The 57,671-nt window shown below is 33.4% G+C and carries 61 protein-coding genes (1 of these 61 running past the window's edge); 33 read left to right on the plus strand and 28 right to left on the minus strand.

The genetic code is table 11. The annotated features are described in order from the left end of the window. Positions 1-140: 140 nt before the first annotated feature. From ES675_RS14495 to ES675_RS14505, 3 genes are all read left to right on the plus strand, one after another. Complete coding sequence (locus ES675_RS14495) at positions 141-596, plus strand: DUF4442 domain-containing protein (protein WP_066251973.1); 456 nt, start codon at positions 141-143, stop codon at positions 594-596. 52 nt (positions 597-648) lie between these two features. Next, positions 649-1,449, plus strand: a complete 801-nt coding sequence (locus ES675_RS14500) for a TIGR00266 family protein (protein ID WP_066251977.1) — start codon at positions 649-651, stop codon at positions 1,447-1,449. A gap of 213 nt (positions 1,450-1,662) precedes the next feature. After that, on the plus strand, positions 1,663-1,860 hold the full coding sequence (locus ES675_RS14505; protein ID WP_066251981.1) for a hypothetical protein: 198 nt from the start codon (positions 1,663-1,665) through the stop codon (positions 1,858-1,860). 33 nt (positions 1,861-1,893) lie between these two features. Here the strand turns inward: ES675_RS14505 and ES675_RS14510 are convergent, their stop codons facing one another. Then, entirely contained in the window at positions 1,894-2,832 is a 939-nt protein-coding gene (locus ES675_RS14510) for a hydrogen peroxide-inducible genes activator (protein ID WP_066251985.1), read from the minus strand. Between the two features lie 106 nt (positions 2,833-2,938). On the opposite strand from ES675_RS14510, the gene ES675_RS14515 reads away from it, so the two are divergent. Further along, positions 2,939-3,418 (plus strand): Dps family protein, encoded by a 480-nt coding sequence (locus ES675_RS14515; RefSeq protein WP_066251989.1) that lies wholly within the window; start codon positions 2,939-2,941, stop codon positions 3,416-3,418. Between the two features lie 73 nt (positions 3,419-3,491). Here the strand turns inward: ES675_RS14515 and ES675_RS14520 are convergent, their stop codons facing one another. The 8 genes from ES675_RS14520 to ES675_RS14555 form a co-directional block, all read right to left on the minus strand. Next, on the minus strand, positions 3,492-3,911 hold the full coding sequence (locus ES675_RS14520) for a DUF2141 domain-containing protein (protein WP_066251993.1): 420 nt from the start codon (positions 3,909-3,911) through the stop codon (positions 3,492-3,494). Positions 3,912-4,070: 159 nt separating this feature from the next. After that, on the minus strand, positions 4,071-4,616 hold the full coding sequence (locus tag ES675_RS14525) for a hypothetical protein (protein WP_148367528.1): 546 nt from the start codon (positions 4,614-4,616) through the stop codon (positions 4,071-4,073). 20 nt (positions 4,617-4,636) lie between these two features. Next, on the minus strand, positions 4,637-5,968 hold the full coding sequence (locus ES675_RS14530; protein ID WP_082985917.1) for a DUF58 domain-containing protein: 1,332 nt from the start codon (positions 5,966-5,968) through the stop codon (positions 4,637-4,639). Beyond that, positions 5,969-6,970, minus strand: coding sequence for an AAA family ATPase (locus tag ES675_RS14535; RefSeq protein WP_066252004.1), 1,002 nt, complete (start codon positions 6,968-6,970; stop codon positions 5,969-5,971). It abuts the gene before it with no gap. Next, on the minus strand, positions 6,970-8,169 hold the full coding sequence (locus tag ES675_RS14540; RefSeq protein ID WP_066252007.1) for a DUF4350 domain-containing protein: 1,200 nt from the start codon (positions 8,167-8,169) through the stop codon (positions 6,970-6,972). The genes ES675_RS14535 and ES675_RS14540 overlap by 1 nt, the downstream gene beginning before the upstream one ends. After that, positions 8,162-8,887, minus strand: a complete 726-nt coding sequence (locus ES675_RS14545; RefSeq protein ID WP_066252010.1) for a hypothetical protein — start codon at positions 8,885-8,887, stop codon at positions 8,162-8,164. Before ES675_RS14545 ends, ES675_RS14540 begins: the two co-directional genes overlap by 8 nt. Next, positions 8,880-9,800: a hypothetical protein gene (locus ES675_RS14550; protein ID WP_066252013.1), complete on the minus strand. Its 921-nt coding sequence runs from the start codon at positions 9,798-9,800 to the stop codon at positions 8,880-8,882. Before ES675_RS14550 ends, ES675_RS14545 begins: the two co-directional genes overlap by 8 nt. Before the next feature lie 10 nt (positions 9,801-9,810). Next, a complete protein-coding gene (locus ES675_RS14555; RefSeq protein WP_066252018.1) occupies positions 9,811-10,776 on the minus strand; it encodes a stage II sporulation protein M in 966 nt (321 codons plus the stop codon). 34 nt (positions 10,777-10,810) lie between these two features. Here ES675_RS14555 and ES675_RS14560 point away from each other — a divergent pair, with 34 nt between their 5' ends. Further along, entirely contained in the window at positions 10,811-11,536 is a 726-nt protein-coding gene (locus ES675_RS14560) for an RDD family protein (protein WP_066252025.1), read from the plus strand. A gap of 315 nt (positions 11,537-11,851) precedes the next feature. After that, positions 11,852-12,451, plus strand: a complete 600-nt coding sequence (locus tag ES675_RS14565; RefSeq protein WP_066252031.1) for a trimeric intracellular cation channel family protein — start codon at positions 11,852-11,854, stop codon at positions 12,449-12,451. Between the two features lie 7 nt (positions 12,452-12,458). Here the strand turns inward: ES675_RS14565 and ES675_RS14570 are convergent, their stop codons facing one another. Continuing rightward, positions 12,459-13,163, minus strand: a complete 705-nt coding sequence (locus tag ES675_RS14570; protein WP_066252034.1) for a peptidylprolyl isomerase — start codon at positions 13,161-13,163, stop codon at positions 12,459-12,461. A gap of 2 nt (positions 13,164-13,165) precedes the next feature. On the opposite strand from ES675_RS14570, the gene ES675_RS14575 reads away from it, so the two are divergent. Both ES675_RS14575 and ES675_RS14580 read left to right on the plus strand, forming a co-directional pair. After that, entirely contained in the window at positions 13,166-13,807 is a 642-nt protein-coding gene (locus ES675_RS14575; protein ID WP_066252039.1) for an NUDIX hydrolase, read from the plus strand. A 51-nt stretch (positions 13,808-13,858) separates the two neighbouring features. After that, positions 13,859-14,671: a lysophospholipid acyltransferase family protein gene (locus ES675_RS14580; RefSeq protein ID WP_066252044.1), complete on the plus strand. Its 813-nt coding sequence runs from the start codon at positions 13,859-13,861 to the stop codon at positions 14,669-14,671. Between the two features lie 2 nt (positions 14,672-14,673). On the opposite strand, the gene ES675_RS14585 is transcribed toward ES675_RS14580, so the two are convergent. Continuing rightward, a complete protein-coding gene (locus tag ES675_RS14585) occupies positions 14,674-15,315 on the minus strand; it encodes a hypothetical protein (RefSeq protein WP_066252048.1) in 642 nt (213 codons plus the stop codon). Positions 15,316-15,319: 4 nt separating this feature from the next. After that, positions 15,320-15,814: an RNA polymerase sigma factor gene (locus ES675_RS14590; RefSeq protein WP_066252055.1), complete on the minus strand. Its 495-nt coding sequence runs from the start codon at positions 15,812-15,814 to the stop codon at positions 15,320-15,322. Positions 15,815-15,944: 130 nt separating this feature from the next. Between ES675_RS14590 and ES675_RS14595 the strand changes: the two genes are divergently transcribed. Beyond that, entirely contained in the window at positions 15,945-17,225 is a 1,281-nt protein-coding gene (locus ES675_RS14595) for an NAD(P)/FAD-dependent oxidoreductase (protein WP_066252057.1), read from the plus strand. A 62-nt stretch (positions 17,226-17,287) separates the two neighbouring features. On the opposite strand, the gene ES675_RS14600 is transcribed toward ES675_RS14595, so the two are convergent. After that, positions 17,288-17,953, minus strand: a complete 666-nt coding sequence (locus tag ES675_RS14600; RefSeq protein ID WP_066252059.1) for a lysoplasmalogenase — start codon at positions 17,951-17,953, stop codon at positions 17,288-17,290. 50 nt (positions 17,954-18,003) lie between these two features. Continuing rightward, on the minus strand, positions 18,004-19,281 hold the full coding sequence (locus ES675_RS14605; RefSeq protein ID WP_066252063.1) for an alpha/beta hydrolase-fold protein: 1,278 nt from the start codon (positions 19,279-19,281) through the stop codon (positions 18,004-18,006). A 156-nt stretch (positions 19,282-19,437) separates the two neighbouring features. Between ES675_RS14605 and ES675_RS14610 the strand changes: the two genes are divergently transcribed. The 6 genes from ES675_RS14610 to ES675_RS14635 all read left to right on the plus strand — a co-directional run bounded on the left by ES675_RS14610 (position 19,438) and on the right by ES675_RS14635 (position 25,698). Further along, a complete protein-coding gene (locus ES675_RS14610; protein WP_066252065.1) occupies positions 19,438-21,591 on the plus strand; it encodes a TonB-dependent receptor in 2,154 nt (717 codons plus the stop codon). Between the two features lie 104 nt (positions 21,592-21,695). Continuing rightward, a complete protein-coding gene (locus tag ES675_RS14615) occupies positions 21,696-22,421 on the plus strand; it encodes an energy transducer TonB (protein ID WP_066252068.1) in 726 nt (241 codons plus the stop codon). A gap of 204 nt (positions 22,422-22,625) precedes the next feature. After that, a complete protein-coding gene (locus tag ES675_RS14620; RefSeq protein ID WP_066252069.1) occupies positions 22,626-23,246 on the plus strand; it encodes a tetratricopeptide repeat protein in 621 nt (206 codons plus the stop codon). A gap of 27 nt (positions 23,247-23,273) precedes the next feature. Continuing rightward, positions 23,274-24,605, plus strand: coding sequence for a 2TM domain-containing protein (locus ES675_RS14625; RefSeq protein WP_066252072.1), 1,332 nt, complete (start codon positions 23,274-23,276; stop codon positions 24,603-24,605). Then, complete coding sequence (locus ES675_RS14630; RefSeq protein ID WP_066252236.1) at positions 24,605-24,916, plus strand: 2TM domain-containing protein; 312 nt, start codon at positions 24,605-24,607, stop codon at positions 24,914-24,916. Before ES675_RS14625 ends, ES675_RS14630 begins: the two co-directional genes overlap by 1 nt. Positions 24,917-24,942: 26 nt before the next feature. Then, on the plus strand, positions 24,943-25,698 hold the full coding sequence (locus ES675_RS14635) for a LytR/AlgR family response regulator transcription factor (RefSeq protein ID WP_066252074.1): 756 nt from the start codon (positions 24,943-24,945) through the stop codon (positions 25,696-25,698). A gap of 38 nt (positions 25,699-25,736) precedes the next feature. Here the strand turns inward: ES675_RS14635 and ES675_RS14640 are convergent, their stop codons facing one another. Beyond that, positions 25,737-26,909, minus strand: coding sequence for an LETM1-related biofilm-associated protein (locus ES675_RS14640; RefSeq protein ID WP_066252077.1), 1,173 nt, complete (start codon positions 26,907-26,909; stop codon positions 25,737-25,739). Positions 26,910-27,055: 146 nt separating this feature from the next. On the opposite strand from ES675_RS14640, the gene ES675_RS16700 reads away from it, so the two are divergent. The 4 genes from ES675_RS16700 to ES675_RS14660 all read left to right on the plus strand — a co-directional run bounded on the left by ES675_RS16700 (position 27,056) and on the right by ES675_RS14660 (position 31,949). Further along, positions 27,056-27,706 (plus strand): DUF4331 family protein, encoded by a 651-nt coding sequence (locus ES675_RS16700; RefSeq protein WP_066252080.1) that lies wholly within the window; start codon positions 27,056-27,058, stop codon positions 27,704-27,706. 29 nt (positions 27,707-27,735) lie between these two features. Further along, complete coding sequence (locus tag ES675_RS16705; protein ID WP_066252085.1) at positions 27,736-28,308, plus strand: DUF4331 family protein; 573 nt, start codon at positions 27,736-27,738, stop codon at positions 28,306-28,308. 84 nt (positions 28,309-28,392) lie between these two features. Continuing rightward, positions 28,393-29,688, plus strand: a complete 1,296-nt coding sequence (locus tag ES675_RS14655) for a tetratricopeptide repeat protein (RefSeq protein WP_066252088.1) — start codon at positions 28,393-28,395, stop codon at positions 29,686-29,688. A 20-nt stretch (positions 29,689-29,708) separates the two neighbouring features. Then, positions 29,709-31,949, plus strand: a complete 2,241-nt coding sequence (locus ES675_RS14660; protein ID WP_066252093.1) for a TonB-dependent receptor — start codon at positions 29,709-29,711, stop codon at positions 31,947-31,949. 138 nt (positions 31,950-32,087) lie between these two features. Here the strand turns inward: ES675_RS14660 and ES675_RS14665 are convergent, their stop codons facing one another. The 5 genes from ES675_RS14665 to ES675_RS14685 form a co-directional block, all read right to left on the minus strand. After that, complete coding sequence (locus ES675_RS14665; RefSeq protein WP_066252096.1) at positions 32,088-32,762, minus strand: hypothetical protein; 675 nt, start codon at positions 32,760-32,762, stop codon at positions 32,088-32,090. A gap of 35 nt (positions 32,763-32,797) precedes the next feature. Then, positions 32,798-33,559, minus strand: a complete 762-nt coding sequence (locus ES675_RS14670) for a DJ-1/PfpI family protein (protein WP_066252100.1) — start codon at positions 33,557-33,559, stop codon at positions 32,798-32,800. A gap of 78 nt (positions 33,560-33,637) precedes the next feature. Continuing rightward, positions 33,638-34,468 carry an anti-sigma factor gene (locus tag ES675_RS14675; RefSeq protein WP_066252103.1) on the minus strand — a complete coding sequence of 277 codons (831 nt, stop codon included), beginning with the start codon at positions 34,466-34,468 and terminating at the stop codon, positions 33,638-33,640. After that, positions 34,468-35,001: an RNA polymerase sigma factor gene (locus ES675_RS14680; RefSeq protein ID WP_066252107.1), complete on the minus strand. Its 534-nt coding sequence runs from the start codon at positions 34,999-35,001 to the stop codon at positions 34,468-34,470. The genes ES675_RS14675 and ES675_RS14680 overlap by 1 nt, the downstream gene beginning before the upstream one ends. Positions 35,002-35,091: 90 nt before the next feature. Then, positions 35,092-35,688, minus strand: a complete 597-nt coding sequence (locus ES675_RS14685) for a superoxide dismutase family protein (RefSeq protein WP_066252110.1) — start codon at positions 35,686-35,688, stop codon at positions 35,092-35,094. Positions 35,689-35,826: 138 nt separating this feature from the next. On the opposite strand from ES675_RS14685, the gene hemN reads away from it, so the two are divergent. From hemN to ES675_RS14755, 14 genes are all read left to right on the plus strand, one after another. Then, entirely contained in the window at positions 35,827-37,191 is a 1,365-nt protein-coding gene (gene hemN / locus ES675_RS14690; protein ID WP_066252112.1) for an oxygen-independent coproporphyrinogen III oxidase, read from the plus strand. A gap of 82 nt (positions 37,192-37,273) precedes the next feature. Next, positions 37,274-38,104 carry a universal stress protein gene (locus ES675_RS14695; protein WP_066252117.1) on the plus strand — a complete coding sequence of 277 codons (831 nt, stop codon included), beginning with the start codon at positions 37,274-37,276 and terminating at the stop codon, positions 38,102-38,104. Positions 38,105-38,308: 204 nt separating this feature from the next. Further along, positions 38,309-38,815, plus strand: coding sequence for a c-type cytochrome (locus ES675_RS14700; RefSeq protein ID WP_066252119.1), 507 nt, complete (start codon positions 38,309-38,311; stop codon positions 38,813-38,815). A gap of 7 nt (positions 38,816-38,822) precedes the next feature. Then, positions 38,823-39,395 (plus strand): fasciclin domain-containing protein, encoded by a 573-nt coding sequence (locus ES675_RS14705; RefSeq protein WP_066252122.1) that lies wholly within the window; start codon positions 38,823-38,825, stop codon positions 39,393-39,395. A gap of 28 nt (positions 39,396-39,423) precedes the next feature. Further along, on the plus strand, positions 39,424-41,382 hold the full coding sequence (gene nosZ, locus ES675_RS14710; protein ID WP_066252128.1) for a Sec-dependent nitrous-oxide reductase: 1,959 nt from the start codon (positions 39,424-39,426) through the stop codon (positions 41,380-41,382). A 126-nt stretch (positions 41,383-41,508) separates the two neighbouring features. Then, positions 41,509-42,129: a hypothetical protein gene (locus ES675_RS14715; RefSeq protein WP_066252132.1), complete on the plus strand. Its 621-nt coding sequence runs from the start codon at positions 41,509-41,511 to the stop codon at positions 42,127-42,129. Between the two features lie 36 nt (positions 42,130-42,165). Beyond that, positions 42,166-42,591 (plus strand): nitrous oxide reductase accessory protein NosL, encoded by a 426-nt coding sequence (locus ES675_RS14720; protein ID WP_066252134.1) that lies wholly within the window; start codon positions 42,166-42,168, stop codon positions 42,589-42,591. Between the two features lie 41 nt (positions 42,592-42,632). Beyond that, positions 42,633-43,880, plus strand: coding sequence for a nitrous oxide reductase family maturation protein NosD (locus ES675_RS14725; protein ID WP_066252137.1), 1,248 nt, complete (start codon positions 42,633-42,635; stop codon positions 43,878-43,880). Further along, entirely contained in the window at positions 43,874-44,581 is a 708-nt protein-coding gene (locus ES675_RS14730; protein ID WP_066252140.1) for an ABC transporter ATP-binding protein, read from the plus strand. Before ES675_RS14725 ends, ES675_RS14730 begins: the two co-directional genes overlap by 7 nt. Continuing rightward, on the plus strand, positions 44,574-45,356 hold the full coding sequence (locus ES675_RS14735; protein ID WP_066252143.1) for an ABC transporter permease: 783 nt from the start codon (positions 44,574-44,576) through the stop codon (positions 45,354-45,356). Before ES675_RS14730 ends, ES675_RS14735 begins: the two co-directional genes overlap by 8 nt. Position 45,357: 1 nt before the next feature. Continuing rightward, positions 45,358-45,807, plus strand: a complete 450-nt coding sequence (locus ES675_RS14740) for a hypothetical protein (RefSeq protein ID WP_066252146.1) — start codon at positions 45,358-45,360, stop codon at positions 45,805-45,807. A gap of 54 nt (positions 45,808-45,861) precedes the next feature. Beyond that, a complete protein-coding gene (locus ES675_RS14745) occupies positions 45,862-46,260 on the plus strand; it encodes a hypothetical protein (protein WP_066252150.1) in 399 nt (132 codons plus the stop codon). Between the two features lie 168 nt (positions 46,261-46,428). Further along, positions 46,429-47,280, plus strand: coding sequence for a hypothetical protein (locus tag ES675_RS14750; protein WP_066252153.1), 852 nt, complete (start codon positions 46,429-46,431; stop codon positions 47,278-47,280). 78 nt (positions 47,281-47,358) lie between these two features. Continuing rightward, entirely contained in the window at positions 47,359-49,356 is a 1,998-nt protein-coding gene (locus ES675_RS14755) for a TonB-copper family protein (protein ID WP_066252238.1), read from the plus strand. Between the two features lie 61 nt (positions 49,357-49,417). Here ES675_RS14755 and ES675_RS14760 read toward each other — a convergent pair whose 3' ends face one another. From ES675_RS14760 to ES675_RS14795, 8 genes are all read right to left on the minus strand, one after another. Continuing rightward, positions 49,418-50,119 carry a sulfite exporter TauE/SafE family protein gene (locus tag ES675_RS14760; RefSeq protein ID WP_066252156.1) on the minus strand — a complete coding sequence of 234 codons (702 nt, stop codon included), beginning with the start codon at positions 50,117-50,119 and terminating at the stop codon, positions 49,418-49,420. A 1-nt stretch (position 50,120) separates the two neighbouring features. Beyond that, a complete protein-coding gene (locus ES675_RS14765) occupies positions 50,121-50,567 on the minus strand; it encodes a FixH family protein (protein ID WP_066252160.1) in 447 nt (148 codons plus the stop codon). A 50-nt stretch (positions 50,568-50,617) separates the two neighbouring features. Then, positions 50,618-52,042: a cytochrome c oxidase accessory protein CcoG gene (gene ccoG, locus ES675_RS14770; RefSeq protein WP_066252163.1), complete on the minus strand. Its 1,425-nt coding sequence runs from the start codon at positions 52,040-52,042 to the stop codon at positions 50,618-50,620. A gap of 81 nt (positions 52,043-52,123) precedes the next feature. Further along, positions 52,124-53,011, minus strand: coding sequence for a cbb3-type cytochrome c oxidase N-terminal domain-containing protein (locus tag ES675_RS14775; RefSeq protein ID WP_066252167.1), 888 nt, complete (start codon positions 53,009-53,011; stop codon positions 52,124-52,126). Beyond that, on the minus strand, positions 53,008-53,196 hold the full coding sequence (locus ES675_RS16660) for a cytochrome C oxidase subunit IV (protein WP_066252170.1): 189 nt from the start codon (positions 53,194-53,196) through the stop codon (positions 53,008-53,010). Before ES675_RS16660 ends, ES675_RS14775 begins: the two co-directional genes overlap by 4 nt. A 16-nt stretch (positions 53,197-53,212) precedes the next feature. Next, a complete protein-coding gene (gene ccoN / locus ES675_RS14785; RefSeq protein WP_066252174.1) occupies positions 53,213-55,387 on the minus strand; it encodes a cytochrome-c oxidase, cbb3-type subunit I in 2,175 nt (724 codons plus the stop codon). A 5-nt stretch (positions 55,388-55,392) separates the two neighbouring features. Beyond that, a complete protein-coding gene (gene ccoS / locus ES675_RS14790) occupies positions 55,393-55,581 on the minus strand; it encodes a cbb3-type cytochrome oxidase assembly protein CcoS (RefSeq protein ID WP_066252177.1) in 189 nt (62 codons plus the stop codon). A gap of 80 nt (positions 55,582-55,661) precedes the next feature. Continuing rightward, positions 55,662-57,671: the 3' portion of a heavy metal translocating P-type ATPase gene (locus tag ES675_RS14795; RefSeq protein WP_066252180.1), read on the minus strand. It continues 363 nt past the right edge of the window; only the last 2,010 of its 2,373 coding nucleotides appear in the window; its start codon lies off the right edge, out of view; the stop codon is at positions 55,662-55,664.

Here is a 57,671-nt window from a genome sequence, read left to right on the forward strand (position 1 = left end):
GGGGCTTTTAAATGTGGTTTAAATTTGTATTAAATCAGTTATATTTGTTGAGTAATAACTAAATAAATTAAGTGAATGAGTGTGCATTTCGTTTAAAAAAGCTGTGCATTTCGATTTTGCGATTATAAAATATATACTAAATGACTATTTCTCCTAGTAAACTCAATATGTTTCTAATGTTCAAATTGCCAGCAGCTTACTTTACAGGCGTCAGAACAAAATCATTAGATTCTGAACAATGTGTGGTAACTGTTAAGCATAGATGGATAAATCAAAACCCATTTAAATCTATGTTTTGGGCTGTTCAAGGTATGGCTGCCGAATTAACAACTGGAGCTTTGGTTATGCAAAAAATTAAAGCTAGTGGGAAAAACATTTCTATGTTGGTAGCATCAAATAATGCTAGTTTTTCGAAAAAAGCAACAGGACGCATTACATTTATTTGCAACGAAGGCCATAAGATAGATGAAGCCATAAAGCGAACTATAGAAACTGGAGAAGGACAAACTATTTGGATGCATGTAGTTGGAACTAATTCTGATAACATGGAAGTTTCACAATTTAATTTTGAATGGACTTTAAAGGTGAAACACTAATTTATAATTTCTACTCGTAATTTTTTATCTTTAACTCAACAACTCAAATATTATGAATGCACACGAAATAGATTACGCCATTTACGGCGAAGAAATGCAATATGTTGAAATAGAGCTAGACCCTCAAGAAGGCGTTGTTGCCGAAGCTGGTAGTTTTATGATGATGGATGATGGCATTAAAATGGAAACTATTTTTGGAGATGGTTCTGCTAAAAACAAAGGGTTCATGGGTTCTATATTAGGAGCTGGCAAGCGGATTCTTACAGGTGAAAGTTTATTTATGACCGCTTTCTATAATGATTTGGTGGGTAAAAAGCGCATCAGTTTTGCGTCGCCTTATCCTGGGAAAATTCTACCAATTGATTTAACGGCGTTTGGCGGTAAATTTATTTGCCAGAAAGATGCTTTTTTATGTGCAGCTAAAGGCGTTACTATTGGTATTGAATTTAGCAAGCGTTTAGGTCGCGGACTTTTTGGTGGTGAAGGTTTCATTATGCAAAAGTTAGAAGGTGATGGTATGGCATTTGTGCATGCTGGCGGAACTATGGCGAAACGTGCTTTGCAACCTGGTGAAATTCTTCGCGTGGATACAGGATGTATTGTCGGTTTTACGCAAGGTGTTGATTATGATGTGGAATTTGTTGGAGGAATTAAAAACACCATTTTTGGAGGCGAAGGTTTATTCTTTGCTAAATTACAGGGTCCTGGAACCGTTTATATTCAGTCCTTACCGTTTAGCAGGTTAGCAGGCCGTGTATTGGCATCAGCACCTCAGGGCGGCGGAAAAGATAAAGGTGAAGGTAGTATTTTAGGTGGTTTAGGAGATTTGCTAGATGGTGATAACCGGTTTTAATCTTTTCAACAGGCTATTAACAATTACCAATTAGTCGTAACGTGATGTATAATAAGAGTTAACCTGTTTTTTTAACGCAATCAAAGATTTTTTTGATGTTAAAGTTTTGTTTACGTTTAAGAAGCGATGTCTTTTTTCACTATATTTATAGAAACCAAATAAGATATTTTTGCCTATTAAAAAATCTACTTTTTAACCTAAAATTTTTAAGAAATGGCCAGAGCAATGTTCGAGTACACGAAAACTGTACTCAATAAAGTGAGTTTTGATGCAACATTATTTTGCAGAGAAGTTCAAAAAGCCCTTCAAAGATTATTACCTTATGAAATTGAAGAACTTAAGATTTATATTGAATCTTTAGTAAGGCAGAATCCAGATTTAGATCAGTGTTTAGTATACTTGAAAACATAAAATAGAAAAGCGACCTTTATTGATCGCTTTTTTTTATTTAGGAAGTGGACTAACTATATTCACATTTTGGAATTTAATGGCACCTCTAATGATGCCTGAAATAACATTATGCATGGCATCAATAATTTGCATTTTTAATTCGCTTTTATGGTAGAGTAAACTGACCTCTCTAGCAGGTGAAGGCTCATTAAAATAATGTAAATTTTGTTTGGCTGTATCACTTAAATCCAAAGTATGTAAATAGGGAAGAAGCGTCATACCCAATCCTTCATTTGAAAGTTTAATTAATGTTTCAATACTACCACTTTCTAATTGAAATTGGTCTTCATTTTGAGTTTTGAATGCTTTACATAAATTTATAACACCATCTCTAAAACAATGGCCATCTTCAAGAAGAAGCATGTCATCAATTTCTAAATCCGTTGTATTTAATTTTTGTTTATTGTGTAGTCTATGGTGTTCTGGAATATAGCCTACAAAGGGTTCAAAATATAATACGCGTTCTTTTATATACTCATTTTCCAAAGGAGTGGCCGCAATGGCAGCATCTAAATGGCCTTCCTTAATACGCGATATAATTTCGTCCGTAGTAAGCTCCTCAATTTTCAACTTTATTTTTGGGTATTTTTTTATGAACGTTTTTAAAAACATAGGTAGTAGCGTTGGCATGATGGTTGGAATAATTCCCAACCGAAATTCGCCACCAATAAATCCTTTTTCTTGATCTACAATATCCTGAATTCTGTAAGATTCATTCACAATATTTTTGGCTTGACTCACAATTTTTTTTCCAACTTCTGTTAACTCAATCGGTTTTTTACTCCTATCAAAAATAAGAACGTCTAGCTCATCTTCCAATTTCTGAATTTGCATACTCAATGTTGGTTGGGTAACAAAACATGTTTCAGCAGCTTTGGTGAAATTTTGCTGCTCGGCAACGGCCAATACGTAATAAAGTTGCGTAATTGTCATAGGTATCAATTTAGACTATAAAAATATAAAAACTATCAATAAAACTTATGCTAAAAGATACTAATTATGTCTTAAATTTGAATTGAACTTAAAATAAGAGATGATTATGAAATTAAACACAATTGGATTAAGCCAAACAAAAACTAAAGATATAGCCAAAGATTTAAATGTTTTATTAGCGAATTTTCAGGTGTATTACCAGAATTTAAGAGGTGTGCATTGGAATATTAGAGGAAAACGTTTCTTTGATTTACATGTCAAATTTGAAGAGTTGTACACAGATGCCAATGTAAAAGTTGATGAAATAGCAGAACGTATTTTAACATTAGGCGAAACACCATTACATACGTTTGATGATTATACGAAAGCAGCAAAAGTTCCAGTAGGAAAAAATGTTTCTGAAGATGAAAAAACGGTGCGTTTAATTGTTGATTCGCTTTCAGAATTACTTAAAATTGAACGTCAGATTTTAAATAAAACAGGCGAAGTTGGTGATGAAGGAACAAACTCAATGATGAGTGATTTTATAACGGAACAAGAAAAAACAGTTTGGATGCTTAAAGCATGGTTAAACGAAACTGTTTAATAATTAATTTTTGATTATTAGTAAAAGCGACCTGTACTATTAGTGCAGGTCGCTTTTTTTATAGTAGTAACATTTAAAATCGAATACTGATTTCAGTATCTTCTTTCAATTCAAATTTAGCGTCATTAAAGATTGGCGGGCCCATTAACATAGGATTGTTGGACATACCATAAGATTCCTTTGGCATGCCATTAGCTTCAAAATCCATTCGGGAATTATCATTTTCGTCATGAACAACCATAACGGCATAGTTTCCAGGTTTTAAATTTTCAAAAGAAGCAATTGCTTGACCGTCTATTACTTTAATTTTAGCACTTTGAATGCCATCCGCTTTCATAAATGTATCAGCAGTATGCAGTCCTATTAAAACATGCCCATTATTATTTAAGGGATTAACCACTTTAACTGAAATGGTATAAGTCTGTAAACTATCTTGTGCGTGAGAAATAAAAGATGTTAAGGTAAAAGCGATAATAACTGCAAGCGTTTTCATAATTGTTGGTTTTTAGATTAATACACTGTAAATATATATCAAACCGTTATGTTCTGAAAAGTAAGCTCACTGAACTGTTGTTTTTTTAGGATGGATTGTAAAATGATTAAAAAATTTATGAATATGGTCAAGCAGTTATTTTATTCGAAGCTGTAATATTTATTTATGTTGTGCTAAAAGTGAATCTATTTTTGGTCTCCAAATTGCTAAAATTTCGGCATCAGGTTCATTAGTTTTAAATATTAAATCAGTTTTAGTTTGCAGTTCTGGAAATATTCTTGCACCAATTTTTTCTAGATCTGCATATTTTGTATTTGCATCAAATTTGATTTTATTAATTTCGAAATTGAATTTCCGCGCATAAACTTCGTGCAAATCAAATATCAATTTTTGAATTTTCATTTCGGTATCTATTCCCGAATCCAATGTATCTTTAATTCCTGATTGGTTTTTGTTAAAATAAGCGCGTACAAAAGCTTTGTCAATGCTATTTGCTTTTAAATAAAGACCATAGTAGTAATGGACATTATCAATCGAATTTTCATTAGACCTTTCTTGAAAATCTGAATAGTTTAATTTAGCATTCGGTGACCAATAAATTACATGCTTTGAAAAAAAATATTCTTCAATGTCCAACCTGAAATTCCAATAGACAACAATTGTTGCAATTAGTATTGTTAATAGTATAAGAGGTTTTTTTTTCAAGATTGTTATAAATATTCCGATTAAATTAACCCACGAGCTTTAATTTCTAAATACTTATTAATGGTATTCAAGGTTAAATCTTCTGGAGCTGTTAAAATACTTTGAATGCCATGTTTCTGCAATTCGTTAATGATGAGTTTCTTCTCATAAACAAATTTTTCGGCAATGGTTTTTTCGAATATTTCAAAGGTATTGCGTGATTCTTTCTGCGTGAGTTTATCCAATTCGGTATTTTCAAAAAAGATAACAACCAATACATGATGTTTGGCTATGGCTTGTAAATACGGTAACTGCCTGTGTAAAGCATCTAAAGTTTCAAAATTGGTGTAGAGTAATAATAAGCTTCGTTGATTTAAGCTACGTTTTACATCAATATATAATCTGGAGAAATCGGATTCGGAGAAATCGGTATCTAAATTATAGAGCGTTTCCATAATTTGATTCATCTGTGATGGTCTGCGTTCAGCAACTACTTTATTATCCACTTTCCTAGAAAAGGCAAACATACCAGCTTTATCTTGTTTCTTTAAAGCCACATTACTAATAACCAACGTCGCATTTATAGCATAATCTAAAAGACTTAATCCGTTAAACGGCATTTTCATAGCACGACCTTTATCAATTACGCTGTAAATAGGTTGAGAGCGTTCATCTTGGAATTGGTTCACCATCAATTGACTCCGTTTGGCTGTCGCTTTCCAGTTTATATTCCGAATATCATCACCTTGAACATATTCTTTAATTTGCTCAAACTCCATGGTGTGACCAATTCTTCGGATTTTCTTCAATCCAAATTCGAAAATTTTATTCGAAAATGCTAAAAGCATATATTTCTTTAACTGCAGAAACGATGGGTAATTGGGTACCATAGCGTTATTTCCAAATTGAAAACGACGTGTTAATAATCCAACTGGAGACGTTACATAAACGTTCAGGTTTCCAAAATGATATTCGCCACGTTCCAAAGGACGCAAGGTATAGGTGATTTTTTTATCCGTTAGTTTATCAAGTTGGGTGTCAATTTCAAAATCGCGCTTCTGATATTGAAAGGGCATTTCGTCTATCAGTTTTAGTTTAACTTTATAATTATACGTGTTTTTCAACGTGATTTCAATCGGATTATCATCACCATTACTCAATTTTTCTGGAAGTAATCGTTTGGCTTCTAATCCATTTTGTTTGAATAACAATATGCTATCTATAAGAATAAGTACTAAAAAAGCACCAAAAAGCATGATACTTATTGGTAATAATCCCGGAAATTGATACGCCATCAGAAATAGAAATGCGAATCCCATTAAGGCTGCAAAAAACCGAAACTCTAAATAGATATGTTTAAAAATACGTTTCAATTATCTTGGTATTTCAATCGTTTCAAGAATCTGGTCCACTACTTTATCAACTGTAAAGGCTTCCATTTCACGTTCTGGTGTTAGTACTAAGCGGTGTTTTAAAACGGCTTTGGTACAGCGTTTTATATCATCTGGTGTTACAAAATCACGACCCTGAATAGCTGCATTTGCTTTGGCTGCATTTAAAATGGCAATGGATGCTCTTGGTGATGCTCCTAAATACAAATTAGCGTTATTACGCGTGCTATTAACAATGGAAGCAATGTAATGGAGTAAATGATCTTCCACTAAAATTTGTTTTATTAAGCTTTGGTATTTTATAATATCAGCTGCTTTTAAAACAGGATTTATTGTGCTAAAATCTAATTGATCTTCCCGTTTGTGGTTGTCCACTAGAATCTGAATTTCATCTTCTAATGATGGATAATCCACATTAATTTTAAATAAGAAACGGTCTAATTGGGCTTCTGGCAATCGGTAGGTTCCTTCTTGTTCAATGGGATTTTGAGTAGCAAAAACCAAGAAAGGCGGTTCCATAATAAATTGATTATTATCAATAGTTATTTGGCGTTCTGCCATGACCTCAAATAAAGCGGCTTGTGTTTTTGCTGGTGCTCTGTTAATTTCATCAATTAAAATAATATTGGAAAAAATAGGACCTTTTTTATATTCAAATTCGCTCGTTTTCACATTAAAAATGGAGGTTCCTAAAATATCACTCGGCATTAAATCTGGTGTAAATTGAATACGGCTAAAATCCACATCCAAGGTACGTGCTAAAAGTTTGGCTGTAACTGTTTTTGCAACACCTGGAACACCTTCAATAAGTGTGTGGCCATTAGATAAAATGGAAATGATAAGCAATTCTATCATTTCATTTTGACCAACGATAATTTTACCAATCTCCGTTTTAATACTTTCTACATGCGCTTGTAAAGGCTTGAGGTCAATTCTATTGGTGAAGCTTAAATCTTCGCTTTCGTGCTGGTTCGTATCTTCCATTATATAGTGTTTTTTGTAAAATGTTCTATTTGTTTGTTAAGGGCAATGAGCTCTTTTTCAGTATGGTTATTTTTCGATTTTAAAAACGTAATTAAATCGATTAATGATTTAGTGTCTTGAACCGTATTTGATGATTTAACAGCGAGTTTCTGAATAAAACGCTCGCTAAATTCATTGGTTTCTAAATAGTATGCGGTTCGTATGAATTCTAAAAAATACGTGATTTTTTTATGAATGATATTCGAATAATCACCATGTTGGTAGTATAAATCGCCAATGGTTTGGGTAAACTCAACCGTAGAATTTTTTAAGGGTTCTACAACTGGAATAATACGCTGGGTTCGTTTTCCTTTGAAAATTACAAAGATGATTAAGCCTAATAAACTTATATAGAATGTCCATTTTAAAGCAGGACTACTCAAAATAAAACGCAATGGACTTTTAATAACTTTGCGTCCGCTTTTGTAATAGTTATCCCAAAGGATGCTATTATTTTTAGGCAAAAATGATAAAACGGTTGCTGCATAATCTGCTTTATCATTTAATAAATGATAGTTTGTAAAGGCAAACGGATTGCTATGAACATAAAAGGCTCCACCATTATCACCAAAAGGCGTTTTCGTAAAATTAACTTCCTTCCTTATCTTATTTTCATCAATCATATAACCTAAAACGGTTGCTGTAGATGTATCTATGGAGGTGAAGAAGCTGTTTTCAATAACATCATCAAACAGACGTTCGTTAGCTTTTAATGTTTTATTAGTGAATATAGATTTGGAAGGATCCTTGAAAAATCCATCATAATCGCGATCTATTTCTATGTTTAGCGAATCGGCAAATGCTCCGTAAACATAGTTGGTACTAATAAAAACGGTATTCCCATTTTCAACAAATTCTAAAAGGGCATTGGAACCTTCTTCCTCAACATTAATATAATCGTTAATAAGAATGAGTGTGGTGTTTGTCGCGTTTGGAAAATCTTTCAATCGTTCATACAGACTTTCATCAGATGTTTCTATAGTATTGGATGTAAACGGTTCCAATTCATTATAAAGCACGTAGCAACCCAAAGGAATTTTATCGGCAGCGGAGTAGGAGTTTCGCCAATTCAATGGTTTTGGTTTTGTGACTTCAGCTATCATTAACAACACGATAATGGCGCCAATGCTATATAAAGCTATTTTTGAGCGTTTATCCATTTATGCGTTTATTTAAGGTTGAAAAATCGTCTTGATTTCTATTGAAAGCTTGCTCGTCTATGGCAAATTCGCCATACCAAACGTAATCATAGATGTAGGAAATTCGTTTAAATAATTGTTTGATACCATCATCTGAAATTTCATTAAGATAGTCTGAATTGGTTTTGTCATAATGCCAATCGATGATGTTTTTGTTCGTTAAGTTTTTAAGTGATTTTAGATATAAATAACGCGTTGCCAAACGATAATTGCTCTCTTTTAACGCTGTTTTTATCAAGTTTTCAAAATCAACCTGTTGGATGTCTTCTTCAATATAACCAAAATTATCAATGGTTTTTTCTTCCGTTTTAAATACGGAACTCATTGGTGATTGTAATAAAAACTTAATAAATAAATACAGAGCTCCAGCAGCTAAAAGGCCGTAAACAATGTATTCCAAGGTTTCATAATCTACAAAGTCTATGTCAATCCCGAATATATCACCTAACCAATTAAAAAATTTCCGAAGCAATTGTTGTAATAAATTAACACCGCCTGTATCATTGATATTGTAATTAAAATCATTTCCGGAATAGCGATCAAGAATGCCTTCTTTAAAATAGGTAACCGTGATATCTGTAGAATCTTCCTGAATTTTATTTTGAGCAACAGAAACCGCATGCTTTATAAAAAACAAGCCTGAAGCCGCTAAAGTGATATGTCTGTTTGGTTTATTCATTCACACCTATTTGTTCAATGCGTTCGCGTAAAAACGTGTTATGACGCTCTTCATGTAAATTAAAGAACAATACACCATAAGCTACTTGTGAAAGGGCTTGCGAGAAAATAAAAGCTAAAATAAACATGGTGAAACCCAGTGTAAAAACAATAGTTGCAAAGTTACTTGTTAAAAAATCGACTTCACTTTCAATAGAAAAATAGGTGTAAAAACCAATAATGAATCCTGGAATGGATAGGATTAAAAACGTTAGCATTAGATTTAGAATTCCAATTACCAATCCGAAGAAAACCACACGAATAAAATTAGAAAACGTGAAAGACCAACCTTCAGATAATGCTTCGCCAACCGATTTATTAGTACTGAAAATAGACATAAATGATAAACCAAAAAGGGCGCTTATTGTAAAACTGATGGCATATTGTGCTAACATGCCTAATAACGGGATGAACGCCAAAACAAGTGAGACCACAAAGTAACCGATGTACATGGCAATGCCAATGAGAATGAATAGGATGATGGTTCCTAAATTCTTTTTAATGGCAGACCATATGTTTGCCGATTTCACGTCGCCTTCATGCTTTACATATTCCGTCATATAAGCGCTAGAAAAACTGTAATTTAAAACGGCCGTAACAAATAAAATAACAACCAAGAGCAATCCGCCAACTATTAAATACCAATCATTATCCATGCTGGTTTCCATGCCAAATCTGAAATCACGACTCGCCAAGCCCATAAATCCGGTTACTAACAGATAAGATCCAATTAGCGTTAATATGATACTAATGGCATTGTAACGCAAGTAAAGGTTGGTATAATGTTTAAAGTTTAGTTTTAAAAACTGGAAATAGTTATTGACAATATCGCCAAAGGTATTTCGCGTACGAAGTTCTAAATATGGTTTTTCCACACGGTAGGTTTTATAGATTTAAGGCCATTTTTTTATTCAATTTAATCGGGTAAATTATATAATAAAATACAATTAAGGTTAAAGATGCGAGGATAATTCCATAAGCTAAAACAGGATGCATTTGTTCGCCAAAGCGGGTTATAAACCCTTCAATAAAACCAGCTACAATAAAAAAGGGAATGGTGCTGACTACTATTTTTAAGCCATCTTTTGCGCCTTTCATAAAGGCAACGCGTCTGGAATATGTTTTAGGAAATAAAAAGCTATTTCCCATTACCAAACCAGCGCAACCAGCAATAACAATTACCGAAATTTCAATAGTACCATGAAGCCAAACAGTTGATGTTTTTTCTAAAATGCCATAATTATAGAAAAACGTAATAAAAGCGCCCAACATGATGCCATTACTAAACAAAATATAAATGGTGCCAACGCTAAAAACGACACCTGCGGCAAATGCAAAAATAGCCACACGTATATTGTTTATGGTAATTCCGAGAAAGGTCCCCATTTGACTTCCGCTTTTATAAACAGCCATAGGTTCTCCTTTTTCAATATTTTCAATGGTCATATTTACATAAGCATCTCCCAAAATTAAACGCACAAAACTATCATCATTTAAAGTAGAAACGATACCAATTAAAACGGCAGACATAAAAATAAGAAATGAATACAGTAAGGTTTTGTGATAGGCTTTAAAAAACAGCGGAAATTCATATTTCCAAAAGGAAACGATTTTATTTTTCGACTCTCTTTTGGTGATGTAAATTTTCTGATGCGCCTCTGAAGCCAACGAATTTAAATACAAAAGCGTCTTACTATCAGCATAGTAAGTCTGTGCATAAGAGAGGTCGTTAGTAAGTTGAATATAGTATGAAGCTAAATCGTCTGGATTTATTTTAACATTATTGTGTAATGCCTTTTCAAATACCAGCCATTTTTCCTTATTTTGCTTCACGAATGATGCTTCGCGCATAGACTATTTAAAATTTAAACGAATATACATTTCCATGAGCAATATAGCAATTAACACAGCCCAAAATGTCAATTTAGATTACAAACTAATTGGTGTTGGCGAACGTTTTGTCGCTTTTTTAATTGATGGCTTGATTTTAATTGCCTACATGACCATCATGGAAAACTTGGTAGCTGTTTCTGAAATATTTGATACAGATAGCTGGACCCGTCGTGGATTTCTAGGTTTGTTAACGCTTCCTGCTTTGTTCTATTCTTTACTTTGCCATGTGCTTTTTAGTGGGCAAACCATTGGTAAAATGATTATGAAGATAAAAGTGGTTCGTTTTGATGGTGCACCAACCCAATGGTATAATTTATTAGTACGTTGGATGCTTCGTATTATTGATATTTGGATGTTTTTTGCTTCTATTGGCGTAATGAGCATTTTATTGTCCGATAGAAAGCAACGTGTTGGTGATTCAGCAGCTGGAACCGTGGTTATTAGTGTGAAACAAAAACATAAAATCACCAGTACCATTCTTGAAGAAATAACAGACGATTATGAGCCTGTATTTAATAATGTAACATTGTTGAGTGATAAGGACGTTCGGATTATTAAAGAAGCCTTTTTAATTTCCAAACGTAATAATGATTTCAAAACCTTAACAATTATACGAAATAAGATTTGTGGCTTGCTGCAAATAGAATCGGATATGTTTGATAAAGAGTTTATTGATACCATTTTAAAGGATTATAATTATTACACTCAAAATATGTAAGCAGAGAACCAATTTCTTGCAAAGAAATTGAGTGAATCGCTTACACCGTTTTTAAAACGGTGTCTATCTTAATTGAGCTAATGCTAAATCAACTATCAAAAATATAATTGTGTGAAATGTTTTGGCCTTTTTCATAATGGTATTTCATGTTAATACTTTTGAATCCGTTGTATTAATTAAAAAAAAGTTGATTCCTGCTTCATAACGTACTTTACAACCACGCAAAATAAGCCTGAAAAATAGTAGGTCTTCCGTTTCACTAAATAGCTTTCATTCTATACCTTTGCTTGCATTTTAAACTAATCAGTAACAGTCATGTTTTACGCAATAGATATTTTAGGAACCATAGCATTTGCTATTTCAGGTGTGTTAGTCGCTTTAAGTAAGCGCATGGACGTATTTGGAATTTTAATCATTGCTACGGTTACAGCTGTTGGTGGTGGAACACTTCGTGATGTTTTAATTGGTGAAACGCCAGTGAGTTGGATGCTTAATTTGAATTATATCTACGTTATTTTAGCCAGTACTGTATTGACTATTATTTTTAAAAATAAAATTGATTACCTCCGAAAATCCCTGTTTCTTTTTGACACTATTGGAATTGGTTTGTACACAGTTGTTGGTGTAGAAAAAGGAATTTCAGCCGGATTAGACCCTATTATATGTATTGCATTGGGAACTATGTCTGCTTGTTTTGGTGGTGTAATTCGTGATATTTTGTGTAATGAGATTCCTGTAATTTTCAGAAAAGAAATTTATGCAACGGCCTGTATTTTAGGAGGTCTTACGTATTTTTTAATCCGTAAATTGCCTATAGATGATAACGTTGTTTTTATTATTGCCGGTTTAGTGGTTATCACGATCAGATTACTTGCCGTCCGATTTAAAGTTAGTTTACCAACGCTTTATAAATAGAAGACGTTTATTTAATGATCTCCACTTTCTTAATGTATACGTTTCTTAAAGGCCAATCGCCATCGTCGGTTTTTTGAGCTGCAATTTCATCAACCACATCCATACCAGAAATAACTTCGCCAAAAATGGTGTAATCGCCATCCAAATGATAGGCGCCATCTTTGTTTTGGACAATGAAAAACTCAAAAGGCGATGCTAATTTATAGGCATCTTCAATCTCGCTACTTGGCATACTCACAATACCTCTATGGTGTTTAAAACCACGTTTGGTATCAGGTGGAAGTAGATAGCGACCAATATCACCTCGTTTTCGTTTTATTTTTGGATCGTCAGTATTTCCAGCTTGTATGATGAAGTTATCTATCACACGGTAAAATTGTGTACCATTAAAATAACCGCGTTTGGTTAAGTAGACGAAATTTGCACGATGAAACTTAATTTTATCAAATAATAAGATATCAATATTTCCAAATTTGGTTGTTATTCTAACTTTATTTTCCGGATTGTTCTTTTCGTATTCTAAAAAGAATTCCATGGCATTTTCATCCGTTAGGAAAGGGAATTCAGGGATTTCTATTTCCGCACTATCTAATTTTTCAGATGGTTTTTTAACAGTTTTTGTCGTTTTAGGAGTCGGTTCTTTTGGTTTTGATTGTTTATCTTCACAACCAAGAAAAAAAATAAAAGCGACTAACATAAGAATACGAATCATAGATGAAATTTGATGAATTTTTACAATCGGTATCAAAAATAGAAAATATACAACTGCCAGCCGAATCTTCACAATTTAAAATGTCGCCACCTTTTAGAGAGCAGCTCCAAGCGCAGCAAAAAAATGCCATTAAAAATGCTAAAAATGCTGGAGTTGTTGCCTTGTTTTACCCTGATCAAGAACATGAAACCAAATTAGTCTTAATTCTTCGGAAAACATATAAAGGAGTGCACTCTGCCCAAGTAGGCTTTCCTGGTGGAAAAGTGGAAAAAACGGATGCGACTATAAAAGATGCTGCTATTCGCGAAACTTGGGAAGAAGTTGGCGTGCCAGAGACGGAAATAGAAATTTTATGTGCCATGACCAAGGTATATATTCCACCAAGTAATTTTTTTGTTTATCCGTTTATAGGAATTTCTCGATGTACGCCTAAATTTGTTAAACAGGATACGGAAGTTGAAGATATTATAGAAGTGACTTTACAAGATTTTATCAGTGATTCTAGTGTTGTAACTAAAACGGTATCAACTTCCTATAGTGTTCAGGTGGATGTTCCAGCATTTCAATTAAACAATCATATTGTTTGGGGAGCAACAGCCATGATGTTGAGCGAAATAAAAGACTTGTTAAAAGAACTGCTGTAAACGGACAGTTTTATTACATTTGTAATCTTAAATCAGTTTTAAATTATACGTATGGGATTGTTTAAACAAAATCCTTTTGGTCATTATCTCATTCTAAAAAAATGGGTAATCAGAATTCTAGGCGGTCTAACACATAGACGCTTTAGAGGTTTTAATGAACTTAAAATTGAAGGATCTGAAATTATAAGAAATCTGCCAGATCATAACGTGCTGTTCATATCTAATCATCAAACCTATTTTGCAGATGTGGTTGCCATGTTTCATGTCTTTAACGCGAGTTTGAGTGATCGAGACGATTCTATTAAAAATGTAGGTTATTTATGGAATCCGAAAATGAACATTTATTATGTAGCAGCTAAAGAAACCATGAAATCTGGTTTACTCCCTAAAATAATGGCTTATGCAGGTTCTATTAGTATTGAGCGGACTTGGCGAGCAAAAGGGGAAGATGTTAATCGCCAAGTAAAAATGAGCGATATTTCAGCTATCAAAACAGCTTTAGATGATGGTTGGGTTATTACATTTCCTCAAGGTACTACAACACCTTTTAAACCTATTAGAAAAGGAACGGCACATATTATTAAGCATTACAAACCGGTTGTTGTGCCTATAGTTATTGATGGTTTTAGGCGTTCGTTTGATAAAAAAGGACTACGTGTTAAGAAGAAAAATATTTTGCAATCTTTAGAAATTAAAGAGCCATTACAGATTGATTACGAAAATGACTCTATTGCTGAAATAGTTGAAAAAATTGAATATGCTATTGAGCAACATCCTTCCTTTTTAAAAGTGATTCCACAGGATGTTTTAGAAGCTGAAGAAGCTTTAAATGAAATGCGAAAATGGCGACCTAATAATCCTTAATTTTATAAATCTAATTTTTTTAGCTCCGTATAGTTCTTATTCAAATTACGTAATAAAATACCATAAACTAACCAATAAAATAGAAGTAAGGTAAGTATAACAACAACTAAAAGAGCTATTACAGTTAATGTAAAAATGGTGTAAAACTTAAACGTTTCTCCACTTGCTGCTGCGCTGTTTGCAAGATTTATAAGTTCTTGATCTTGGTCAAATTCTACAAATAGTACAATTACAACGGATAGTATTAAGTATAAGAGATTAAAAGCGACGTAGCGTTTTACCGTTTGACGCGTTTTTAAAATATTTTCCATGAGTTTTTTTGCACTATCCGTAACAGAAATAGTTCGGTAGTTTTTAAAAAACATGACGAAAAAATAAGCTAGAATAATATAACCAAATACGGTCAGTGGTATAATAACATAATCAGCGTCATAGCTGTTGTAGCGCTCCATGCCTTTGCTGTCTTTTAATGCAAACGATATAACCAGCCAGAAAATAAATTCTAACAGACTAATGATAAATATCCATTTTACAATGGATGACGACCTTTTTAAAATCATTTTATAAATATCATTATAAGACAATTTTGGATACGCATTGTTATCCTTATTCCAGTCCTTTTTTAATAATTCTAATTCATCCATAGGGTTACGGATTTAAAATGGTTTTAAGCTTTGTTTTTATGCGATTCATTTTTACACGTGCATTTACTTCGCTAATTCCCATGGTTTCACTTATTTCTTTGTAATTTTTTTCTTCTAAATATAAAAACACCAATGCTTTTTCAATATCATTTAATTCTTTAACAGCATTGTATAGTAGTTTTAATTGTTGCTCTTCCGTATCATCATATTCTTCGGCTTTAATTTTGAATTCAATGCTATCAAACTCTTGTGTCTTTATGCGGCGTTTCTTCTTCCTGTAAAGCGTTATAGCGGTGTTCAACGCGACACGATACATCCAAGTACTGAACTTTGAGTCACCACGAAATTTTGGAAAAGCTTTCCAAAGTTGTATGGTTATCTCTTGAAACAGATCATTATGTGCATCTTGGTTATTGGTGTAGAGTCTACACACTTTATGCACAATGTTTTGATTTGCTTCAAGCTGTTCAACAAAATTATGTTCTAATGATTGGCTCAAATTGATGGTTTAGTACTGTATAAGTAGCATAATTATTAAAAAGTTACAGGGAATACAAATATTATTCAAAAATAGCCATTTAAATTGTTAAGGTTTATATTTGTATATCTGAAACGTATCCATTTAATTTATGAATATTCCTGAATCTAATCTTCCAAGGATAGTGGTTGTTGGTGGTGGATTTGCTGGTGTTAATCTAGTCAAATCCTTAAAAAACAAACCCGTGCAAGTTGTTTTAATAGACAAAAGAAACTATCATACTTTTCAACCGCTATTATACCAAGTGTCAAGTTCGGGTTTAGAGCCTGATTCCATTGCTTATCCCCTTCGAAAAATTATCAAATCTTCTCAAAATATCTTTTTTAGGTTGGCAGAAGTCCAGACAATAGATGCGCAAACGAATACGATTCAAACATCAATTGGCGATTTAACGTTTGATTATTTGGTGTTAGCTACAGGAACAAAAACCAATTATTTTGGGAATAAAGATGTTGAAACCTATAGTATGCCAATGAAAACGGTTCCACAGGCTTTAAATATTAGAAGTTTAATACTTCAGAATTTAGAAAAAGCAACCATAGCAAAAACGGTTGAAGAGCGTCATGCTTTTTTAAACTTTGTAATAGTAGGAGGTGGACCAACAGGCGTAGAATTGGCTGGAGCTATTGCCGAATTAAAGAATAATATTGTTCCTAAAGATTATCATGATTTGAATGCGAATGATATGCATATTCACCTTCTTGAAGGCGGTGATCGATTATTACCGCCAATGAGTTCACATGCATCCAAAAAAGCGGCTGAATTTCTAAATAAACTAGGCGTTAATATTCATTGCAATACGTTTGTTAAAAATTATGATGGAAAAAAAGTGGAAACAAATACAGATTTGGAATTAGAATCCGAGACCTTAATTTGGGCTGCAGGTGTTACCGGAAATCCAGTGAAAGGATTGGCTTCTGAAGCGCTTTTCGAGAAGCTAAATCGGTACCGCGTAAATGAGTATAATCAGGTGGAAAATTACCCTCATATTTTTGCGCTTGGAGACATTGCTTATATGGAAACGGAAGCCTATCCAAAAGGGCATCCGCAAGTAGCACAACCAGCTATTCAACAAGGTCAATTATTTGCTAAAAATATTGTAAAATTAATAGCCAATAAACCTATGAAAAAATTCAAATATAAGGATAAAGGTTCCATGGCAACTATAGGAAGAAATAAAGCTGTTGTGGATTTAGGGTCTTTAAAATTTTCTGGATTTCTAGCTTGGTTTGTTTGGATGTTTATTCACCTGATGGCTTTGGTTGGATTTAGAAATAGAGTCGTAGTTTTCTTCAATTGGAGCTATAATTATATCAATTTTGACAAAGCAGCACGCTTAATTATTAGACCTTTCAACAAGTTAAATAAATAGTTTAATAAGATGTAATTAAGTAGTTGGTTAATATTGCTTTGGGTATTTGCTATAAGAAAAATCTATTGCGCTTTTAGGAGTCCAAAAACAATACAAAGCTGTGCAAAAGCGTATGTAAACATAATACTTATATTCGAAAAAGGCAAGGGCTCATAAAATTTATTTAAAGCGAGTAAACTGTCAGAGACCATAAATAAAATAGCCCCTACAAATACTAAAATATAGCTACCATTTGGTACTTCACCTCTCCGTAAATATGCCGTTGTTCCCATGGTTAAAATGACTAGCATGTACACAATAACAGGAATTATCATGTCGCCTAAATTGTTCTTCAAAAGGTAAAAAAGTAGTCCGCCATAAACGAGTAAAATAACACTAAAAAGATAGGGTTTTTTATCAGCGTTTCTTCGCTTTAAAAACACCAAAATATAGAGGACATGGGCTGTTAAAAATGCGACTAAACCTACCGTAAAAAAGTGTTCAGATTTGTCTACAAACATCAATAAAATATCACCCAATAATGAGAAGATTAAAGCACCAAAAGTAAGCTGTTTTATTTTGGTTGAGATAGATGAATTTTGTTTGTAATAAAAGAAAATTAACGAAACTAATAAAGCGGGCTTTGCAAAATAATGTAAGAATGGATAGGACATTCCAGTTTGAATTTCTGCCATCAATATGAAACAAAAAAGGATAATAAATGATTTTTCAAGTTTGGTAAATTTCATATAGCAGGCAATTTAAAGTGTAAATTAGAGGTGTTTATAATTAGATTTTTTTAGTGTGAACTGTCTTCTTTTAGCAAAAGCGTATAAAGTTTATCTCTGGAATAATTATTACCCTTGCCTGTACTTAATGCTTTTTGATATGCTGAAACGGCTTTATCTTTTTCATTCACTTCCACATAATAATCACCTAAAGAGTCGTAAACATTGGAGTTTTCTGGATAATTCTTAACATTTAACTTAAAGAAGGCTTCAGCTTTATCATAAAGTTTTCGCCTTAAACACCCATAACCAAATTGATTTACCAAAGATTCTGGGGGTAGAATGGTATAATCCATTTTATTTGATACTAATTGATAATGATTTTTAAGCGTTTTGATTACGGTACTTTCTTTAACTTCTGGATTTATAATTAATGGTATAAAACTTTTATCCAAATCATACCATGAAAAAATATAGCGTAAGGCATCATAGGTAGCTATAAAAGGTAAGGTGCCATGACTTTCGTTAGGATAATAGTTGGAATTGAAATCAATTTGTGATGAAGATTCTGGAACAACCTGATTCGTAAACTCTAAAATATCCCGAATATGCTGTGTTTGCTTGGTGGTATCTTGTTCTACTGTATTTAATGTCATTCCGGCCGGCATGGAATTAGCTATGCCTACATACAGGATTTCATTGGAAAGTTTTTTATTGTTTAAAATCATTTTTGCTTCTTCCAACATTGCCGAATCAGACCACCATAAGCTAGGGTCTAAAGCTATATAACTATTAAAAAGTTCTGGACGTTTTAGCATGGTGTTAATCACTGTTAAGCCCCCTAAAGAGTGACCAATATAAAGTCTGTAAGGTTTTGTTTGGTATGTTTTATCAACAAAGGGAATTAGTTCTTTTTGCAAGAATTCCATAAAAGCTTCGCCACCACCTGATGTATTTGGACCATTTTCGCGGTTTCCATGTTTGGGTGTTAAATCGCGCAATCTATCCGTGTTAAGTATGCCAACAACAATCATTTTTGGTAAAACAGAATTGCTTTTAGTACTTAACTCTTGAATGGTTCCAACTACAGATGTAAAATGGGTATCACCATCAAGTAGGTAAACCACAGGAAAGCCATCATCAGTATCTGAACCTGATTCTGGAACGTGAACCCAAATTGTCCGTTTTTCATTTAATATGGTTGATTCAATGGTATGGGAAACACCAATGTTTATCATGTCTTCTTGTGTAGTTTGTGCGCTATTCTTATTAGGGATGGATAGAATAAATAAGGTAAATAAGGGCAGAAATAGATTGGTTCTGCTTGGTATTTGTGGTAAAAATCTCATTAGACGGTTAATCATATCCACTAAAGTAGCATTTTATTATTAGTATTAGATGCATTTTACATTTCAGCTATTAAAAATTACAATTGAGTAGGTATCTTTTTTAAAATTTTATAAGTAAGATCATATTTGTTGTATCAAAAATGAAACACGACCAATATGAAAACCATATTCATCATTATTCTAACTTTAATATCCAATTCAGCTTTTTCGCAAGTTGAAATAACGGGGACTGTTTTAGACTCTAAAAACAATCCCATTGAAGGAGCTAATGTTTACATAGAAGGCAGCTATGATGGTGCAACATCAAATGCTTTGGGTGAATTTCAATTTCAAACTTCAGAAACTGATTTGCAAACATTAATTGTGTCATTTCTTTCTTATGAAACTTATAAACTAGAAGCAGATGTATCGGTATTTTCAAATATTACCATTAAATTACGAGAAGACGTTAATGCCTTAGATACAGTTGTTATTTCGGCAGGTACATTTGAAGCGGGAGATGCTAGCAAAGTGTCCGTTTTAAAACCACTGGATGTAGTAACAACGGCAAGCGCAGTAGGTGATTTTGTTGGAGCTTTGCAAACATTGCCAGGAACTTCTACTGTAGCAGAAGATGGTCGCTTATTCGTGCGTGGAGGTGATGCCAATGAAACACAAATATTTATTGATGGTATTCGTGTGTTCACACCATATACGCCAACTACAAATAATATTCCTACACGTGGCAGATATTCACCGTTTCTATTTGATGGTATCACCTTTTCAACAGGTGGTTACTCTGCCGAATACGGCCAAGCCTTATCAAGTGTACTTCTTTTAAACACAATAAATGAACCAGATCAGAATAAAACAGATATAGGAATCATGAGTGTTGGAGGCTCTTTAGGGCATACCAAAAAATGGAAAAAGAGTTCCTTGAGTATTAATGGATCCTACATTAATTTGGCACCTTATACTGCTTTATTTCCCGATAGAAATGAATGGGATAAACCATTTAATGGTGGTTCGGGTGAAGCTGTTTTTAGGCGTCAGTTTAATTTAGGTATACTTAAAGTTTATACCGCATTTGAATCAGGTGGTTTTGCCCTAACACAAGAAGACATCAATGTTCCAGAAGGTGTTTACTATAAACTAAAAAACAACAACCTCTATTTCAATGGTTCGTATCGAGGTATGCTTTCTGATAATTGGACAGTTTTTGGAGGATTGAGTTACACATATTCCAATAATGATATTCAAGTATTTTCAGATAATATTAATGATACTGAAAATGCTGTTCATGCAAAATTTAAATTGAAACGGCGTTTTAGCAATCGCTTTAAAGTTCAGGTAGGTGCTGAATATTTTTCAACAGATTTTAATGAGAAATATGAAAGTCCTTTAACGGAAAAACTATCCTATGGATTTAAAAATAATATTTCTGCAGCCTTCACGGAAGCGGATGTTATATTTTCAAAAAAATTCGCTTTAAAAGGTGGTTTGAGATTAGAATATAGTGCGCTGTTCAATGAAGTTACGGTATCTCCTCGTTTATCATTGGCTTATAAAACATCTAAAAACAGTCAAGTATCTCTGGCTTATGGTAATTTTTACCAGAATCCTGATAGTAGTATTTTAAAATTTGAACACGATTTACAAGCTCAAAAAACCACGCATTATATATTGAATTACCAATTAAATCGTGATGGTCAAATTTTTAGAGCAGAGGCTTTTTATAAAGATTATAGTAATCTAATTAAATACGACACGGAGTTTGCCAGATTTAATAGTGATTTTAATAATCAGGGCTTCGCTTATGCCAAAGGAATCGATTTATTTTGGCGTGATAACAAAAGCTTAAAAAACATTGACTATTGGGTAAGTTATAGCTTTTTAGATAGCGAGCGCGACTATTTAAATTACGCAGAAACCGCTACACCTAATTTTGCAAATACTCATAATCTTTCTATAGTAGGGAAATATTGGGTTGAAAACTGGAAAAGTCAGATTGGTTTAAGCTATAATTTTGCCTCTGGACGTACTTACACAGACCCATACCTTGACGGGTTTTTAAATCAGAAAACAAAAAGCTATAACAGTTTAAGCTTGAATTGGGCATATTTAGTAACACCACAAAAAATACTGTATGTATCCGTAAACAATGCATTGGGTTTTAATAATATTAATGGGTATCAGTTTGCCAATTCGCCAGATGTTAATGGAAACTTTGCAAGTCGTGCTTTAAAACCTGCAGCGGATCAGTTTTTCTTTATTGGGTTTTTCTGGACTATTAGTGAGAAAGGCACGGATAATCAATTAAATAATTTATAACTCAAAGTTATTTAACTATTTGATAAGCAGTCTAAAACATGATTTAAGTCATAGTTTTTTAAAGGTATTTTGAGTAATTTAATTTCAGTTTAACTCTAGAAATTATGGAACTCAAAAAAAATCCGAATTTAGAAATTGGTCGCAATAGCGCTATCTATTTTGCTGTTGGTCTCAATATCATGCTGTTTTTTACGTGGCGTGGATTGGAATATCGCACGTACGACCAACGAGACATTAATCAAGAACTCTTGATTTTTACCGATGAGATTGAAGACGACATTCCTATTACCAATCTTGAAGCAACACCACCACCACCACCACCTGCATCTGCGGCAATTCCAGAAGTTATTACCATAGTGGAAGATACCGAAGAGATTGAAGAAACAATAATAGAAAGCTCGGAGTCTGGTCAGGAAGATCGTATTGAAGAGCGAGAAATAGCCATTGAAGAGGTATTCGTGGAAGAGGTTGAAGAAGAGGTTTCTGTGCCTTTTTCAGTTGTAGAAGACGTGCCTATATTTCCTGGTTGTACTGGTGATAATTTGGAGTTGCGTAACTGCTTTAGTGCGAAAATTACCGAACACATCCAGAAACACTTCAAATATCCAGAATCAGCTCTAGATTTAGGAATTCATGGTAAAGTGTATGTCATGTTTATTATTGATTCCCAAGGTCGTGTAAGTAATATAAGATCGCGTGGTCCAGATCCGCAATTAGAGAAAGAAGCAGAACGCATAATAGGTTTATTGCCAGTTATGCAGCCAGGAAAACAACGCGGAAAACCTGTAAAAGTACCGTATAGTATTCCGATAAATTTTAAAATTGAATAACCTTACTGGATATTTTATAATTTTAGCAACCGTATTAAATTGATTCATGTATCAATTAGTACGGTTTCTTGTTTTTATTAGGATTTGTGAGTAGTTTGGGGTTTAAAAACAATTCATCCACAAAATCTGACAGTTGAGAGGTTTGCTTTTTGTAAAACCTTATTTCTGATGCATATTTGTACTATCAAATTAAAACACAATCTTATGAAATCACTTATAATAACGTTTATTCTTTTAATGGGCGTTGCTGCACAAGGGCAAACTAATTTTGAAAAAGGTATGACAAAGGCTTTTTCTATGTGGCAGTCTGATAATATGAATGGTGCGGAACAACTTTTTGAGCGCATTGCAGATGCTGAACCAGATGAATGGCTTCCAAGCTATTATATTGCGCAAATCAATAGTTTAAAAAGTTGGACAGAAAAGGATGTAAGCGTATTGACATCTCAATTAGAGAAAGCTCAAAATTATATAGATATGGCCAAAGCTATCGATCCAAATAATGCCGAAATTTTAGTTATGCAAGCCCAAATTTATACCAATTGGGTGGCTTTTGATGGTGCTATATATGGCATGAAATACAGCTCCATAATAAATGAACTTTATAAGCAAGCGTATAAACTGGATCCAGAAAACCCAAGAGTGGTCCTTAATAAAGCAGAATGGGAAATGGGAAGCGCCAAATTTTTTGGCAAAGACACCAAGCCTTACTGTGAAGACATTGCCCGAGCCATAGAACTTTGTGTTACCTTTAAACCAGCTTCAGATTTTCATCCAAATTGGGGAAAAGAACGTGCCGAACAGGTATTGGCTAACTGCAAATAATCTATAATAACAACAACTCACGAAACCATGAATAGATTAATGAAAAATATAGTACTCACTATTGGTATAGGTATTTTGGTTTTCTTGATAGGTAATGCATTATCTCGTGGCTTTGAGTTTGAGAGTTTTAATGACTTTCTTGTGAACTTCATGTTTTATCAGTTGTATGCTTTTATTCTAGGGTTTTCTAACATGTATTTTTTTGGATACTTAGGGAAACTCAATTGGAAAGATGATGAAAGTTTCAAACGAATACTTGTAGGTATCGTTGGCTCTGTCATGATTACACTTTTTGGCTTGTTTCTATTACATATGTTTGAAGCTTTAGCTCTGGACGGTAAAAGCTTTGAAACCTTTATTGCTAATGAATCTTATAGGAGTTATACCTTCGGTTTATGGATTACATTAACCATTGTAATAACGTTTCATGCGGTTTATTTTTATAAGCAATCCCAAGAAAAAAAGGTTAAAGAATCACAACTAGTAGCACAAACCCAAACGGCTAAATTTGATGCACTTAAAAACCAATTAGATCCTCATTTTCTATTTAATAGTCTGAATGTATTATCTAGTTTAATTGAAGAAAATCCAGATAATGCACAACAATTTACGACGTCTTTATCAAAAATATACCGCTATGTTTTAGAGCAGAAAAACAAAGATTTGGTATCCGTTGATGCGGAATTGGAGTTTGCTAGAACCTATATGCTGCTATTAAAAATGCGCTTTGAAGACAGTATTATTTTTGATATTCCAAATCAGGCTTCAAATCCAGACAGCAAAGTGGTGCCATTAGCGCTTCAGTTGCTATTGGAAAATGCCGTAAAACATAATATGGTTACTCCAAGTAAGCCTTTACATATAAAAATCTACGAACACCAAGGTAATCTGGTAGTCGAGAATAATTTACAAACCAAACAAGTATTAAAAAAGAGTAGTGGTGTAGGGTTGAGTAATATAACGGAACGCTATAAGCTATTAACAACTAAAAAAGTTTCAATTAACCAACAAGCATCGGTTTTTAAAGTATCAATTCCAATGCTGACAAAACAAATAACAATTATGGAACCACAAGAAATTACCAATAAAGAAGAAGCCTATTATCGAGCTAAAAAGCAAGTAGAAGAAATAAAAGGGTTTTATGGAAACCTTATATCTTACTGTCTCGTTATTCCTTTTTTAATTTTTTTAAATTATAGGACATCTTGGGAGTTTCAATGGTTTTGGTTTCCTATGTTAGGTTGGGGAATGGGTATTGTATTTCATGCTTTTGCTGTGTTTGGTTATGGTAAAACGTGGGAAGAACGAAAAATACAAGAGATTTTAAATAAAGATAATAATCAAAAAAAATGGAACTAATGAGTACTGATTTTAATTTTGAAGCTCAAGACCGCATTGATCGCGCAAAAGCGGAAGTAAAAAAACTAAAAGGTTTTTATTCACATTTATTGGTGTATGTTGTTATAAATTTAATGATTGTTGTTATAAATGTCCAAGATTTGGAACCCGGTGAAAGTTACTTTCAATTCAAGAATTTTTTCACACTAACATTTTGGGGATTTGGTTTATTAGTCCATGGTTTATCTGTCTTTTTACCAAATTGGGTTTTAGGAAAAAACTGGGAAGAACGTAAAATTAAGGAATACATGGAACGCAATAAAAGGAAATAAAACCAACCTAAACCAGCTAAAACACTATGAATGTCATTATAATAGAAGACGAAAAACCATCAGCAAGACGATTGCAACGTATGCTAGATAAATTAGGAATCCAAGCTGAAACCATGCTGCATTCGGTTGAAGAGTCCATAAATTGGTTTCAAAATAATTCGCATCCAGATCTGATTTTTTTAGATATTCAGTTAAGTGATGGTTTATCGTTTGAAATTTTTGATGCTGTAAAAGTCAAATCTGCTATTATTTTCACAACAGCTTATGATGAATACGCGCTTCAAGCTTTTAAATTAAATAGTATTGACTATTTGTTAAAGCCTATTGATACAGATGAATTGGCTAAGGCATTAGAAAAGTTTAAAGAACATCAATTTAAAGAGCAACAGGTAGCTTTAGATTTTAATGCCATAAAAAACCTACTGGTCAATGCATCTGAGCCAGAATATAAGAAACGCTTTTCCGTAAAAGTAGGACAGCATTTAAAGCTGTTTACAATTGAAGAAATAGAATGTTTTTATAGCGAAAATAAAGGCACGTATTTGCACACCAATCAAGGTAGAAGTTATCTTCTGGATACCACTTTAGAGCAACTAGAAGTCGAATTAAATCCAAAACAGTTTTTTAGAATCAGTAGAAAATTCTACGTTAATATTCATGCAATAAAAGATATGGTGAGTTACACCAATTCGCGATTAGAAATAAAACTGAATAGTTTTAACGAGCAAGACGTTATAGTTGCACGAGAACGTGTTAAGGATTTTAAAAATTGGTTAGAATAATAATGAAGCTGTTTTATGTTAGGTAAGAATGAGGTTTTTTAATCATCAACCCGATTATCATCAAAAGCCGACGGTAATAGTTTGGGTATAAATTTTATTACAATTGGCAATAACAAAGCACCTCCTGGTAATAAAAAAATTGCCAAACTCGGTATAGATTTAAAAACATCTAATAACTGATTGTTTACACGCTTTTGTTCATCTTCATTTAGCTCTCTAATGGTAGATTGCGTTAATAGCTTCATTAAATCCTTACTTTCCTGAAGTTCCTTCAGTAAGCGCTTACTATTTCTAGAAATTAGTTTGTTTACCATTTCGCTAGAATTGTCATAAAACGTTTTCACAACATTCTTGGAACTTAATAAGGCTATTTTATCTTTATGTGTTTCGTAAAATACATTAATGGCGCGTGTGGCTTCATCCATATTAGCACCTTCCAATTGTAAGTCAGTAGATAATTTATTTAAAAAATCATATTCTTTCTTATCAATAATAGTATCTCCCCAAGCAGCCATACAGGCAATATCTAGAATGTAATATTTTTCTAAAGCTCCAGAAATATGCGAAAGTGCTTCGTCATAACCCATTTTCTTGGTGTCATGATATCTGCGTGACTGTTCAAATAAATTAATCAAACTTTTGTCATAATCACTTTTCAGGATTTTCGAATTTAAAGTCTGAATTACCACCGTTTCTATGGCAGCTTCCAAATTCTGAAGATAGATTTCTGAAATATTTTTTGTTTTTAAAAACGTCTTATAGGCTAATATGTCTGTAAACAATAAGGCATTTGTAATAAAGTAATTGAAACTTCTTTCAATTATGTTATCGTCAATTTGAACCCGTTTATGAATTATCTTCTCAAGGGTAGATACATTTTTCTTGCCTCCTAATAATTCAGAAAAAAACGATGCCTTGTATGCGTTTATATGTGTGTAAAAATCCAGGATACTATCAACAAAATTACTTCTAGTATCTGATGTGCTATGAATATAGTTGAATGCCGTAATCAAATTTACTTTGCAAATCTCTTCACTTGTAAAATCCGAAATAGAGACATAGTCGTTAAATACACCTACGTTACTTCCATAAATAAATCCGTTTTGACGAAGCTCTCTATAAAAGGTGTTTGTAGATAAGGTAGAAAGATTGGTGCTAATATTTTCTACGAGTAATAATTTATTTATCCAGCCACTTGCTGATGGATTCATGTACGTTTGTTTGAGGATGTAAAGATATAGTTTAAATCTAAAAAGTCCTTAAAAAATCATGTTAACAAAATTTTAACAAAACCGACTTCAAAGTTATTGCGTAGGTATGTGTGAGAGTCAATAATAATTAACAAAAACTCAAAATTATGAAAAACATGAAAATTTATTTAGGAATCGGTGTTGCAGTCGTAGCAGGTTTCTTTTTGGTAGCAGCCGATCATATCGATGCGCCAGCAGTAGCAGGTGGTACAAGTGATATCACTGATTTTTACGCCTTTCAAGGGCAAAACACAGACAATTTGGTGTTTGTAGCAAATGTTCAAGGCTTAATAAGTCCAGCAAATACTGGAGATGCAGCATTTGATGAAAATGTATTAATTGAATTTAATATTGATATCAATCAAGACAATATTGAAGATTTAGTAATTCAAGCTATTCCAAGAAATGGTAAAATGTATTTCTTCGGGCCATCTGTTCCGTCAACAACGGGATTAAACAGTACAGTACTTGTTGGTAATGCGAAAGGGAGTGTGGATATTTCACAATATGGTGCATCTGCAATTATTGAAGAGGCTAATCAAATGAAGTTTTTTGCTGGACCAAGAGACGATCCATTTTTCATGGATTTCGCTCGTTATGGTGACATTATAGCAGGAAACGAAACAGAATTTGCTAATCCAGGATCCGATACGTTTGCAGGTACTAACGTGATGTCTATTGTGGTAGAAGTGCCAAAACGTGTATTTGGTAACGTAGGTACTATTAACACTTGGGTTGAATCAAAACGCAAACAATAATTAACTAACAATTTAAAAACACACATATTATGAAAAATTTAAAATATATATTAAGTATAGTCGCTATTGCAGCACTAACCGTAAGTTGCTCAAGCGATGACGATTTTACACCAGCTCAAAATGGCGTAGCAGGACCTAGTTTTTCTGGGTTTTATGCGCAACAAGATCAAATGGGTAGACCAGCTGTAAACACCGTTTTTGTTTCAGGAGATAGTAAGAACATGTTTAATAAAACAATCCCGTCTCAACAAAATGCGGCATTTCAAAGCATGTTTCAAACCAATTTAGAAGGTTTAAGTCCTGCTTATGCAAATCCAGGAGATATGAATGCATTAGGGTTGACTTCAGCTCAATTTACAGGATTATTAGCTACAGATGTGCTAACTGTTTCTTTAGATGCTCCAACAACATTTTTTGATGGAACGAACGTATTAACAGGTCGTAATTTAAGTGATGATGTTATTACCGTTGAATTGATTTTGATTTTTGGTGGTGAAACTGGATTAACAGCTCCAGAGAACCCAGGATTATCAAATGATAATGTGGATGCTAATGACAAAGATTTTTTAAATGAATTTCCATATTTAGCTAGCGCTTGGTAGAAATTCCATATCAGAGCATGTGAGGGCATGCTCTGATTTTTTTATTACAAAACAAACAAACAAACAAACAAACAACATCAACACATGAAAACTTTAAAACAATATATCGGATTATTTGTTTGCATGCTAATCATAACTAGTTGTGAAAATCAACCAGAAGCAATAACCGAAAAGTCAGATTACAATAATTATTTAGAATTAGTCGAGAATGATGCGTTGCAAAAAGCTGAAAAGGACCTTTTATTTTGGGAAAATAAGCTAGAAAAAGAACCATCGCAATATCCTTATGTAGCTAAAATTGCAGCGTCTCATTCCCGATTATTTACTATTACAGGAAAGGTTGAACATTTAAAATTAGCTGAAGAAAATCTAAAAGCTGTAAATGAGCACACCAACTATAATAACGTTGGCTATTTACGTTCACTATCACGAAATTATATTTCTCAACACCGTTTTCGTGAAGCAAAAGAATTGCTTCAAAAAGCAAAATCTAATGGAGAAAACATTGAAGCCACTTATAAAATGCTTTTTGATGTAGAATTAGAACTTGGTGATGTGGCAGCTGCAAAAACGTATTTGGAACGCGTAAAAGATTTTAGCGATTTTGATTACTTAATTCGCTTGTCTAAATGGAGCGATCATCAAGGCGATTTAGATTCAGCTATAAAATATATGGAAAAAGCTACGACTATGGCAGAAAGCGCTAATATCAATAGCTCTAAAGAATGGGCTTATACCAATTTGGCCGACTTTTATGGACATGCTGGAAAAATAAAAGAGTCTTATACTTATTATCTAAAAGCACTAGCCATTAACCCAAATGATGCCTATGCTAAAAAAGGAATTGCATGGATTGTGTATTCTTATGAAAGAAACCCAGAAGAAGCCACGCGTATTTTAAACACCTTAACTCAAAATTACCAAGTGCCAGATTTATATTTATTGAAAGCTGAAATTGCAGATTTCATGAAAAACAAACAAGCCAAAGAAGGTAATATTGATATGTATTTAGCCTTGGTTTCAAATGAATCTTATGGTGATATGTATAATGCGTATAATATTGAACTTTTTGTAGACTCTGAAAATCAACATGAAGCTGCTTTACAGCTAGCAAAAAAAGAAATACAAAACCGCCCAACAGCTATGTCTTATGATTTATTAGCATGGAGTTATTATAAAAATGGAAATGTTAAAAAAGCGTTAAGTATTATGGAAGAATTCGTTATTGGTAATACTTTTGAGCCACTTGCCGTTTATCATTTAGCCCTTATTTATAAGGCAAATGGATTAACTGAAAAAGCGCAAAAACTAAAACCAGAATTAGAATCTAGTTCCTATGAGTTAGGACCTATTCTATCTCAAGAAATTTCACTTATTTAACCCATTAAACCTAACCAACTATGCTAACCAAAACAGTAATTAAGTATTTATTTGCCGTGTTTATCATGAGTCAAATGGTGCATGCACAAACAGTAAAAGGTGTTGTAAATGATGATGAAGGACAACCTATTGAAAATGCTTATGTATATAATGTAAATAGTTCAAGTCATGCACACACCTTATCAAACGGAACGTTTATAATAGAAAATAATAATCAAGGTGATTCATTAACCATAGGTTTATTAGGTTATGAAAAACTGGTTGTAATTCTTAATCAAGATCATTTTAAAAATGGCTTGCAAATTATTTTAAAGAGTAAAACAATTCTTTTAAATGAATTAGTTATTACGGAACAAGTAAATGCCATGAACAGTATTGCTAGAGTGGATTTGGAAACCAATCCGGTAAACTCATCTCAAGAAATATTGCGAAAAGTGCCAGGATTAATTATTGGTCAACACGCTGGAGGAGGAAAAGCCGAGCAAATATTTTTACGTGGTTTTGATATTGATCACGGAACAGATATAAGTTTGTCTGTAGATGGAATGCCTGTAAATATGGTGTCTCATGCACATGGTCAAGGTTATAGCGATTTACATTTTGTAATTCCGGAAACCATCAATAATATTAATTTTGGTAAAGGACCATATTATGCCAATAAAGGGGATTTTGCAACTGCAGGATATGTCGATTTCAACACGAAAGATAATATCAATGGAAGTGAAATTAGTTTGAGTTTCGGACAGTTTAACTCATTAAGAACCTTGGGAATGTTTGATTTGTTGAAAAACAACAAACGCTCCAATGCTTATGTAGCATTAGAATATATTGAGTTTGATGGCCCTTATGATTCACCTCAAAACTTCAACCGTTTAAACTTATTTGGTAAATTCAGTACCTATTTAAAGGGTAATGATAAACTATCGCTAACGGTTTCACATTTTACAAGTCGTTGGGATGCTTCTGGGCAAATTCCTCAACGTGCTGTGGATAGCGGGTTAATTTCCCGTTTCGGATCTATCGATGATACCGAAGGCGGAACTACCTCAAGAAGTAATGTGAATGTTGCTTATGAATCTATTTTAGATAACGACTTACAATTTAAGTCGAATGTATTTTACTCTAAATATGGTTTTGAATTGTATTCCAATTTCACCTTCTTTTTAGAAGATCCTATTAATGGCGATCAGATAAAGCAATTTGAAAGTCGTGATATTTTCGGGTTTAATACCGCTTTTATAAAAGATACACATGTAGGTGATGTGGATACTAAAATTACATCTGGATTTGGTTTGCGTTATGATATGGTTAATGATGTAGAGCTTTCTCATACATTAAACAGAAACGAAACACTCAATTATTTAGCTTTAGGAAATGTAAACGAAACCAATATGTTTGGATATGTAAATGCTGAATTTAAGCTGAACAAATTTATAATTGCGCCAGCTTTGCGTTTAGATTATTTCAAGTTTATGTATAATGATGCATTAGTGGCAGATTATGAAACACTATCTGAAACAAAAACGGCAGTAAGTCCTAAATTGAATTTTTTCTATAATCAAGATAAGAACTTACAATTATTCTTAAAAACAGGTATTGGCTTTCATTCCAATGACGCGCGTGTGGTTGTTGCTCAAAGTGGCGAAGATATTTTACCAAGAGCTTATGGTGCCGATTTAGGAGCTATTTGGAAACCGTTCCCAAAAATGGTGGTTAATACAGCATTATGGTATTTGTTTTTAGAACAAGAATTTGTGTATGTAGGTGATGGCGGTGTTGTGGAACCAAGTGGAAAATCAGAACGCTATGGATTAGATTTAGGACTTCGCTATCAATTTACAGATTGGTTATACTTTGATACAGATGCTACGCTTACACATGCTAGAAGTGTGGATGAACCAAGTGGAGCAGACTATATTCCATTAGCACCAGATTTTACCCTAACAGGAGGTTTATCTATTAATGATTTAAATGGTTTTTCTGCCGGAATTCGTTACCGTTATATTGATGACAGACCAGCTAATGAAGACAATTCAATTGTGGCAAATGGTTATTTTGTAACCGATTTAAATATGAATTATGCGTTCAATAAAAATATTAGTGTTGGCCTAGCTATTGAAAATCTATTTGATACGGAATGGAATGAAACACAGTTTGCTACAGAAACACGATTGCAAAATGAAATTGATCCTGTGGAAGAAATTACGTTTACACCTGGAACACCATTTTTTATTAAAGGAATCGTGAGTTATAAGTTTTAAGTGTTTGTTGATGATAAGGATAACTGGCAAGCTGCTCCTTATATAGAGTAGTTTGTTTAGTGTTTTTGTTAGTTTGTGAGCGTCTGTTTTATACAGGCGCTTTTTGTTGTTCTAAAGAAATTTATTTTCAATAAATATTTACCGTAAATGTCTGCAATCTCCATCGGTAACAATGGTTTTGTCTATTTTAGAAATAGAGATGAGTTTTTCAGAACTAAATGCTTCATCCAGCTCATTGAAAAATTTCTTCTCAATATAAATACCATTGGGTAGGTTTTTATGGATTTTCCACTCTTCATAAGCGGTTGGATGCGTTAAAATAGGTAAATGAAAATTATAGGATGTATCCACAATATACAGATTAGAACCTGCATGGTTTTTAAGCTTTTTCTTTAGTGAATACGTGCTTTTCAAAGTGTATGCTGCAATTGTTTTGTTCTGCATGAGGGAATCTTTCAAACTAATATATTCATAATGTTTGGTGATATTTTTAAAATTATTTTTGCTTTTTACAATAGCATCACAAGCAATGGTAATAAACTCTGCTTGTATCAATTCGGTTTGAGCAACACGCACGTTTGCATACAATTTATCATGTTGCATGAAAATTAATTTACAGTTCAAATTATCTTCAATTGTTATGGTAGCAAAGTAGCTGTTGTCTTTGGAATTGGTTAAATAAACAGTTTTATTTTTAATAGAGTCTTCCTTGAAAAATGTTGTTTCGTAAGTTAACATATAATCAAAGTGATAGGTTTTTTGCGAAAAACTAAAAACAGGAAGTATTAATAACAAAAGAAGGGTAATTCTCATGGAATTTTTTTTATAAAGCGTTAATTTAAGTAGGCCTATTTAGTAGGCTTCCAATTCTGTAAACGATCTAAATAGAGATATGATTCAACAAATTTTCTGTGTTCCAAACTAGTCATTTTTTCTAACAAATTTAATGCTGAAATATAACTCGCTAAATTTCCATTAGACGAACTAAATTTTCCGTCTTCAATAAAAGTGACAGTGGCATCGTCTTGAACTTTTAAATTCGGGTAATCTTTTTGAAGTTGTACTCCACCACCAATCCAAGTAACAATTTTATGGCCATCTGCAATTCCAGACTTTCCAATTAACTGCGCACCTGCACAATTACTAACAGTATATGTGGTTTCTTGATTTTTAGCTTTTATGAAGTCAATGATATTTTTATTATGAACCTGCGCATACATATCATAAGCACTTGGAACAAAAAGAGCATCTAATTTCGGACAGTTCTCAAAGGTGTAGTCAGGTACAAAATGCATACCTTCTTCAGAGGTAATAGCTTGATTGGTTTCGGCAATGGTGATTACATTAAAAAGTTGGTCTCCAGATGCACTAGCTTTTGCAAACACATCAGATGTGGCAATTACTTCACTTTGTAAAACGCCGGAATACATAAGCAAACCAATAGTTGGTACGTTTTTTTTAAACGGTTTTAGGTGTTTGGTTAATGTATCTGAGGAAACCTCCAAGGAATTTGAAGTTTCTCTTATTTCAACTTTTTCGTCCGTAATATTATTACAATTGCATAATAATGATACCAAAAACACGAAACATAAGTAGTTTTTAAATGTCATATTTTATCAGGTTTATTACTGTTTGCCAGAATAAACAAAAATAAACATTTAAAAAGAAATTATAACTAATTGCCCAGTTTAAGAATTAGTAGTAACAGCACCAAGCGTATACAGTTGTTCCATAGTTGGAGTTGCACTACCGCCAGCAGGCTCTAATGTAATTCCGAATGCTTCCGATTGATTGGCATTTTCAATGGTGAATATTTTGTTTGTATCGCTCGTAAAATTGTCTATAGTTCCTAAACTAGTAGGCGCAAGTGGGTTTAAGGTTAAGGACCAAACTTGGTACACTTTTCCAGCAGGAGGTTCAGGTAAACCTTGTACATCTAAATACACTGTGTTGGCATCTTTATCCCAATATACATTAGCATAGGATTCTGGTGAAACAGCTTGACCTGCAAGCGGAACAGAAAGAATATCTTTATCACGTATAACAGATAATAATTTTTGAGTTTCCGTTAAGTTAGCAGTTGTTTTAGTTATACGTTCTTCTAATAATGTGTTATCTATAGTTTGTTCTTGTAGTTCTGTTTCAACAACTTGAATGTCAGATTTTAAGGCGCTGTTTTGATTAAAGAAGTACATTAAACCCACAGCTAGTAATACGGATGCTGCCCAACCAGAATACGCAAAATAATTTGTTTTAGCTTGTTGTAAAGGAATCACTTTTGAGTCCTCATCAGTATCCAAGCCTAATTTTTCTTTTACGGCTTTAAATAAATGTTGTGAATCGGAAGGAGAAAGGGCTGCAGTAAGTTGCATAATGGCAGCTTCAATCTTTAAAACTTCGTCTAATAAATCAGGATTTTCAAGGAGTTGGTTATAAACAGCTTCGTTTTCTTCATCAGAAAGACTGCCAGCTATATACAGCTCTAAAATTCCAGATTCTATGTATTCTTGATTTGTCATTAATTTACGTCTAACATGATTCGTAGCTCATTGATACAGTTTCTGTTTCTTGTTTTAATCGTACCAATTGGCATTTCTAAAGTTTCAGAAGCCTCTTTTTGTGTATATCCTTTAAAGTATAATAACTCAATTACTTCAATACACTTTTTAGCTAACTTATCTACAAACTTCTTAATGCCGATGGCATTTGTTTTTTCGTTTAAGTTATCATGGTCTTCTAAGATATCTACGAAAAAATCAGCTTGAAGGTTTTTTTTCGAATTCTTAAAGGTTTTAGATCGTGTTTTATCAATAGCAGCATTTCGTGCTATATTGAGGATCCAAGTAAAAAAACGTCCTTTTTTGACGGAATACGAAGCGGAATTATTCCAAGCCTTTATAAATACATCTTGCATGACTTCTTCCGCAAGGTCGTTATCACGAACAATATTATAAATTACACCATGCATACTTTCGCTGTACATATTGTAAAGCGTTTCAAATGCTTTTTCATTTTTGTCTTGAAATTGTGAAACCAGAGCTTCTAACTGCATATAGTTTGAATTAAGTGTCTAAATTAGGAAATAATTAGCAATAAAAAAAGCTGCACAAGGCAGCCTTTTCATTTTTATTTTAGTATTGTTTTATTCAATAATACCAGCGCAACTAACACGTGCTCCAGCATCTCCAGTCGGTTGCGTTTTAAAATCATCTACACCTTTATGGACAATTACCGCTTTTCCAAGAATATCTTTGGCAGGATCGCCACAACCAATACACCATTCGTCTGTGCTCAATGTAATAGTAGCATTTCCTTTTTCGTCAGCTTCTAGGTTGCCAATATCTCCTTTATGATATCCTGCAGCATCACCCCATTTTCCGTGTGGTTCGCCTGTTGGATTCCAATGTCCTCCTGATGAGGTTCCATCGTCTGATGAACAATCAGCTGTTTCGTGTAAATGAATCGCATGTGTTCCAGGTTCTAGTCCACTAACTAGAGCTGTCATGGTAACCGTTCCATTTTCCTCGTTAAAAACAACATTTCCGGTAACGTTACTACCGCTTTTTGCGTTTAATTCCGCAGTTACTTTTTTAGCAACTACAACGTTTTCTTCAGCCATGGTTTCAGTAACCACTTCGGTTTCTGTGTTTTCCATTTCTGTGTTTTCTTTTTTATCATTCTTACAACTTGTAGCAAAAGCTAAAGTAACTACAAGCGCTAAAAGGCTTAATTTTTTCATCTGATTTGTTTGTTTTTGTGTTTATCCGAAAGTTACATATTATTTTACATAAAATGAAACGTATCGACTTTATTGTATGATAATTATCATATTTTAATCGTGTAAAAGATTTTAATTTTGCTTATTATTTAGTGAGTTATGGCAAAAATATTAGTAAATAAATATAATGTAGCAGGTCCGAGATACACCAGCTACCCAACGGTTCCGTATTGGGATGAAGCTTCGTTTTCTATTGGGAAATGGGAAACCAGTTTGCGAAAATCTTTTAATGAAAGTAATGAAAGTGAAGGCATTAGTTTATATATTCATTTGCCATTTTGTGAGAGTTTATGCACCTTTTGTGGTTGCAATAAACGTATTACTACTAGACATGAAGTAGAATCGCCTTATATAGATTATGTATTAAAAGAATGGCGGCTTTATGTTGAATTATTAGGAAATACGCCTCAAATTAAAGAATTGCATTTAGGAGGTGGAACACCTACTTTTTTTTCGCCTAAAAATTTAGAACGCCTTATAAATGGCATTTTTACCATAGCCGAAAAAGCAGATAATTACGAATTCAGTTTTGAAGGTCATCCAAATAATACAACCAAAACACATTTACAAACATTATACAATTTAGGTTTTCGTCGGGTTAGTTACGGTGTTCAAGATTATAATGAAACCGTACAGAAAGCTATTCACAGAATTCAACCATTTGAAAATGTGAAACGCGTTACAGAAGAAGCTCGTGAAATAGGATATACATCTGTAAGTCATGATATTATTTTTGGGTTACCATTTCAAACCGAAGCTCATGTAGCTGAAACAATTAGTAAAACCAAAGCTTTAATGCCAGACCGAATAGCTTTTTATAGTTATGCGCATGTGCCATGGATAAAAGGAAATGGACAACGTGGTTTTAAGGATAACGATTTACCTTCAGCGGAAAGCAAGCGCAAGCAATACGAACTTGGAAAGGAACAATTAGATGCTTCTGGGTATGTAGAAATTGGTATGGATCATTTCGCATTAAAAACAGATAGTCTATATCAAGCCACAGAAACCAAAAAGCTTCATAGAAATTTTATGGGTTATACAGCTAGTAAAACCCAAATAATGGTTGGTTTAGGTGTTTCTGCCATAAGCGATAGTTGGTATGGTTTTGCACAAAATGAAAAGAAAATTGAAGATTATTACAAACGATTAGATACAGATGTAATTCCTGTATTTAGAGGTCATATTTTAAATTCAGAAGATTTAATAATTAGACGTCATATTTTAAACCTCATGTGTCATTTTGAAACGAGTTGGAGTTTAAATTCAAATTACTTTAAAGAATTACCGGATGTTTTAGTCCAAATAAAAGAATTGGAAACGGATGGGTTAATAATTATAAATACTAATTCAATTACAGTCACAGAAAAGGGTAAGCCTTATGTTAGAAACGTATGCATGGCTTTCGATTTATTACTTCAGAGAAAAAAACCTGAATCACAATTGTTTTCAATGACTATTTAAAACTTAAAAATATCAATTAATACATAATCAACCTAAAAACGTTTTAACAATTTGTTTTCGTTTTTAATAAAATTACTACATCATGAAAAAAATAATTGTACCGATAGATTTCTCTGAATATTCGGAATACGCATTGGAAACAGCAGCCATTTTAGCTAAAAAAAATAATGCTGAAATTTTAGCATTACATATGCTTGAATTGTCTGAAGCTATTTTAACAAAAGGTTCTGATGGCCAAATGGAAACCGTATTTTTTATAAAACTAGCGGAAAAACGTTTTACAGAATTTTTGGATAAATCGTATTTAGATGGTGTAAAAGTTACACCAATTGTAAAACACTTTAAGGTGTTTAGTGAAGTGAATGAGGTTGCCAAAGTAAACCAAGCAGATTTAATCATCATGGGATCTCAAGGCAGCAGTGGAATTAAAGAATATTTTGTAGGTTCTAATACCGAAAAGGTAGTTCGCTATTCAGAAATCCCCGTTTTGGTTATTAAGCATAATCCTATTTTAACCGAATTCGAGACTATTGTTTTTGCATCAGATTTTTCAGATGATTCTGTTTCGGCATACCTAAAGGCCAAAGATATGTGCAGCATTTTAAAAGCGAACATGAATATGGTGTACGTTAACTTACCGGGTGAAAAATTTAAGAGTACGGCAGAAATGGAAGGCAAAATAGTTACCTTCTTTAAAAAAGCAGAAGGTGATTTGGAAAGTTTATCAAAAGTCACTTATGTCAGTGATTACACCGTAGAGCAAGGTATTTCAAACTTTGCTAACCTCATTGGTGCTGATCTGGTTGCAATAGCTACACATGGTAGAAAAGGAATAGCTCATTTCTTTGAAGGCAGTATTTCAGAAGATGTGGCTAACCATTCCACATTGCCTGTAATGACATTTAAAATTTAATTTTCATAGTAATTTTATAATAATTTTTTTTAGTGGGAGAAAGAGCCAAGCGTTACGTTTGGCTCTTTCTATGTTTTTGACTATTTTATAGTATTATAAACCAGGTTGATAGTTAAAAAGGATAATTATATCCGAAATATGATTTTTATCATATTTTTTAAAAGGCTTTAATCTTACTTTTGACCTATAAATTTTAAATACACTATGAGAACATCACTAAAATTAATGACATTATTATTCGCAATTGCCTTAATAGGTTGTGGCGGAAAAGAAGAGAAAAAGAAAGAATCTTTCTCTTATGACAAAAAAACACCAAAAACAGAAACTACAACAACACCAAAAGAAGAAGTAATATCAGCTTCTAAACGTGTTGATTTAACAAGTAAGGGTGTTGGGCCTATTACATCAGTAGTGTTGGACGCTAATATAGATCAAGCTATGGCTGATCAAGGTGCCGACATTTACCAGAAAATGTGTACCGCTTGTCATAGAGTTGATAAGAAGTTTATTGGACCTGCACCAACTGGAATTATGGCGCGTAGAACACCAGAATGGATTATGAATATGATTCTAAATCCAGAACAAATGGTAAAAGAAGATCCATTAGCAAAAGAATTATTAATGGAGTTCAATGGTTCACCAATGGCTAACCAAAATCTTACAGAAGATGAGGCAAGAGCTGTATTAGAGTATTTCAGAACCTTAAAATAAATACAATATGAAACCAATTAAAAAACTAATGCTTTCAGTCTTATGCTTATCACTTTTTTTAGGCTGTAAGAATGAAAATTCAGAACCATCACAATCAGCCACGGAAGTACAGACTGCAGAAACAACAGAACGAACTGGTCAAGCTTTTATTGAAGATGATGGTAGTGCACCAACAGTATTAGATATCGCTATCGGATCACCAGATCATACAACTTTGGTAGCCGCTGTTAAAGCCGCTGAATTAGAAAATGTGCTTGTAAATGCAGGACCACTTATGGTTTTTGCACCTACCAATGAAGCATTTGCCGCTTTACCTGAAGGTACGATTGACGATTTATTAAAGCCTGAAAATAAGACGGCGTTGGCTAATATTTTAAAATATCATGTAACACCAGGGAACTATTCAAAAGAATTTTTAATCAAATTCAAAAAACTAGGTCAGGCAAATAATCAAGATTTAAAAGTAGAGGTCATTAATGGTGAACCTATGATTGGAGGAGCCAAGATTCTGGCAAGTATTCCTGCTGGTAACGGTATTGTTCATGTTATTGACAAAGTATTATTACCACCTTCGGAATAACTATAAAACACTTAAAACTAAATAAATAATGAAAAACACATTTAAATTATCAATAGGATTGATGGTTGTGGCACTTGCTTTTACAAGTTGTAATAATTCAACGCAAACATCAAACAAAGGTGCATTAGGGTCTAGTGCAGCTGAAAAAGTCTATGTCGCACCCGGTGAGCACGATTCCCATTATGCATTTATGTCAGGTGGTTATAGCGGAAACTTAACCGTTTACGGACTGCCTTCAGGACGTATGTTCAAGGAAATTCCAGTTTTTTCACAGTTTCCAACCAATGGTTATGGATATTCAGAAGAAACAAAACCGATGTTAGAAACCTCTTATGGTTTTATTCCTTGGGATGATTCGCATCACCCAGATATTTCACAAACAAATGGTGAATTAGATGGTCGTTGGATTTTCATCAATGGTAATAACACACCACGTATTGCACGTATTAGTTTAAAAACGTTTGAAACTGAAGAAATCATTGAAGTTCCAAACAGTGCAGGTAACCACAGTTCATCTTTTATTACAGAAAACACGGAGTATGTAGTAGCGGGAACTCGTTTTTCAGTTCCAGTACCACAACGCGATATGGCTATAAAGGACTACAAAGGAAACTTTAAAGGCGCTTTATCTTTTATTAGTGTTGACCCTGAAAGTGGCCACATGGATATAAAATTTCAAATTTTAATGCCAGGTTTTAACTACGATTTATCACACCCTGGACGTGGAAAATCTCATGGTTGGTTCTTCTTCACAACCTATAATACAGAAGAAGCAAATAGTTTATTAGAGGTTAATGCATCTCAAAATGATAAGGATTTCATTGCCGCTATTAATTGGAAAAAGATTGAAGAATATGTAAATAATGGTGGTGGAACCATGATGCCTGCTAATTATGCACATAACATACATAGCGATGAAACTCATATGGCAACATCAACTATGAAAAAAGAGGTACGAGTAGTAAACCCAGCAGAGGTTCCAGGTGCCGTATATTTTTTACCAACACCTAAGTCACCTCACGGTTGTGATGTAGATCCTTCTGGAGAATATATTGTGGGTAATGGCAAACTATCTGCTAACTTAACAGTGCATTCATTTACTAAAATGCTTGATGCTATTGAGAAAGAAAAATTTGATGGAGAAGCTTATGGTATTCCAATTTTAAATTTTGAAGATGTTTTAGCTGGATCAGTTGAGCAACCGGGTTTAGGGCCATTACATACAGAATTTGATGGACAAGGGAATGCATATACAACGTTCTTTATCTCATCAGAAGTTGTAAAATGGAAATTAGGAACTTGGGAAGTGTTAGACAGAAAACCAACTTATTACTCTGTTGGTCACTTAACAATTCCAGGTGGAAACTCTAGAAAACCTTTTGGTAAGTATATGTTTGCAATGAACAAAATTACTAAAGATCGATATTTACCAGTAGGTCCAGAAATGGAACATTCAGCACAGTTGTATGATATATCTGGAGATAAAATGGAATTATTATTAGATTTCCCTACGCATGGTGAGCCGCATTATGCAGCAGCTATTCCAGCTGAAATAATTAAAGATAAATCTGTTAAGTTCTTTAAGTTGGCTGACAATAAGCACCCTAGAAAAGCATTAAGTGATGCCGATACTAAAGTAGTTCGCGATGGTAAAAACGTGCATATTTATATGACAACTATCCGTAGTCACTTTTCACCAGATAATATTGAAGGTGTTAAAGTCGGGGATAAAGTATTTTTCCATATTACTAACTTGGAGCAAGATTTTGATGTGCCACATGGTTTTGCTATGATTGGTGCTAATAATGCCGAATTATTAATTATGCCAGGGCAAACAAGAACATTGACTTGGGATGCGAAACAAGTAGGGGTTTGGCCTTTCTATTGTACAGATTTCTGTTCAGCATTACACCAAGAGATGCAAGGCTATATTCGTGTGTCTCCAGCCGATTCTGATATAGAGTTGTCTTGGTCATTAGGCGAATAAATTAAAGAATAGGAGAATTTTGTTTTAGTGTTTATTTTCCTAATAAGGCGAGAGTAGATGTATCTCTCTCGCCTTTCTTTTTAAATCACTATTAACTAAATGGTTAATTTTTAAATATTAAAATTTATGAAAAAGGCTGGCATTTTAATGATTATCGGATCGTTATTATTATTAGGACTTTTTAAATTTCCTCTTTGGAACATTATGCTTGGAGCACCACAATATCCAGAACCTTTAGGGATGGATATTTATATTGATGGTATTAAAGGTATAACGGAATTTGACCTTCAAAATATTGATGGTTTAAACCATTATATAGGGATGAAAACAATTCCGAAGCCTGAAGAAATGTGGGAGTTTTCCGTATTCCCAAAAGTTATATTAGGTATGGTAATTCTTGGCGTTGTCATTGGATTTCTTGGTTTTTTTGAAAAAGTTAGCTATAAATATTTTTTAGGTTGGTTTCTACTAATGTCTATCTTAGGCGTATTAGGAATGTATGATTTTAATAATTGGTTAATTGATTATGGTAGCAACCTAGATCCACATGCCATTATTAAGGTTACAAATCCTGATGGTACACCAATGTCCTACAAACCACCATTAATTGGATATCAAAAATTATTAAATTTTGATGTAGATTCTTGGCCTCATATTGGTGGATATTTAATGTTTATTGGTATGTCTTTTACACTCGTTGCTTTCTGGTTAGGAAGAAAAATGACTTTAAAGCAAACGACACAATAAACAATTTGCAAAAAAAACATTAAACACTAAACACTCATGAAACATTTAATTTTAATACTTCTTCTTGGCGTTACTTTTACGTCGTGTACGGTAAAGCCAGAACCTATAAATTACGGTCAAGATGCTTGTCATTTCTGTAAAATGACTATTGTAGATAAAGTGCATGCAGCCGAGGTGGTCACGCATAAAGGTAAAGTGTACAAGTTTGACGCTACCGAGTGCATGGTAAATTTTATGGATGATTTTGATACAGCAGAAATTAAACTGTATTTAACCAACCACTTTAATCAACCTGAAACACTTATTGATGCTACGAATGCCACGTTTTTAATTAGTAAAAACGTTCCAAGTCCTATGGGTGCCTTCTTAACGGCATTTAAAACCAAGCAAGAGGCGGAAACTGTTCAGGCAGAACAAGGTGGTGAGATCTATACATGGGATGCTTTATTGCAACACTTGTAATATTAATTACGAATATATTTAAACACTAAAAACATTTTGTGATGCCATTAAAAAAGCACCATTTACTAGTTGCTACCCTCATGTTTTTGCTTGGTAACACACTCTTTTCTCAAACGCTTACGGTGTGTAAAACTTGTGATATCAAAACACTACAAGGTGGTATTGATGCAGCAAAAGCAAATGACACTATTTTTGTTGAAAAAGGAATCTATAAAGAAATTAACGTACTCGTTGATAAACCACTAACCATTATTGGTAAAGATTATCCCATTATTGATGGGGAAATGAAAGGTGAAATTATTACCATTACTTCAGATAACGTAACGGTTGACGGTTTGTTTATCAAGAACGTAGGAACAAGTTATACTTCAGATTATGCAGCTATTCGCTTGAAACGTGTTGAAAATTTTGTTGTAAAAAATCTTGTTTTAGAAAAGTTGTTTTTTGGTATTTATGTTGAAAAATCTAAAAATGGAAAAATATTTCATAACAAAATAATAGGCGATGCGGTAGAGGAGTATAATTCTGGAAATGGCATTCAACTTTGGTATAGTAAAAATATTGAAATTGAGCATAATTTTATACAGCGAGTCCGAGATGGTATTTATTTAGAATTTTCAGATGATTGCATTATAAAAAATAACGTGAGTTCTCATAACGTACGATATGGTTTACATTTTATGTTTTCCAATAGAGATACTTATGAGGATAATCTCTTTGAAAAAAATGGCGCTGGCGTTGCCGTAATGTTTTCTAAAGACATAAAAATGTATAATAATATTTTTAGAGAAAATTGGGGAACTGCGTCTTATGGATTACTGCTTAAAGAAATAAATGATGCCGAAATTATGTACAACACGTTTGAACAAAATACTATTGGCATTAATACAGAAGGTTCCAACCGAATCCGATATGAAAACAACAACTTTATAAGTAATGGCTGGGCTATAAAAGTCCTTGGTGCCTGCTATTCAAACACGTTTAAGGGAAATAATTTTTTATATAATTCCTTTGACATGGCCTATAACAGTAAAGTGCATGATAACGAATTTGATGGTAACTATTGGAGTAATTATACAGGTTATGATTTGGATAAAGATGGTGTAGGTGATGTACCATACAGACCTGTGAAACTCTTTTCATATATTGTAAATCGAACACCAGAGACTATCATTTTACTACGTAGTTTATTTATTGATATTATTGATTTCTCTGAAAAAGTATCACCTGTATTTACACCAGATAACTTACTGGATAATAACCCTAAAATTAAAAAAATAACATGGTAAGTGTTGAAAATTTACATAAAAAATTTGGCAAGAATAACGTATTAATTGGTCTGGATTTAGAAATTAATGAAGGTGGTATTTTTGCCGTATTAGGACCTAATGGTTCTGGGAAAACCACACTTATAAAATCTATTTTAGGCATGGTAATTCCGGATAAAGGAACAATTTCTATTCGCGGAAAATCTATTAAAAAAGATTCCAATTACAGAAAACAAATAGACTATTTGCCTCAAATTGCTAATTTCCCTAGTAACCTGAAGGTAAAGGAACTTATTAAAATGATTAAAGACTTACGAGGTAATTCAACTAACGAAGCTGCTTTAATCGAAATGTTTAAATTAGAACCTTTTATTGATAAAAAACTTGGTCAGCTTTCTGGCGGAACCAAGCAAAAAGTAAACATCTTATTGACCTTTATGTTTGATAGTCCTTTGGTTATTTTAGATGAGCCAACAACTGGTCTAGACCCTATTGCGCTTATTCGATTAAAAGAGCTAATTAAAGCAGAGAAAGCCAAAGGTAAAACGGTGTTAATTACATCGCATATTATGAGTTTTGTGGAAGAAATTTCTGATGAAATTGTTTTCCTTTTAGAAGGAAAAATCTATTTTAAAGGCACTATTCCAGCGCTTAAAGCACAAACCAATCAACCAGATTTAGAACACGCAATTGCATCCATTTTAACTACAAATCATGTTTAAAATATTAAAATATAGTTTTTTCGACCTTATGCGTAGCCGTTGGAGTTACGTGTATTTTGCTTTTTATTTATTATTAGGTGTTGTTTTGTTATTTTTAAATAACGACCTCTCAAAAGCTGTCATTACACTTATGAATGTCATCATTATTTTAGTACCACTTATTGGAACTATTTTTGGTGTCATGTATTATTATAACTCCAAAGAGTTTACAGAACTCCTTTTAGCACAACCTTTAAAACGCTCATCCATATTTTTAGGGCAATATTTGGGCGTGGCTATTTCCTTGTCTATGAGTTTAATTTTAGGACTCGGAATCCCGTTTGTATTTTACGGTTTATTTATGTCCAATGCCATTTGGGATTTTAGTTTGTTACTAATAACAGGTGTGTTTTTAACACTCATTTTTACGGCTTTGGCATTCAACATAGCCTTATCCAACGAAAATAAAATAAAAGGTTTTGGATATGCTATTCTAATGTGGCTGTTTTTAGCAGTTATTTATGATGGCTTGTTCTTGATGTCATTATTGTTTTTTGAAGATTATCCACTAGATAAATTATCATTAATCGGAACCGTTTTAAACCCTGTGGATTTATCGAGAACACTCATTTTATTAAAACTTGATATTTCTGCTTTACTTGGTTATACTGGAGCCGTTTTTAAACAATTTTTTGGAACTAACTTCGGATTGATTTTATCCTTTACAATGCTTGTAGTTTGGGTGCTTGTGCCAGTTTTGCGTATCGTACAAAAATCAAAGAAAAAAGACTTTTAATATGAAATCTATTCTTTTTATTCTAATTGTTTCTTCCGTACTTTTTACAAGCTGCAAAAACGAAGCTAAAACAACGAATAATGTTGAAACTGTTCAAAAAATATCTAGTGCAGATACGTTACAGTTAACCTTTAATAAAGGTGATAAATGGCTTGTAAATGCTGAAACACATGAAGGTGTCAAAAACATGGAGGCTATCATTAATCAATTCAATTCTGAAAATTCTGAAAACTATAAAGAATTAGGTGATAAACTTTCTAAACAAACCAGTTACGTAATTAAAAATTGCACCATGACAGGTGAGCCACATGATCAGTTACATGTAGTTTTAGTACCTATGTTAGATGAAATTAGCGCGTTACGAGAAAGTAATAATTTGATTATGGCTAAAGCGTCATTAAGTAATTTAGAAGAATTGATTCAGGCTTATTTTAAGCATTTTAATTTATAGTTAAATGTGATTTTTATCATGTTTAAACCACTGATGAATTCTTAAATTTGTCCTATGATTAAAAGAGTTTCACATATAATAACCGCGCATGTACTTGTCCTAATTTTGTTAGCACATAACATTAATTCGTTGGTTATTGTTACTGATTTTGTTTTAAATCAAGACTTCATTGCAAAAACTCTGTGTATTCAAAAAGAGGATCAACAAGGTTGTAACGGAAAGTGTCAACTGAAAACTGAACTAGCAAAAAATGAAACTGGAACGGATGGTAAATCGCCAATCCAAAATACGGTAAAACGTCAGACCTTAGATGTCTTCTTTGTTTCAGAAATCAATACGATTTCAGATCAATTGGAAACTGTAAAGCGTGCAGTTAATCCTATTTATTCATACACGCCAAGGCTCGACAATCAGTCGTTGTCCGTGGAAACACCTCCTCCAGATTTTAGTTAATTTTTTAGCGTTAAAAAACAATTTGTTTTTCTGTTTCTACCCATGTATTATGGTGTAGGCACAGTTTTTATAATCAAATTTCAGCATATTTTTTTATCCATGGACAGCTATTTACACTATCTGTATTGGTAATTGCTGTGCTAATTATAACTCAAAAAATAACATAAAATGAAACTAAAATATATATTACCTGTACTATTTATCGCTTTATTCACAACAGCTTGTTCTGAAGATGACACGAATTATGAGGCGCCAATTGTAAATGAAGTGGAAGGGCTCAATAAAGTTCAAGAACTTACAAATAACACACATACTATTGAATTATTTAATGCTTCAGGTCGTTTTTATACAGGATACAATGCCATTAGCGTTCGCATTAAAGATAATGCTGCAAATGACTATGTTGAAAATGCATCTATTAGCTGGATGCCTATAATGCAGATGCCTACTATGCAACATTCTTGCCCGAATGCCAACCCGACTAAAGCGCCTGGTAAAAACACGGTTTATAAAGGAAATATCATTTATCAAATGGCTCTTGAAGATGGAACAGGTTGGTCATTAACGGTAAACTACACGATTGATGACGTAGATTATTCAGCTGCAACAGACATCACAGTTATGCAAAATGATAATCAGAACGTATCCAGTTTTATAGGTAGTGATGATAAGCGCTATGTAGTGGCCAGGGTTGCACCAACAAATCCTATTATTGGAAATAATGAGTTGGTGTTGGGTGTTTATGAAATGGAAAATATGATGTCTTTCCCAGTGGTTCAAGATTTCAGTTTATCATTAGACCCAAGAATGCCTGGAATGGGTAACCATAGTTCACCAAACAACACGAACTTAACTTACAATTCTGCTGATAATCTGTATCATGCCAATTTAGCGTTAACTATGACAGGGTATTGGGTGTTAAACCTAAAGCTTTTGAATGGTCAAGGTGAAATTCTTAAAGGTGAAAATGTAACGGAGGACAACATTCAAAGTAGTCTTTATTTGGAGCTTGAATTTTAATTCAAATCTTAATTAAAACCTATAGATAGTTTGCTTTTGGGTAAGCTATCTATAGATTTTCCAAAACACTATATAGCTATGAAAAAGTATATCATATACGGCATAGGTTTCTTGTTTAGTGCCTTTATGTATGCACAAGAAACAGAAACTACCGTAGAAAAAGATACCACGCAACTCCAAGAAGTTATTTTGATTGGCCAGCGTAAATTAAGTAATTACCGACAAGAAAAAACCCTTTCAAGTGTTGATGACTATTTAGAGAAATCGAATAAAATTACCATGATTAAACGTGGTAATTATGCTTGGGAACCTACCATGAACAACATGACTAGCGAACGTTTGAACGTTACTATTGATGGGATGCAAATTTTTGGAGCATGTACGGATAAAATGGATCCGATAACATCATATGTGGATGTTTCTAATTTAGAAAAGGTAAACATAGGATCTGGGCAAGAAGGAACTGAAAATGGTCATGCTATTGGTGGTGGCATCGACCTACAATTACCGCAATCTAAATATTACGATTTTGGTTTTAAAGGCAGTGCTGATTTAGGTTACGAAACCAACGGAAATTACCGAACAGCAGGATTAGATTTAGAGTATTCAGGTAATAAATTTTATATTAATGCAGATGGTATTTACCGAAAATCTGATAATTATGATGCTGGAAACAATCAAGAGGTTTTGTATTCGCAATTTGAAAAATACAATGTCTCGCTTCAAAGTGGTTATAAATTGAATGAAAACCATTCAGTAGATGCTAATCTTATTTACGATAAAGCAACAGATGTTGGATATCCAGCATTACCTATGGATGTGTCTTTAGCTGAAGCTTTAATTACCTCTTTAACACACACGTATAAAAACGATTCTACATTTGTGAAATCCTGGGAATCTAAACTGTATTATAATACAATTACCCATATTATGGACGATTCAAAACGGCCAGATGTACCCATCAGAATGGATATGCCAGGCTGGAGTGATACCTATGGGTTTTATAGTAAGTTAGGTTTAAAAGAAAATAAGCACGATCTATTATTTAATTTAAACGGGTTTTATAATCGTTCTGTTGCCGAAATGACCATGTATCCAAATGACTCCAATCAACCAGCTATGTTTATGTTTACGTGGCCGGATATTAGAACGTTATATTCAGGGATTTTTGCCAAAGATGCTATTACATTAAGTAATAAAGAAACATTGACGGCTTCCGCTAGATTTGGTTTTCATAATAATACCATTGCAGAGCAAGTGGGATTGGAGAGTTTACAAATTTTCTATCCAGATTTAACGGATAGTAAAAATCGTTTCTTAATGAGTGTATCTGCCGATTATAAACTAAAAACTAAAAAGTATGATGCTAGTTTTGGTCTTGGCTATGGTGAACGCGCACCTTCCGTTAGTGAAGGTTATGGTTTTTTCCTGTTTAACAGTTTTGACAACTATGATTATATAGGAAATCCGACATTAAATAATGAAAAGGCTGTGGAAGTTAATGCCAAAGCAAACTATAATAAAAAACGCTTTCAAGTAGGTGTGGAGGCATCTTATTTCTACATTATGGATTACATTATTGGCGAAATAGATCCAAGCTTAAGTGCTATGACTATTGGTGCAGATGGTGTACGTGTTTATAATGCGTTATCTCATGCGTCTATCTTTGACGTTTTTGTAAATGCTAGTTATGATTTCACCAATAAACTATCGGCAAATGCAACCGTAGGCTACAATTATGGATCAGGAAGTAATGGTGAGAATTTACCACTTATCAAACCTTTCTCATATGTAGCGGAAATAGCTTATAATCTTACAAAGTTTAATGTAGCCTTGCAGTTGGAAGGAAATGGTAATCAAAGTCGTTATAGTAGTTTTTATGGCGAAGATAATACATCAGCTTATGCCGTTTTAAACCTTAATTTAGGAAATATCCTATATGTGAAGGATAATAAAATGATTTTCAAGTATGGCGTGGAAAACATATTAGACGCCAACTATTCAACTTATGCAGACTGGAATAATATTCCTCGTCAAGGACGAAATTTCTATGTAAATGTGTCTTATGTGTTTTAATGGAATATTCAAGTTAAAAGTAAAATGAAGTAAAAGCTTTCAATGTTTATTGGAAGCTTTTTTAATGACAATCTATTTCACTTGAAACGTTTTCAATAATTGGAGCAGGCGAGAGGTAAGGTATTCCTAATCCTAAACCACGAAGAATAAATAATAAACCAATAATTACAACGAATATCGGAATGGCTTTTTGAATACGTTGCTTAATGGTTGCGTTTAAAAATTTTCCTAAATAAATAGCGGTTGTCATTAATGGAATAGTTCCAATACCAAATAAGGACATATAAAGTGCGCCTTGAAAGGCATTCGCGCTGGCTAAAGACCCGAAAACGGCCATATAAACCAAACCACATGGTAGAAAACCGTTAAGAAAACCAATAGTTAAAAACGTATCGGCAGTTTTCTTTTTGAGGGCAGCACCCAAACCGGATTTAATTTTTGAAATGACTTTATGAAGGGGTTTCGAAAAGTTGTATTTATTGAATGTTTTGTAAGGAATTAGAATGACAACAATCATTAAAACCCCTATGATAATAGAGAGTTGTTGTTGAAGGCCAAAAATATATAAGCTTTTGCCAATAAGGCCAAATACAAGTCCAATTAGACTATAAGCGAAAATGCGTCCAAAATGATATAAAGCAATTTGCGTAATTTTTCGCGTTGAATTACTGCGGTCTACAGGCAGCATAAAAGCTATAGGACCACACATACCAACGCAGTGAAAACTTCCTAGCAAGCCCAATATAAGTGCAGACCATAACATGCTAGTACCTTATTTCTTTCTTGAAGCGATATCCATTTCCATTATAATCCCATTCAATGATTAAGTTCCAACGTCCATCTAATAATTTATCTTCAGGTATAAGCATATTTTGATTTGATAAAGAAATAGGTGTTTCAAAATCAAATTTCTTATTCGATGGTCTATATAAAATTACTTTTCCTGATATTTCAGATACGTTTAATGAATCTGGGAAGGTTATAAGTATACCTTCTTCACTTTGAGTAACACGCACATTTTGGGCTAAATTATTACCCTTTTGTTCGCGCTCCATATTACCTTCTACCTTTAACTCTTGCTGGTAATAATCTTCAGTAACCAAATCGTGCTGATATTTGCTGTCAACACTCATTTTAATAACAAAAAACATGATAAAGGCTATAAACCCTATCAGTGCTAATACCATACCAGTTCCCCAATTTATTTTCATAATAGATTCCGTAAAAACGGTTGTTTTAATATTAATTGCAAGCTACACTATTAATTATAACTCCGTGGACCTAAAAAGTTCACGGTTTCAGTTTCAATAAGTTCATCGTTGCTATAAACTTCAATCATTAATCTGTTTTTGTCACCACTCAAATCTTTTTGGTCAATTTCAATAAATAATGTTCCTTGCGCTAAATCTTGAGGTGGCACATTAAAGGTTTCTGAATTAGATACCACTTTTATAACACCATCAAATTTTCTTAATTTAAAATGAATATTCTCAATTTCTTTGGTCGTTTTATTTACTAATTTGTAAGTAAATACATTACTTATAATAGTGCCTTCTTTATGTTCATAAAGTTGACCTGGTAACCGTAAAATATTTGCTTCTACATCATTACGAAGCAATAACATACCAGATAAAAGACCAACAAGAATTGTTAAGACCGCAATGTACCCTTTAATTCTAGGTGTCATTTTGAATTTCTCTTTCTTCTCGATTTCATCTTCGCTGGCATAGCGAATAAGACCCTTTGGAAGATTGATGCTTTCCATAATATGATCGCATTCATCAATACAAGCTGTGCAGTTAACGCATTCCAATTGTGTTCCGTTTCGAATGTCTATTCCAGTAGGGCAGACGTTAACGCACTGGAAACAGTCAATACAATCACCATGACCCAATGCTTCCCGATCTTCATTTTTGCGAAATTTTTTCCTGCCATTTTCAGCTTCACCACGTTTATGATCGTAGGCTACAACTATGGACTTATTATCTAACAATACACCTTGAAGTCGACCGTAAGGACAAGCAATAATACAAACTTGCTCTCTGAACCATGCAAAAACAAAATAGAAAACCGCTGTAAAGATTATCAATGGAAATAGTGTTCCTAGATGTTCCGTTGGACCATCTTTGATATGGCTAATGAGTTTATCACTTCCAATTAAATATGCTAAAAATACATTCGCAATTAAAAATGAAATTATTAAAAATATAAACCACTTAAGTAAGCGTTTTTTTATTTTTTCGGAATTCCATGGTTGATTATCTAGTTTGCGCTGCTTATTTCTATCGCCATCAATCCAATACTCAATACGTCTAAAAACCATTTCCATAAAAATGGTTTGCGGACAGATCCAACCACAAAAAATACGACCAAAACTAACTGTGAATAAAGCAATAAAAATCACGCCTATAAGCATGCAAATAACAAACAAGTAAAAATCTTGAGGCCAAAATGGAAGTCCGAAAATATTAAAACGACGCTCCAATACATTAAATAAAAGGAATTGATTCCCATTTATTTTTATAAATGGTGCTGCAAATAGAAAGGCTAATAAACCATAACTGACTATTTTACGCCATTCGTAATAGCGACCACTTGGTTTTTTTGGATAAACCCAGGCGCGTTTTCCTTGATCATCTAATGTGCCAATAGTATCTCTAAACGATTCGTTTTCTGGGCTTTCCACTGTTGTTTATTTTAGGTTATTGTTTTTATAGATAACAGAAATCACCAAACTATTTTAGTTCCATGATTTCTGTTAATTGTATTATTCTGCTGCATCGTCTTTCCAAATATCACCTTCAGCTTCTTTCGGGTTAGCTGCTGTTGTACCTTGAAATGTTAACACATAACTTGATACTTGTGCCATTTCAAGAGGAGATAAACTCTGCTTCCATGCAATCATTCCTTTTCCGGCTCGACCACCTTCTGCAACCGTTTTAAATACATTTTTAATACCGCCGCCTAAAATCCAGTGTTCATCAGTCAGGTTTGGTCCAATACCACCACCACCATCAGCCATGTGGCAGGCCACACAGTTAACTTCAAATAGGGCTTGTCCAGCGCTTAAATCGGCTGCACCTGTTAAGACTTCTACTGTATTAGCATCGACTAAATTTTTTGCGGTTCGTTTATATTCTTCAATATCAATAGCTGCTTGGGCATATTCAGAATTCAATTCATCGTACTGGTTTTCACCATCAAAAACATGATATCTCACTAAATAGACCGCTGCAAATACAATAGAAGCATAAAAACTATAAATCCACCAAGGCGGTAAGTTGTTATCCAACTCTCTAATGCCATCATAATTATGATCTAATATAATGTCATGTTCCTCTTCCATTGGTTTGGAATCTAGTGATTTGGTGTATAGTTTTTTAAACCATATAACAAATTTAGATGTACTTTCTTTTTTAGCATTATATCGTGCTTTTGCCGCTTCGTCTAAACTCTGGTATAAAATATTACCCATTGAGCTCACAATAGCTTCAATCCCTATTAATAATATTAATACAAATATTAAAAATAGCATAACTAGTGGTTGTTCAATAAAGGCTGGTTGGCTACCAGATTCTATAAAGAATTCTGCTAGTCCAGCAATTAAGAAAAATATAATAGGTATCCTTATCCAAGCTGGAATTGATTGTCTCATAGTTCTTCGTGGTTTTGGTTGTTATCTAATGGTATATTGCTGACAGTTTCTATGTAATCTTTTTTTGCGGTTACAACCCACCAAAATAATACTACAAAGAAGATGAAAAATATGAGTAAAGAGATAATCGGGTAAATCTCGATTCCCTCCATACTGTCCATGTGATTTTTTACAAACTTTAACATCGTTTATTTTATTAGATTATTCTTCTAAATCAGTTACATTAATATCTGTTCCTAATCGTTGCATGTATGCAATTACGGCTACAATTTCACGATTACGCATTTCAACAAAATCTTCGCCACCTGCAGCTTTTTCAGCCTCATACGTGGCTGCGAAATCAGGATCAGCATATAAATTCTGTTCAATTTTTGTTCCTTGCTCCAACATGTTTTGTTGTGCGTTGGCAATGTCCTCTTCTGTATATGGTACACCTAAAGTAACCATGGCTTCCATTTTAGTTTCTGTAATGGACTTGTCTAATTTATTGGTAATAAACCATTTGTATGATGGCATAATAGAACCGGAAGAGGTGCTTTGCGGATCATAGAAGTGATTAAAATGCCAATTGTCTGAATATTTTCCACCTATGCGATGTAAATCTGGACCTGTACGCTTACTTCCCCATAGGAATGGGTGGTCATAAACAAACTCTCCAGCTTTGGAGTAGTCACCATAGCGTTCTACTTCACTTCTAAATGGTCTTACCATTTGAGAGTGACAACCTACACAACCTTCACGGATGTATATATCACGACCTTCTAATTCCAAAGGAGTATATGGTTTCACGCTACTAATTGTAGGTATATTGGATTTAACCATAATGGTAGGTACTATTTGGACAATACCACCAATTAATATAGCAATGGTTGCATAAATTGTTAATCTAACTGGTTTTCTTTCTAACCAAGAGTGCCATCCTTCGCCACCCACACGGCTTTTAGAAACATTTTGCAAAGCCGGAGCTTCAGCTAATTCATCCGTAACTTTACTACCATTTTTAGCAGTAATAATAACGTTATAGACTAATACTAACATACCTGTTAGGTAAAGTGTACCTCCAATGGCACGCATCCAATACATAGGCATTATTTCAGTAACGGTTTCTAAAAAGTTACCATAAACTAAAGTCCCATCTGGGTTAAATTGCTTCCACATACTTGCTTGTGTAAATCCAGCAACATATAATGGTAAGGCATACATAATGATACCTAAAGTACCAATCCAGAAATGGAAATTAGCTAAACCAATGGAGTGTAATTTTGTTTTAAATAAGCGAGGTATTAACCAATAAATCATACCGAAAGCCAAGAATCCGTTCCAAGCTAATGCGCCTACGTGAACGTGCGCAATAATCCAGTCGGTAAAATGGCCAATGGCGTTTACATTTTTTAAAGACAGCATGGGGCCTTCAAAAGTTGCCATACCGTAACCCGTAATAGCCACTACCATAAATTTTAAAACAGGATCTGTACGTACTTTATCCCAAGCACCACGGAGCGTTAATAGTCCGTTAATCATACCACCCCAAGATGGCATTAATAACATAACAGAAAACGCCACACCTAAATTTTGTGCCCATTCTGGAAGTGCTGTGTATAATAAGTGGTGGGGTCCAGCCCAGATATATATAAAAATTAATGACCAGAAGTGAATAATGGACAAACGATAAGAATATACAGGTCTGTTAGCCGCTTTAGGAACAAAATAATACATTAAACCTAAAAATGGTGTTGTCAAGAAAAATGCTACAGCATTATGTCCATACCACCATTGCACCAATGCATCCTGAACACCTGCGTATACAGAATAACTTTTAAAAGCACTAACAGGCACTTCTAAACTGTTAAAAATATGAAGTACGGCAACTGTTACAAACGTCGCTATATAAAACCAAATAGCAACATATAAATGTCGTTGTCTACGCTTAATCATAGTTCCAATTAAATTGGCACCAAACACAACCCAAACTACAGCAATGGCAATATCAAAGGGCCATTCAAGCTCGGCATATTCTTTAGATGTTGAAAAGCCTAATGGTAATGTTATGGCCGCACCAACAATAATAAGTTGCCAACCCCAAAAGTTAATTTTACTTAAAACATCGCTATACATTCTCGCTTTTAAAAGTCGTTGTGTTGAGTAGTAAACACCGGCAAAAATGGCATTACCAACAAAAGCGAAAATTACTGCATTGGTGTGTAACGGTCTTAATCTACCAAAACTTAACCACGAAATTCCATCGGTTAAGTTGGGAAATAAAAACATAAATGCTAAAAGTAAGCCTACAAGCATACCTACAACTCCCCAAAACATGGTGGCATAGAGGAAATTTTTAACGACCTTGTTGTCGTAATAGAATTGTTGTACTTCCATAATTTTTAATTAGTCTTTTTGGTTTTAATAGTTTGTTTTTGGTTTTCTTTTACGAGTTCATCTTCAAATAGCATTCTGACAGATGGTGTATAATCATCATCAAATTGACCGCTTCTTACTGCCAAAACAAAAGCAATAAAAAAGCCAATGGCCACTACGATGCTGATACTCAATAATATGTATATAACACTCATACCTGATAGAAGTTATGGTTCAAAAATACTGTCTTAATATACTCAAAAATATGATAAAAATCATATTTGTTTATTTTTAATCATTCTAATTTCCTACCAATAACATTGGTTGCAACCGTAGTAAAAACCACAATACTTATAGAACTTAATGGCATTAAAATAGCGGCAATAACAGGCTCTAATTGTCCAGTAACCGCAAAGTACAACCCTATTATATTATATACAAATGAGAGGGCAAAACTCCACTTAATAATTTTTATAGCTTGTTTGGATGCTTTTATATATTGGTATAATTGATTGAATTTGGATGCGTCTAAAATGGCGTCACAAGCAGGCGAAAAGACATTCACATTCTCTGAAATAGCTATGCCAACTTCGCTTTGTGCCAATGCACCAGCATCATTTAACCCGTCGCCAATCATGAGCACTTTAGCGCCTTCAGACTGATGATATTTAATATAATCCAATTTATCGTCTGGTTTTTGATTAAATATTAATTTAGTTTTTGCTGGTAATAATTTTTTTAAGTTTTCCAATTCACCGGCATTATCCCCCGAAAGGATAACTAAATCATACTCATGTTTTAAGCTATTAAACAATTTGGATAATCCTTTTCTATAACTATTATAAAAGGTGTATTTTCCTTTGTATTGGTTGTTACTGTTAATATGAACTGTGGTATTCAGTATGGATTTATCTTGTTTGAAGCCAACAAAACTGGCGGAACCAATTTTCATCGTATCATTTTGATGAGTACTTTCAATACCTTGACCTAAATGTTCTTCAAAATGGTTTAATGTTATGATATCATGCTCATCTAAAATATCATAAAGTGTACGGCTCAAAGGGTGGTTTGAACCTCGCAAGGTATTCTTTAAAAGGATTTCCTCTGACGTGGATAATGCATCACCATCATAGGTGGCGGAACTTTGCTTATTGGAAGTAATAGTTCCTGTTTTATCGAAAATAATGGTATTTATAGCTGCTAATTGTTCAATAACAGATGCGTTTTTGAGGTAGAATTTCAACTTGCCAAAAATCCGTAATAAATTTCCTAACGTAAAAGGCGCGGAAAGGGCAATAGCACATGGACAAGCAATAATTAAAACAGCTGTAAAGACATTCATGGCTTTGGATGAATCTACAAGTAACCAATAGGTGGTTGCTATAAATGCAATACTTAAAACTGCAATTGTAAAACGCTTACTAATAGTATTAGTTAAGTTTGTAAAGCTGTCTTGTTTATTTTTATTAAAAACATCATTACTCCATAACTGTGTTAAATAACTTTGCTCCACAGATTTTAAAGCTTCCATTTCAATAACACCAGTGGTTTGTTTCCCTCCAGCGAAAAGTTTATCGCCAGAATTTTTAGTTATGGCATCAGACTCTCCTGTAACAAAACTATAATCAATTTTTGCTTTGCCATTTATTAAAATGCCATCAACCGGAATTAATTCTTGATTTCTAATAAGAAGGCGATCTCCTTTCTCAATATCATAAACTTGAATTGGTGTTTCTATACCATCCAAAATTTTTGTAATTGCAATAGGAAAATAGGATTTGTAATCTCTTTCAAAAGAAAGAAATGAATAAGTTTTTTGTTGAAAAAACCGGCCTAGCAACAGGAAAAATACTAACCCCGTTAAACTGTCAAAAAATCCAGAACCGATATCTAATATAATTTCAACAGTACTTCTTATGAATAATACAGCCAGACCTAGTGCTATGGGAACATCAATATTTAAAAGTCCAGAGCGCAGTCCTTTATAAGCTGATGTAAAATAATCGCGCCCAGCATAAAAAACAACAGGTAATGAAAACGCAAACATGAGCCATCTAAAAACGTGTTTATATTGCTCTAGCCAAAATTCGCCCACTTCAAAATACTCTGGAAATGATAAAAACATAACGTTTCCAAAAGAAAACCCCGCAATACCGAGCTTGTAAATTAGCGAACGATTAATATTTTCCTTACCCGTTTTGAAATCATTTAAGGAAATATAGGGTTCGTACCCAATAGCACTTAAAAGCAAAACCACCTCTTTTAAAGAAAAATTTTCGGTATTATATGTTATACGAACATTCTT

It is taken from the genome of Algorimicrobium algoritergicola, from assembly GCF_008086165.1.
In the GTDB taxonomy this organism is placed as follows: domain Bacteria; phylum Bacteroidota; class Bacteroidia; order Flavobacteriales; family Flavobacteriaceae; genus Algorimicrobium; species Algorimicrobium algoritergicola.

What these genes read in the sequence shown, in the direction of transcription:
- ES675_RS14685 (WP_066252110.1), bottom strand. Translation starts at nt 35,688, where the DNA reads ATGAAAAAATTAAGCCTTTTAGCGCTTGTAGTTACTTTAGCTTTTGCT.
- ES675_RS14775 (WP_066252167.1), bottom strand. Translation starts at nt 53,011, where the DNA reads ATGAGACAATCAATTCCAGCTTGGATAAGGATACCTATTATATTTTTC.
- ES675_RS14740 (WP_066252146.1), top strand. Translation starts at nt 45,358, where the DNA reads ATGAAATCTATTCTTTTTATTCTAATTGTTTCTTCCGTACTTTTTACA.
- ES675_RS14505 (WP_066251981.1), top strand. Translation starts at nt 1,663, where the DNA reads ATGGCCAGAGCAATGTTCGAGTACACGAAAACTGTACTCAATAAAGTG.
- ES675_RS14750 (WP_066252153.1), top strand. Translation starts at nt 46,429, where the DNA reads ATGAAACTAAAATATATATTACCTGTACTATTTATCGCTTTATTCACA.
- ES675_RS14570 (WP_066252034.1), bottom strand. Translation starts at nt 13,163, where the DNA reads ATGATTCGTATTCTTATGTTAGTCGCTTTTATTTTTTTTCTTGGTTGT.
- ES675_RS14660 (WP_066252093.1), top strand. Translation starts at nt 29,709, where the DNA reads ATGCTAACCAAAACAGTAATTAAGTATTTATTTGCCGTGTTTATCATG.
- ES675_RS14725 (WP_066252137.1), top strand. Translation starts at nt 42,633, where the DNA reads ATGCCATTAAAAAAGCACCATTTACTAGTTGCTACCCTCATGTTTTTG.
- ES675_RS14520 (WP_066251993.1), bottom strand. Translation starts at nt 3,911, where the DNA reads ATGAAAACGCTTGCAGTTATTATCGCTTTTACCTTAACATCTTTTATT.
- ES675_RS14680 (WP_066252107.1), bottom strand. Translation starts at nt 35,001, where the DNA reads ATGCAGTTAGAAGCTCTGGTTTCACAATTTCAAGACAAAAATGAAAAA.
- ccoS (WP_066252177.1), bottom strand. Translation starts at nt 55,581, where the DNA reads ATGAGTGTTATATACATATTATTGAGTATCAGCATCGTAGTGGCCATT.
- ES675_RS14545 (WP_066252010.1), bottom strand. Translation starts at nt 8,887, where the DNA reads ATGAATAAACCAAACAGACATATCACTTTAGCGGCTTCAGGCTTGTTT.
- ES675_RS14700 (WP_066252119.1), top strand. Translation starts at nt 38,309, where the DNA reads ATGAGAACATCACTAAAATTAATGACATTATTATTCGCAATTGCCTTA.
- ES675_RS14765 (WP_066252160.1), bottom strand. Translation starts at nt 50,567, where the DNA reads ATGAAAATAAATTGGGGAACTGGTATGGTATTAGCACTGATAGGGTTT.
- ES675_RS14540 (WP_066252007.1), bottom strand. Translation starts at nt 8,169, where the DNA reads ATGGATAAACGCTCAAAAATAGCTTTATATAGCATTGGCGCCATTATC.
- ES675_RS16700 (WP_066252080.1), top strand. Translation starts at nt 27,056, where the DNA reads ATGAAAAACATGAAAATTTATTTAGGAATCGGTGTTGCAGTCGTAGCA.
- ES675_RS14640 (WP_066252077.1), bottom strand. Translation starts at nt 26,909, where the DNA reads ATGAATCCATCAGCAAGTGGCTGGATAAATAAATTATTACTCGTAGAA.
- ES675_RS14495 (WP_066251973.1), top strand. Translation starts at nt 141, where the DNA reads ATGACTATTTCTCCTAGTAAACTCAATATGTTTCTAATGTTCAAATTG.
- ES675_RS14600 (WP_066252059.1), bottom strand. Translation starts at nt 17,953, where the DNA reads ATGAAATTTACCAAACTTGAAAAATCATTTATTATCCTTTTTTGTTTC.
- ES675_RS14580 (WP_066252044.1), top strand. Translation starts at nt 13,859, where the DNA reads ATGGGATTGTTTAAACAAAATCCTTTTGGTCATTATCTCATTCTAAAA.
- ES675_RS14665 (WP_066252096.1), bottom strand. Translation starts at nt 32,762, where the DNA reads ATGAGAATTACCCTTCTTTTGTTATTAATACTTCCTGTTTTTAGTTTT.
- ES675_RS14655 (WP_066252088.1), top strand. Translation starts at nt 28,393, where the DNA reads ATGAAAACTTTAAAACAATATATCGGATTATTTGTTTGCATGCTAATC.
- ccoN (WP_066252174.1), bottom strand. Translation starts at nt 55,387, where the DNA reads ATGGAAGTACAACAATTCTATTACGACAACAAGGTCGTTAAAAATTTC.
- ES675_RS14515 (WP_066251989.1), top strand. Translation starts at nt 2,939, where the DNA reads ATGAAATTAAACACAATTGGATTAAGCCAAACAAAAACTAAAGATATA.
- ES675_RS14730 (WP_066252140.1), top strand. Translation starts at nt 43,874, where the DNA reads ATGGTAAGTGTTGAAAATTTACATAAAAAATTTGGCAAGAATAACGTA.
- ES675_RS14630 (WP_066252236.1), top strand. Translation starts at nt 24,605, where the DNA reads ATGAGTACTGATTTTAATTTTGAAGCTCAAGACCGCATTGATCGCGCA.
- ES675_RS14735 (WP_066252143.1), top strand. Translation starts at nt 44,574, where the DNA reads ATGTTTAAAATATTAAAATATAGTTTTTTCGACCTTATGCGTAGCCGT.
- hemN (WP_066252112.1), top strand. Translation starts at nt 35,827, where the DNA reads ATGGCAAAAATATTAGTAAATAAATATAATGTAGCAGGTCCGAGATAC.
- ES675_RS14620 (WP_066252069.1), top strand. Translation starts at nt 22,626, where the DNA reads ATGAAATCACTTATAATAACGTTTATTCTTTTAATGGGCGTTGCTGCA.
- ES675_RS16660 (WP_066252170.1), bottom strand. Translation starts at nt 53,196, where the DNA reads ATGTTAAAGTTTGTAAAAAATCACATGGACAGTATGGAGGGAATCGAG.
- ES675_RS14535 (WP_066252004.1), bottom strand. Translation starts at nt 6,970, where the DNA reads ATGGAAGATACGAACCAGCACGAAAGCGAAGATTTAAGCTTCACCAAT.
- ES675_RS14585 (WP_066252048.1), bottom strand. Translation starts at nt 15,315, where the DNA reads ATGGATGAATTAGAATTATTAAAAAAGGACTGGAATAAGGATAACAAT.
- ES675_RS16705 (WP_066252085.1), top strand. Translation starts at nt 27,736, where the DNA reads ATGAAAAATTTAAAATATATATTAAGTATAGTCGCTATTGCAGCACTA.
- nosZ (WP_066252128.1), top strand. Translation starts at nt 39,424, where the DNA reads ATGAAAAACACATTTAAATTATCAATAGGATTGATGGTTGTGGCACTT.
- ES675_RS14605 (WP_066252063.1), bottom strand. Translation starts at nt 19,281, where the DNA reads ATGAGATTTTTACCACAAATACCAAGCAGAACCAATCTATTTCTGCCC.
- ES675_RS14755 (WP_066252238.1), top strand. Translation starts at nt 47,359, where the DNA reads ATGAAAAAGTATATCATATACGGCATAGGTTTCTTGTTTAGTGCCTTT.
- ES675_RS14560 (WP_066252025.1), top strand. Translation starts at nt 10,811, where the DNA reads ATGAGCAATATAGCAATTAACACAGCCCAAAATGTCAATTTAGATTAC.
- ES675_RS14675 (WP_066252103.1), bottom strand. Translation starts at nt 34,468, where the DNA reads ATGACAAATCAAGAATACATAGAATCTGGAATTTTAGAGCTGTATATA.
- ES675_RS14760 (WP_066252156.1), bottom strand. Translation starts at nt 50,119, where the DNA reads ATGTTATGGTCTGCACTTATATTGGGCTTGCTAGGAAGTTTTCACTGC.
- ES675_RS14720 (WP_066252134.1), top strand. Translation starts at nt 42,166, where the DNA reads ATGAAACATTTAATTTTAATACTTCTTCTTGGCGTTACTTTTACGTCG.
- ES675_RS14670 (WP_066252100.1), bottom strand. Translation starts at nt 33,559, where the DNA reads ATGACATTTAAAAACTACTTATGTTTCGTGTTTTTGGTATCATTATTA.
- ES675_RS14510 (WP_066251985.1), bottom strand. Translation starts at nt 2,832, where the DNA reads ATGACAATTACGCAACTTTATTACGTATTGGCCGTTGCCGAGCAGCAA.
- ES675_RS14595 (WP_066252057.1), top strand. Translation starts at nt 15,945, where the DNA reads ATGAATATTCCTGAATCTAATCTTCCAAGGATAGTGGTTGTTGGTGGT.
- ES675_RS14610 (WP_066252065.1), top strand. Translation starts at nt 19,438, where the DNA reads ATGAAAACCATATTCATCATTATTCTAACTTTAATATCCAATTCAGCT.
- ES675_RS14625 (WP_066252072.1), top strand. Translation starts at nt 23,274, where the DNA reads ATGAATAGATTAATGAAAAATATAGTACTCACTATTGGTATAGGTATT.
- ES675_RS14715 (WP_066252132.1), top strand. Translation starts at nt 41,509, where the DNA reads ATGAAAAAGGCTGGCATTTTAATGATTATCGGATCGTTATTATTATTA.
- ES675_RS14565 (WP_066252031.1), top strand. Translation starts at nt 11,852, where the DNA reads ATGTTTTACGCAATAGATATTTTAGGAACCATAGCATTTGCTATTTCA.
- ES675_RS14705 (WP_066252122.1), top strand. Translation starts at nt 38,823, where the DNA reads ATGAAACCAATTAAAAAACTAATGCTTTCAGTCTTATGCTTATCACTT.
- ES675_RS14555 (WP_066252018.1), bottom strand. Translation starts at nt 10,776, where the DNA reads ATGCGCGAAGCATCATTCGTGAAGCAAAATAAGGAAAAATGGCTGGTA.
- ES675_RS14615 (WP_066252068.1), top strand. Translation starts at nt 21,696, where the DNA reads ATGGAACTCAAAAAAAATCCGAATTTAGAAATTGGTCGCAATAGCGCT.
- ES675_RS14575 (WP_066252039.1), top strand. Translation starts at nt 13,166, where the DNA reads ATGAAATTTGATGAATTTTTACAATCGGTATCAAAAATAGAAAATATA.
- ES675_RS14635 (WP_066252074.1), top strand. Translation starts at nt 24,943, where the DNA reads ATGAATGTCATTATAATAGAAGACGAAAAACCATCAGCAAGACGATTG.
- ES675_RS14745 (WP_066252150.1), top strand. Translation starts at nt 45,862, where the DNA reads ATGATTAAAAGAGTTTCACATATAATAACCGCGCATGTACTTGTCCTA.
- ES675_RS14500 (WP_066251977.1), top strand. Translation starts at nt 649, where the DNA reads ATGAATGCACACGAAATAGATTACGCCATTTACGGCGAAGAAATGCAA.
- ES675_RS14695 (WP_066252117.1), top strand. Translation starts at nt 37,274, where the DNA reads ATGAAAAAAATAATTGTACCGATAGATTTCTCTGAATATTCGGAATAC.